Below are 55,951 nucleotides of genomic sequence, written 5' to 3' on the forward strand. Positions count from 1 at the left end.
GGTCGCGGAACACCGACAGCAGCTGCGGGCTGGTGCCAACGGCCCAGGCCACCGCAAACGTGATAAGCATGCCCACGGACATCGTGCCGTAGACCTTGTTCATGTGGGCGCGCAGGCCCTCGTCGATCTGGGCAGTGCGTGCGCCGGCCGCCGTGCGGACGGTGTCGAATTGTGCCATTAAGGGTCTCCCTTGAATCCATTCCGATCCGCGATGCGGACCATTCTGACGGCAAATATCGGAGAGTCGGGCGCATGTTTCAAGGGTCTTGGCGGCAAAACCCTCGGAATTGCGAGCAAAATCGACACCGCCGCCATTGGCGGTGTCAACGCTGCCAAAATGGGGTCAATAGCGGCCTGAAAACCAGATATCCGGCGCATCCCAAAGTGGGCGTGCGGCCTCGGCCTCGGCCTGCGCGCGTGTGACGCCGATATCTTTCAGCAGACGGGCGTCCAGCCGCGCCAGTGCGCGCCGTTGGCGGGGCAAGGAAACAAGGCGCTGCAGCCATCCGGTTTTGCGCGGCGCCGGTGAGGGGCAGGAAATCGCAATTTGAGTCATGATTGTTGTCCTTTTGTCAAGAAGTGATGGAGGCAGAGCATTCAATCAACTTCCTTGATCTATATGGCGGTCTCTGTCATATATGAAAAATGAATGTTTATGAATTGAAGCATAAGGATTGCTGATATGCGAAATCTCGACATCACGACCCTCAGGTCGTTCGTCGCCGTGGCCGATCATGGCGGCGTCACCCGAGCCGCGGGATTTCTGCACCTGACTCAATCGGCCGTGTCGATGCAGCTGAAGCGGCTCGAGGAACTGCTTGGGCTTGAGTTGCTGGACCGGTCGGGCCGGACGATCGCCCTGACGGCCTCGGGCGAGCAACTGCTGGCCTATGCGCGGCGCATGGTATCGCTGAATGACGAGGTGATGTCGAAGCTGACCGATCAGGCCTATGAAGGCGAGGTGGTTCTGGGCGTACCGCATGATATTGTCTACCCGGCAATTCCCCGGGTTTTGCAGCGGTTCAACGCCGACTTCCCCCGTGTGCGCGTACAACTGGTCTCGTCGTATTCGATCCAGTTGAAAGAGATGTTCCGGCGCGGCGAATGCGATGTCATTCTGACGACCGAGGCGTCGAATGGCGATGGCGGCGAAACCATCGCCGAACTGCCTTTGCGCTGGATCGGAGCATCGGGCGGGGCGGCCTGGCGCCGTCGGCCCCTGCCGTTGGCGCTTGGCCGCCGTTGTCTGTTCCGGCCGCAGGTCATCGCGGCTCTGGACGCTGCGGGCATCCCCTGGGAACTGTCGGTGGAAACGGAAAACGACCGCACGATCGAGGCCACGGTCAGCGCCGATCTGGCCGTGCACGCGATGCTGGAAGGGACCGAGGCCGCGCATCTGGAAAAGATCGACGCCGGCGGCGCGCTGCCCGAATTGCCGGCCCACATGATCAACCTGTATGGCGGCGACACGGGCCGAGGACCGGTGGTCGAGGCTCTGGCCGACCTGGTCCGCCAGAATTTCCGGATGCTGCGGGGCGGGCCGCTGCGCGCGGTCGCCAGCTGAGCCGGTCAGGGCGTGATGACGACCTTGCCGGTGGATTTGCGCGACCGCAGCAGGTCCATGCCATCGGCCACCTTTGACAAAGGCAGGACATGGCTGACATGCGGTTTGATGCGGCCCTCGGCATGCCAGCGGAACAGGGTTTCAAAGCTGCTGCGCACGATCTCGGGCCGGAACTTCAGATAGCCGCCGATATAGACTCCGATCACCGTCAGGTTCTTGACCATCAGGTGGTTGGCTGGGATTTGCGGAACCTCGCCGCCGGCGAAACCGACCGGCAACAGGCGACCTTCGGGATTGGTGGCGCGAAAGGCGGCCTTGAATACGTCGCCACCGATCGCATCATAGACGACATCCGCACCGCCCAGGTCCAGCACCCGCTGCCGCAGATCCTCGTCCGCATCGATCAGGTGGTCCGCCCCGGCGGCTTTAGCTACGGTCAGCTTGTCGGTGCCGCGTGCCTGCGCGATCACGGTTGCGCCCATCAGCTTGCCGATCTCGACTGCAGTCAGCCCCACGCCGCCGGCTGCGCCGGTCACCAAAAGCGTCTCGCCCGGCTGCAGGCGGGCGCGGTGATCCAGAGCGATGTGGCTGGTGCCATAGGCGATCTGGATCGCAGCGGCTTCTTCGAAGCTGCAGGACGGCGGCAGCATGACGGCCCGGTCGGCGTCGAACACCCCGAACTCTGCCAGCCCGCCTTGCCCCGAATATACGGCCACGCGGTCGCCGGGGCCGGGATTCGTTACACCGGGGCCGACGGCGTCAACGACCCCGGCGATCTCGAGCCCCAGCGTGAACGGGGCAGGGGGTGTGTCTTGATAGGTGCCCTTCTGCATCAGGAGGTCGGCAAAGTTAAGGCCGCAGGCGTGGATCTTGACGCGGATCTGTCCGTGTCCCGGCTCGGGTGTTGCGATGTCGTGCAATACGGCCTGGGCTGTGGCCGAGGGAATTTGGTAGGCGAGCAATTCGTGTCCTCCGTGGTCGCGCTCTAGGCAGGGGCAACCGAGTGAGATTGTCAATCTTCGATGGCAGGTAACGTTCCGGACCTGCGCCGAAATTCCCTGATTCAGAGTGATTTGGCACCCCGGAACGAACGTACAACCGTAAAGTTCTGTTGACCGGCTCCGACTCAACCTTCTTGAAAAGAATCGAAAATGGCGCAATGATGGTTTGCAGAAGTGCTGTTTCGGGGGGCATTTCCGGTGTTGAAGGAGTGTTGTCCAGCGGCGGCCGGTATGGCGGTCTCTGTCGCGTTCGCGTTTTCCCGGGCGGTTGTGTGTAAGATAGGAGTGTACCAATGACCCATCATGTGGATGTCCATGTGGGCAAGCGCGTCCGGCATCGTCGCTGGCTGATCGGAATGACCCAGCAGCAACTTGCAGAGCAGGTCGGTATCAAGTTTCAGCAGATCCAGAAATACGAGACCGGTGCCAATCGGATCAGTGCGTCGCGCCTATGGGACATTGCCGAGGCGCTGGATGTGCCGGTCAGCTTTTTCTTCGAGGGTCTCGAAGACACGCAGAAATCCGAAAGTGGCAAAAAATCGGTTCCTGCCGATCTGATGGGCGACAAAGAGGCGCTCGATCTCGTGCGCTCGTACTATGCGATCCCCGAGAACCAGCGCCGCCGTCTGTTCGAACTGGCCCGGGTTCTCAGCGACGTCGCCTGAGCAGAGGCACTTGACTTTGTGCGGTACCCGCCGCACCAGTCGCGTATGTCTGGTACCGTATTGACCGATCTTGAAGTTGCGGAAAAACTGGCCGACGCTGCGCGTGCGGCCATTTTGCCGTTTTTTCGCCGACCCGACCTAGAGACAGCAAACAAGCAGCAGGGTGGCTATGACCCTGTGACAGTTGCCGACCGGGCCGCCGAGCAGGCGATGCGTGAGGTTCTGGCCGAATTTCGCCCCGAAGACGGGATCCTGGGTGAAGAGTTCGGAACCGTCACTGGAAGCTCGGGCCGGATCTGGGTGCTGGATCCGATCGACGGGACCAGGGGGTTTGTCAGCGGAACGCCGACATGGGGTGTGCTGATCGCGCTGGCGGATTCGACGGGGCCGATGCTTGGCGTCATCGACCAGCCCTATATCGGCGAGCGATTCGTGGGGCACGACACGGGCGCCTTCATGACGGGCCCGCTGGGGCAGGTCAGCCTGTCCACCCGAAAAACCGCCGCGCTCAAGGACGCGATCCTGTTCACGACCTTCCCCGAGGTCGGGGCTGACGACGAGGAACGGGCGTTTCGCGCGGTCGCCGAACAGGTGCAACTGACGCGGTACGGCATGGATTGCTACGCCTATGCGCTGCTGGCGGCCGGACAGGTCGATCTGGTGATCGAGGCCGGTCTGAAGCCCTATGACATCCAAGCCCCCATGGCCGTGATCCGGGCCGCCGGTGGCTTGGTCACCGACTGGCAGGGCGGCCCGGCCCATCTGGGCGGGCAGGTGCTTGCGGCAGCCAACCCCGACATCCACGCGGCGGCGCTGGACCTGTTGCGCCGGGTCTGACGCGGCTTGCCGCCCGGAATCTGTCCGGCTAGGGTTATTCGGCCGGTTCTTCCGCCCGTTTTCCACCGGCGCGACGCACTCTTGTCATGAGACGGGCAAATGTCAGGAGTGCCAGATGACCGAATTCCTACTGAAAAATGCCGATGTTGTTCTGACGATGGACGACGCCCGGCAAGAACTGGCCGGGGCCGACATACTGGTCCGCGATGGGGTGATCGCCGGGATCGGGCATCGCCTTGAAGCCTCGGGCGAGATCCACGATCTGCGTGGCTGCGTGGTCACGCCCGGGTTGGTGAACACGCATCACCACCTGTACCAGACCCTGACGCGCGCGGTCCCGGCGGGGCAGGACGCGTTGCTGTTCGGCTGGCTCAAGACACTCTATCCGATCTGGGCGCGGTTCGGCCCCGAGCATATGTTCGTCTCGGCGCAGATCGGCCTGGCCGAACTGGCCCTGTCCGGCTGCACGCTCAGTTCGGACCACCTGTACCTGTATCCCAACGGTGTGCGGCTCGAGGACACGATCGCCGCCGCATCCGAACTGGGCCTGCGGTTTCACCCTACGCGCGGCGCGATGAGCATCGGTGAAAGCAATGGCGGTCTGCCACCCGATGCGCTGGTCGAATCCGAGTCCGCGATTCTGAACGACATGATCCGCGTGGTCGATGCCTTTCATGATCCGTCCGAGGGGGCGATGTGCCGGGTGGGGCTTGCGCCGTGCTCGCCCTTTTCGGTCAGTCGCGACCTAATGCGCGACACGGCGCTGCTGGCGCGCGACAAGGGCGTGATGCTGCACACTCACCTGGCTGAAAATGACGAGGATATCCGGTATTCCCAGTCCCGATTCGGGTGCCGGCCGGGTCAGTACGCGCAGGATCTGGGCTGGACAGGTCCGGATGTATGGCATGCCCATTGCGTCAAGTTGGATCGGGCCGAGGTCGATCTGTTTGCGCGGACCGGCACCGGGGTTGCCCATTGCCCATGTTCCAATTGCCGGCTGGGCTCGGGCATCGCACCGGTGCGCGCCCTGCGCGATGCCAAGGCCCGCGTGGGGCTTGGTGTCGACGGGTCGGCCAGCAACGACAACGGCAACCTGATGGCCGAGGCACGTCAGGCGGTGCTGCTGCAGCGAGTCGCCAACGGTGCAGACGCCATGTCGGCCCGCGAGGCGCTCGAGATTGCCACGCGCGGCGGCGCCGATGTTCTCAACCGCCCGGATTGCGGCCGTCTGATGCCCGGTAAGCGGGCCGATATCGCGGTATGGGATATCAGCGGTGTCGAAAGTGCCGGCAGCTGGGACCCCGCCGCGCTGCTGCTTGCAGGTCCCAGTCGGGTCAGACATCTGTTTGTTGAGGGGCGGCAGATCGTCCGCGAGGGCCAGATCACCACCATAGACTTGCCGCGGGTGATCGAACGTCAAAACCAGCTTGCGCGCGCGCTGCAGGCTTGAAGCCCGATCCAGAGCGTTGTTTGTCGTCCGCCAGCGGCCTGTGCTGTCGGGCCGCTCAACCCAGCGCCCGGCGCCCTCGGATCCAGACCTGGGCCACCGCCCGGTCGTCGCCCATCATGATTGTGGGAAAGATGGCCTCCCAGATGTCATTCGCGCGCGCAACGCGCTGTGCGATGGCCGGGGTCGAGGACAGGTCGAGCACGACCAGGTCGGCTTCGAGCCCCGGGGCTACATTTCCAATGCGGTCATCCATCCGCAGCGACCGGGCCGAGCCGGCGGTACCCAGCCAAAGCAACTGCGCGGGGTGCAGGGGATGCCCGCGCAACTGGCCGATCTCATAGGCCGCGGCCATGGTCCGCAGCATCGAGAAACTGGACCCGCCGCCGGTATCCGTGGCCAAGCCGATGCGGTGGCCGTCGCGCATCAGCCCGTGCATGTCGAACAGGCCCGATCCGATGAACGTATTCGAGGTCGGGCAGTGAATCAGCGCGGCGTCGACCTCGCGCAGACGATCGCGTTCGCGCGGCTCCAGATGGATGGCGTGTCCGTACAGCCCACGCGGGCCCAGCAGGCCGAATCTTTCGTAGGTGTCCAGATAGTCGCGGGCCTCGGGAAACAGCGACCGGACCCATTCTATCTCGTCGGTCTGCTCGCTCAGATGGGTCTGCATCAGGCAGTCGGGATGCTCGGCCCAAAGCGCGCCCATCGCTTCCAGTTGCTCGGGCGTCGACGTGGGTGAAAACCGCGGCGTGATGGCATAAGAAATCCGGTCCACGCCGTGCCATCGGCCGATCAGCGCCTTGGACTGGTCATAAGCCGTCTGGGCGGTGTCTCGCAGGCCGTCGGGTGCGTTGCGGTCCATGCAGGTCTTGCCGGCCACCACACGCTGCCCGCGGGCCTGCGCTTCGGTGAAGAACGCGTCGACGCTTTCAGGATGGATCGTGCAGAAACTGCACATGGTGGTGGTGCCATGCGCCGTGGTCAGGTCCAGATAGCGCCCGGCGATTTCGGCGGCGTGGTTCGGGTCGCCGAAGGTCATCTCTTCGGGGAAGGTATAGGTGTTAAGCCAGTCGATCAGCCGCTTGCCCCAGCTGGCGATGATCGCGGTCTGGGGGTAGTGCACATGCGGATCGACGAACCCGGCCAAAATCAGGCGCGCGCCATGGTCATGGGTTTCGGCATCGGGATGCGCGGCCGCCAGCGCTTCGGCCGAACCGAGCGCACCGATCCGGCCGTCTTCGATCAGAACGGCCTCGTGCAGCCGGGCGGCCCGGTCGGGGTCAGCCTGGAAGGGCGACTGCTCGAAACTCAGAACACGCCCTTTCAAAAGCGTTTTTTGCGCCATCGGCTTCGATCTCCGGCTGATTGGAACGGTGTCGCAGCATAAGCCTGCGAAAGATGCGGGTAAATTGCGCCATTGTCATTGTTTTCCTGTAGCTGCTTCTTTTATTAGGGGCCAATCCAACGGACGGGGCAGCGCATGACCACAGGCAATGACGAAATCGTGATCGACCAGCCCCGCGACGAAGATGCCTACGCGCTGGATCGCAACACCGTGGCGGCAATCCTGCAGGCTGTCGAGGACGGAGACCGCGATCGGCTGGTCGAGCTGATGGAGCCGCTGCACGCAGCCGACATCGCCGACCTTCTGGAACAGATCAGCCCCCATGACCGCTCGCAGCTTCTGCATCTGTATGACCGCGAGTTCGACGGCGATATACTGTCCGAGCTGGACGAATCCGTGCGTGAAGAGGTCATCGCCGAATTGCGGCCCGACGTGCTGGCCGAGGCCGTCCGTGAGCTGGAAAGCGACGATGTGGTCGATCTGCTGGAAGACCTCGAACAATCGCAGCAAGAGGCCGTTCTGGAGGCGCTCGAACACTCGGAACGGATTGCGGCGCAAAAGGCGTTGTCCTACCCCGAACACTCGGCCGGCCGCCTCATGCAGCGCGAAGTGGTTATGGTGCCCGAACACTGGACTGTGGGGCAGACCATCGACTTCATGCGCGCGCACGAGGATCTGCCGGACCAGTTCTATCATGTCGTGCTGGTCGATCCGCGGCTCAAGCCGGTGGGGCAGGTCACGCTGGGCCGGTTGATGGCGGCGCGGCGCGATACGCCGCTGCGCGACATCGCCGAGGAAGAATTCCACATCATCCCGCTAACCCAGGACGAAGAAGATGTCGCCTATGCCTTCAAGCAGTACCACCTGATCTCGGCGCCGGTGGTCGATGATGACGGGCGGCTGGTCGGGGTCATCACCATCGACGACGCGATGGAGGTTCTGGACGACGAGCACGAGGAAGACATGCTGCGCATGGCCGGCGTGGATGAGGACTCGAGCCTGTCTGACACCATTCTCGAGACGGCGCGCGGGCGGGCGACCTGGCTGTTCGTCAACCTGCTGACTGCGATCTTTGCGTCGCTGGTGATCAACATGTTCGCGGAAACCATCGACCAGATGGTCGCGCTGGCGGTACTGATGCCGATCGTCGCGTCGATGGGCGGCAATGCCGGCACCCAGACGATGACGGTGACCGTAAGGGCCATCGCCACCCGCGACCTGACAGCGAATAACGCCCTTCGTGTTCTGTTCCGCGAGATTTCGGTGGGCGCGTTGAACGGCCTGTTTTTCGGATTGCTGATGGCAGTCGTTGCGAGCTTTTGGTTTGGTATCCCGATGCTGGCGGCGGTCATCGGTCTGGCGATGGTGCTGACGCTGGTGGCGGCGGCGCTGGGCGGCATTCTGATCCCGCTGGCGCTGGACCGTCTGAACATCGACCCGGCCTTGGCTTCGGGGCCGTTCGTCACCACGGTGACCGATGTGGTCGGGTTCTTCGTGTTTTTGGGTCTTGCCGCGCAGGTGCTGCTGTGACCGGGTTGGCCGAGATCAAGGCCGCGGCGCGCAAGGCCGCCTTTGCCCGGCGCAAGGCTGCATTCGATACTCGTCCGCCGGGCACGGCCGGCCGCCTGTCCGAGGTGCTGGCGGGGTATCGCGGCGTGCCCCTGTCAGGCTACATGCCGATCCGCACCGAGATCGACCCGCTGCCCGCCATGGCCGAGGCCGCGGCCTATGGGCCGGTCGGCGTTCCGGTTATCCAAGGGGCCGGGCAGCCGTTGCAATTTTCGCGCTGGACACCGGACGGTCCGCTGAAGGACGGCCCGTTCGGTGCGAAGGTGCCCGAGGTCGATGACTATTTCGATCCCGAGATCGTGATCGTACCCCTGGTGGCCTTCGATGCCCGTGGCGGGCGGCTGGGTTATGGCGGCGGGTTCTATGACCGGACGCTTCAGCGGTTGCGTGCCCGGCGCGCGACCTTGGCGATCGGTTTCGCCTTTGACGCGCAAGAGGCCGACAATCTTCCGTTGGAACCCACCGATCAGCCCCTGGACATGGTCGTCACCGAGAGCCGGGTTCTGAGTTTTCGAACCTAGTTCTCGAAATGGGCACGCAGATAGTCCCAGGCATCGACTTCGGTTCCGTCCGCCAGCACGCAGACACCGTATTCCGAGCCGTCGGCGTTCTTTCGAACGTGATAATCGCCGCCGTTTTCTATGCAGAAGGTGGCCGCCGGATTGGCCATCGTGGTTTTGGTCTGCGCCTGGGCGAAGGTTGCAACAAGAACTATGGTTGCCGTCACAATAAGTTTTTTCAATGATACCTCCCGAGGTTGCAAATCAATGAGGGCACGTTTGCACGTTTCTGAAATATTGCAAGCTGGTGATGGTCGGGCTTTTACACGGTTCCGCCTTGTTATTGCCGTCTGCTGCGCCTAGGACCGCGATATGAGAATTCTGTTTTTGGGCGACGTCATGGGGCGCGCTGGTCGAACCGCCATCAAGACCCATCTTCCACGCCTGCGCGAGGAATGGCGGCTGGATTTCGTCGTGGTCAATGGCGAGAACGCCTCGAACGGCATGGGCCTGACTGGCGACCATGCCAAGCTGTTGCTGGACTCTGGCGCCGATTGCGTCACGCTGGGCGATCATGCCTTCGACCAGAAGGACATGCTGCAATTCATCGAAAGCGAACCGCGCGTCGTGCGGCCGGTGAACTTTGCCAAGGGCGCGCCAGGGCGGGGCCACCGCCTGTTCACCGCACCCGGCGGCCGCAAGGTTCTGGTGGTTCAGGTGCTGGGGCAAGTCTTCATGAAACGGCCTTTCGACGATCCGTTTTCGGCCGTTGAACCGATCCTCAAATCGCACCCGCGCGGCGGGCAGGCGCAGGCCGTCATCGTCGACATGCATTGCGAGGCGACCTCGGAAAAGATGGCCATGGGGCATTACTGCGACAAACGCGCCAGCCTTGTGGTGGGCACCCATACGCATGTGCCCACGGCCGACGCGCAGATCCTGCCGGGCGGTACCGCCTATCTGACCGATGCAGGCATGTGCGGCGACTATGACTCGGTGATCGGCATGGACAAGCAGGAACCGATGCGGCGGTTCATCACAGGCATGCCCAAGGCCCGGTTCACCCCCGCCAATGGCGAGGCCACGCTGAGCGGCGTTTTCGTGGAAACCGATGACCGGGACGGCCAGGCGAAATCGGTCTGCATGGTGCGTGTGGGCGGGCGGCTGCAACAGGCCGGGCCGTGATCGCATGGCGGGCTTGCCCTGTCCGCTGCAATGCTGGAAACTGTGGCTCAGGCACGGTGGCCGGTTAAGGGTTCGGACAGAAGACCACGAATGAATCTCCTTACTTTGTCAGAAACAGGCAGCGCGATTCTGGCGCTGCTGGTCGTCGCGGGCATGTTCATCATGTTCCTGCGCGAGGTCTACCCGGCCGAGGTCGTCGCCATCGGCGGCGTTTCGGTGATGCTGGTCACCGGGATCCTGCCGTATCAGAATGCGCTGGCCGTACTTTCCAACCCTGCGCCGTGGACTATTGCGGCCATGTTCATCATCATGGGCGCGCTGGTGCGCACAGGGGCTTTGGACGCTTTTACAGTGACCGCGCAGAAACAGGCCCAGGTCAACCCTCGCATCGCGATCGGATTGCTGATGACATTCGTGGTGCTGGCCTCGGCCGTGGTGTCGAACACGCCGGTCGTGGTGGTGATGATCCCGGTCTTCGTCCAGATTGCGCGCACGCTGAACGTGGCTCCGTCCAAGCTGCTGATCCCGCTCAGCTATGCGGCAATTTTGGGCGGCACGCTGACCCTGATCGGCACCTCGACCAACCTGCTGGTCGATGGTGTCGCGCGGGCGCAGGGTCTGCAGCCCTTCACGATCTTCGAGGTCACGCCCCTGGGCATCATCCTGGTGATCTACGGTATGGTCTACCTGCGGTTCATCGCGCCCCGGCTGCTGCCGGACCGCGACAGCATGGCCAGCCTTCTCAGCGACCGGTCCAAGATGAAATTCTTTACCGAGGCGGTCATCCCCCCCGACAGCAACCTGATCGGGCGCGAAGTGACCGGCGTGCAGTTGTTCAAACGCCCCGGCGTGCGGCTGATCGACGTGATCCGCGGCGACGAGTCGCTGCGGCGCAACCTTCAAGGTGTCACCCTGCAGGTCGGCGACCGGGTGGTGTTGCGCACCCAGATGACGGAACTGTTGAGCCTGCAGCGCAACAAGGAGCTCAAGCGCGTCGATCAGGTCTCGGCGGTCGAAACGCGCACCGTCGAGGTTCTGATCACGCCGGGCTGCCGGATGGTGGGGCGCACGCTGGGCGCGCTCCGGCTGCGCCGCCGCTACGGTGTCTATGTGCTGGCGGTGCATCGACGGAACCAGAATATTAGCGGTCAACTGGACGACCTCATCGTCCGGGTGGGTGACACGCTGCTGCTGGAAGGCGCGCCGGCCGATATTCAACGTCTGGCAGCCGACATGGACATGGTTGATGTCACTCAGCCGTCAGCGCGTGCATTCCGGCGTGGACATGCGCCGATTGCGATCGCCGCATTGCTGGGGATCGTGCTGCTGGCGGCGTTTGGGGTCGCGCCCATCCTGTTGCTGTCGATCCTCGCTGTTGCACTGGTTCTGCTGACCGGCTGCATCGACGCGGACGAAGCGTTCTCGTTTGTCGAAGGCCGTCTGCTGGCGCTGATATTCGCCATGCTGGCCATCGGGGCCGCGCTGGACAGTTCGGGCGCGGTTTCGCTGATTGCGAATGCGATTGCCCCGTCCTTTGCCAAACTGCCGCCCTTCCTGATCGTCTGGGCCGTCTACCTGCTGACCTCGGTTCTGACCGAGCTGGTCTCGAACAACGCCGTGGCGGTCGTGGTCACGCCGATTGCCATCGGTCTGGCGCAGGCGGTGGGGGTCGATCCGCGCCCGCTGGTGGTGGCGGTGATGGTCGCGGCGTCGGCCTCGTTCGCCACACCGATCGGGTATCAGACCAACATGATGGTCTATGGCCCCGGCGGGTACCGTTTCACGGACTTCATGAAGGTCGGGATTCCGCTGAACCTGACGGTCGGGCTGCTGGCCTCGTTGATCATCCCGTTTCTCTGGCCGCTTTGAGGTTTGGCGTTATTTCGCCGTTTCTGGACAGCTAGGCTTGCAAACGGCTGCGGCGCCACGATCTTCTAGACAGGAAACCGGCGACGAGGGGATCGAAGAATGAAAATCGCACATACCCTTCTGGCGGGCGCTGCGTTGTGGGCTGTCGTTCTGAGCGCTGCCCAGGCCGGGACCGTCGAGGGAACCGCCACCTACCGCGAACGGATCGCCGTTCCGCCGGGGGCGACCCTGTTCGTCGAGCTGCAGGATGTGTCGCGGGCCGATGCGCCCGCCGTTACTCTTGCCGCGCAACGCTATGCGTTGACGGGCGTGCCTGCGCAGTTCGAGTTGACTTATGACGACGCGTTGATTCAAGACCGACATCGCTATGTGGTGCGGGCCTCGGTGCATCAGGACGGCAAGCTGCTGTTCACCACCGATACCGCTTACCCGGTTCTGACCAATGATGCCGGAAACTCGGTCGATCTGGTTATGGTCAAGGTTCAGGAACGGGGCGCGGCGATGCTTGAGAACACGCAGTGGATCGCAACCGAGGTGAACGGCGTTGCGCTGGACACCGAGAAACGCCCGCACATTACCTTTACCGAGGGCGGAGCCTTTGGGGGAACGGGCGGCTGCAACCGGTTCAGCGGACAGGCCGAGATATCGGGCGAGTCGATTTCCTTCCCCGACAACATGGCCGCAACTCTGATGGCCTGCCCGCCGCCGCTGGACGAGGTTGAGCGGGAGTTCCTTGCCGCCCTGCCAAAGGTCGCAAGCTTTGTTCAGCGCGGGGACACGCTGGTTCTGCTTGATGCGACAGGCGAGCCGGTTCTGCAGTTCCGCCGCGACCAATAGTGCCCAAGGGCCGTCAGGCGACGGCCCGCGACCGTCCCGCGTTGCGCCCCGAGAAGATGCAGCCGCCCAGGAACGTGCCCTCCAGCGCGTTGTACCCGTGGTAGCCGCCGCCTCCGAAGCCTGCGACCTCTCCGGCCGCGAACAGGCCGGGCACCACCTTGCCGCCCGCACCGATCATCTGACTGTCCAGATTGGTCTGCAAACCGCCCAGCGTCTTGCGGGTCAGCACATGCAGCTTGACCGCGATCAGCGGGCCGTTTTTCGGATCAAGGAACTTGTGCGGTTTGGCGGTGCGGATCAGCTTGTCACCGCGATAGTTCCGCGCCGCCAGGATCGCCATCATCTGAGCATCTTTCGAGAACGGATTGTCCACCTGTGAGTCGCGGGCTTCGATCTGGGCGCGCAGATGCGCCTCGTCGATCAGGCCACCGCCCAGATGGTTCATCCCGTTCACCAGCTCGGTCAGCGTGTTGGCAACGACGAAATCCTCGCCCTTTTCCTTGAACGCTTCGACCGGCCCGGTGGCCTTCGACCCCGACAGGACGCGCTGGCGGATGACCTCCTTCCAACTGCCCGAGGTGAAATCGGGGTTCTGTTCAGACCCGGACAGGGCAAATTCCTTTTTGATGACCTTCTGGGTCAGGACGAACCAGCTGTATTCATAGCCGGTCTTCAGAATTTCGCGCAGAGTGCCCAGGGTATCGAACCCGGGCAGGCAGGGGGGCCGCAGCCGGTTGCCGCGCGCATCGAACCACATGGAACTGGGGCCGGGCAGGATGCGGATGCCATGCTCGGGCCAGATCGGGTCCCAGTTGCGCACGCCTTCGGTGTAATGCCACATGCGGTCGCCGTTGATGACGTGCCCGCCGGCCTTTTCGCTGATGGCGATCATTCGACCGTCTACGTGGAAAGGCACACCCGCCACCATGTCCTGGGGCGGTTCGCCCAGACGGTCGCGGGGCCAATTCTGGCGCACCATCTCGAAATTGCCGCCGATCCCGCCGGAGGTGACGATGACCGACGGGGCGTAGACTTCAAACTCGCCAATCTCGTCGCGATTGGTCCTGGCGCCGCGCGGGGCGGTGTCATCGGCCAGAACCTCGCCCGAGACGCCCTTGGCCTCGCCGTTCTGCATGATGATGTGGCTGACCTGATGACGGAACTTCAACTGGACCAGGCCGGCGCTGACATGGTCGCGGACCCGGCGGATGAAATGCTCCAGCACGCCCGGGCCGGTGCCCCAGGTGATGTGGAACCGTGGGACCGAGTTGCCGTGACCATCGGCATAGGACCCGCCGCGTTCCGCCCAGCCGACCACAGGAAACCAGCGCAGGCCCATCTGGTGCAGCCAAGGGCGCATTTCGCCGGCGGCGAATTCGACATAAGCCTCGGCCCATTTGCGGGGCCAGGCGTCCTGGTCCCGGTCGAACTGGGCGCTGCCCATCCAGTCGCGCAGGGCCAGGTCGCGGCTGTCGCGGATTCCCATGCGGCGCTGCTCGGGGGTGTCGACCATGAACAGACCGCCCAGGCTCCAGAAAGCCTGACCGCCCAGGAAATGCTCGGGTTCCTGGTCCAGCACGATCACCTTTTTGCCGCGGTCACCCAGTTCGGCCGCCGCGGCCAGCCCGGCCAACCCGCCGCCCACCACGATCGCATCAGCAGTGTTTTCGGTCATGCTCTGTCCTTTCAGCGGTGGCGGTACCAGGCGATGAACGGGATCGCGACGGCGTACATGGTGATCCCATAGACGGCCGAGGGCAGGGCCAGCGGGCTGAAGCCGCTTTCGGTTCCGGTGATCAGAGCCGCCAGCGTAATGCCCAGGGTCGAGTTCTGGATGCCGGTTTCGATCGAGATGGTCTTGGCCTCATTCCACGACAGTTTCGCCGCCCGCGCCAGCCCCAATCCGATCAGCAGCAGCGCGAGGTTCAGCGAGATCAACCCGGCGCCCATGATGCCCAGATTGTCGACGAAAAGCTGCCAGTTTCCAGCCAGCGCAGCAATCACGATCAGCACGAACAGGATGGTGGCCAGTTTCGAAAGGGGGCCGTCGATCCGGTTGGCAAAACCGGTTGCAAAATGGCGCAGGCCAACGCCGATGGCGACGGGCAGTGTAGTGATCAGGAACATCGCCAGCGCCAGACCGCTGATCGACACTTCAGGTGCGTCCTCGCCCATGAAGTGGTCGATCGACCAGGCCGCCAGAACCGGCACCGTGACGATCGACAGCAGGCTGATCACCGCCGTCAGGCTGACCGACAGCGCCACATCGGCCTTCGCCAGTTTCGACAGGATGTTACTGGTGACGCCGCCCGGGCAAAAGCTGAGCAGCATGAACCCGACCGCAATTGCCGGCGGCAGCGCGAACATCTTGACCGTGACGAAGGCCGCGACCGGCAGCAGAACGATCTGGCAGACCGCGCCGATCGCAAATGGATAGCGCCGGTTGATCACGCGCCGGAAATCTGCCGCCTCAAGCCCGATGCCCAGAGACAGCATGATGATGGCCAGCGAAACCGGCAGGCCCACGTTGATAAGAAGATCCAAAACAACCCCTCCCAAAGTCGTTTCGGACCAACCTAAGCGTGCGGTCCCCGGTCAGGCAACCGCGCCGTTGGGTCACCCGTAGCGCTGGGCGAAACGGCGCAGGATTTCGCCGGGCTGCGTGACCTCGGCGGCATGGCAGCGGTCGATCAGCAGTTGGGCGTCCTCGGGGCGGAAATAGCCGTGATCCTTGTAGATGTGGATGCGCTGTTCAAAGTCTTTGGCGTCGGCTTCGGGGTGAAACTGTGTGGCATAGACATTCTGGCCCCAGCGGATCATCTGGAACGGGCAGGGATCCGACGCAACCAGGTGCACGCAGCCCTCTGGCAGGGCCTGCACCGCCTCTTTGTGGCCGACGAAGGCATCAAAGTCGGGCTCTAGACCGGCGGTCAGCGGGTCGCGGGCGCCATCTTCGGTCAGGTGGCAGCGCGACGGGCCGACCGGCTCGCCATAACGGTCCTTGCTGACCGGTGCGCCCAGATGCGCGGCCAGAATGCCCAGGCCATAGCAACAGCCCATGAACGGATGATCGCGCGCCGTGATCTGCGGCATCAGTCCCATGATCGCGCCCTCGATCCGGGCATCCATTTGCGATTTGCTGGCCGGGTCGTCGCTGACGCAGCCCGGTCCGCCACCAACGATCACACCAGCATAGTCGGTGACGTCCAGCGCCTCGGGCAAGGCCTCGCAATCCAGACGGATGCGGTGGGTGCGCTCGGGCGTCAGCCCGGACCGGTTCAGGATCGAAACATATTCGGCGTCCGAGGCATCGGTTTCGGGGCGCAGCTGCAGGATCAGAAAGCATTTCATGCGCTGCCCTTAGCGCGCGGTCCGGCGGTCACGCAAGCCCTCACAGCGGCCAGAACACAAGGATCGCCGGGACCGAAACCGCCACGATCAGAATTTCCAGGGGCAGGCCCATGCGCCAATAGTCGCCAAAGTGATAGCCGCCGGGCCCCAGGACCAGAGTGTTGTTCTTGTGTCCGATCGGTGTGAGGAATGCCGCCGAGGCGGCCACCGCCACCGTCATCAGGAAGGGATCGGGCGAAACCTCGAGCGTGCGCGCCATCTGGATGCCCACCGGCGCGGCCACGATGGCGGTTGCGGTGTTGTTCAGCACGTCCGACAGCGTCATGGTCACGACCATCAAAACCGTCAGAATAGCCCAAGCCGGCAGGCCGTCGGTCAGTTGAACCAGCGCATTCGCGATCAGTTCCGTCCCGCCCGAGCTTTCCAGCGCGCTGCCCAGCGGGATCATCGAGCCCAGCAGAACCACGACCGGCCACTCGATCTGATTGTAGATCTCGGAGATCGGGATGATCTTGGTCAGCACATAGGCGATCACCACAAGCCCCAGCGCGATGGGCAGGTAGATCAGCCCGATGCTGGCGGCCAGAACGGCAGCGGCGAACAGGCCGATGGCCAGCCATGCCTTGTCATTGGCGGTTACGTTCAGGCCGCGTTGGGCCAGAGGCAGGCAGCCCAGCCACTCGGTCACGTCCGCGCCTCGGTCGCGCGGGCACAGCAGCAGCAGAATGTCGCCCGGCTGCACCTCGGTCTTGCGGACCTGTTCGGTGATGCGCCGACCTTGGCGGGAAATGCCCATCAGGATCGTGTTCTGCCGCCAGGCCAGCCCCAACCCCTGTGCGGTACGACCCGCGATGCGGGCGCTTTCGGGTACGACGACTTCGATCACTTCCAACCCGTCGCCGGCAGCCGTTAGCAGCTCTTGCCGGCGGGCATCCGAGAAATCCAGGTTCAGCGCGGCGCGGAATTCATCCAGCGCCTCGGGGCTGGCTTCCAGCACCAGCGCGTCGCCTTCCTGAAGGATCGCGTTTGCCGCGCGGCCATAGCGGCGTTTGCCGTCCCGGATCAGGCCGATGATGGCGACGTCGGATTTCTCGGCCATCTCGTCCAACTCGGCGACGCGCTTGCCGATATGAGGCGACCCGGCCGGGACCGTCAGTTCAGCGATGTACTCCGCCAGCGTCTCCGAACTCTCGGTCTGTTCGCCGCGGTTTGGGATCAGCCGCCAGCCGATCAGGGCGACGAAGGCCAGACCTGCGATGGCCGCCAGCCCGCCAACAGGGGCGAAATCAAACATCTGGAACGGCTCGCCCAGGGTCTCCTGCCGGATTGACGCGATGATGATGTTGGGCGGTGTGCCGATCAATGTGGCCATGCCGCCCAGAATGGTGGCAAAGCTCAGCGGCATCAGCGACAGACCAACGGGGCGCCCGGCTTTGCGCGCGGTCTGAATATCGACAGGCATCAACAGAGCAAGCGCCGCCACGTTGTTCATGAAGGCGGACAGAACGGCTCCGATCCCGCCCATCAGAGCGATATGCGCACCCAGGCTCCGCGAGGCATCGACCAGCGTGCGGGTGATCAGGAACACCGCCCCCGACCGCACCAGCCCGGCCGAGACCACAAGCACCAGCGCCACGATGATCGTGGCCGGATGGCCGAAGCCGGCAAAGGCGCCTTCAACCGGTACAACGCCCAGGATCACGCCGACCATCAAGGCGGCGAAGGCCACGAGGTCATAGCGGAACCGGCCCCACAACAGCAGACCGAATACGGTAATGAACAGTGCAAAGAGAATGATCTGATCCGTTGCCATTCGGCCACCATAGCGGCGCCGGACCGACGGGCAAGTGGGTGTCTTGATCCTTTGCCCCGCAAACGTCTATATGTGCGCCGAATACCCAATCACGATTACGAGGACGCAACATGGCAGGCCATTCCAAATGGGCCAACATCCAGCACCGCAAGGGGCGCCAGGACGCCGCGCGGTCCAAGCTGTTTTCCAAGCTGTCGAAAGAGATAACCGTGGCCGCCAAGATGGGCGATCCCGATCCGGAAAAGAACCCGCGTCTGCGTCTGGCCGTGAAAGAAGCGAAATCGCAGTCGATGCCCAAGGACAACATCGAACGCGCGATCAAGAAGGCCACCGGTGGCGATGCCGAGGCCTATGAGGAAATCCGCTATGAGGGCTACGGCCCCAACGGTGTCGCGGTCATCGTCGAAACCATGACCGACAACAAAAACCGAACCGCATCGAACGTGCGCTCGACCTTCGCCAAGAACGGCGGCAACCTGGGCGAGACCGGCTCGGTCGGCTTCATGTTCGAGCGCAAAGGCGAGGTGGTTTATCCGGCGTCCGCGGGCGATGCCGACACCATTTTCGAGGCCGCCATCGAGGCCGGCGCAGAAGATGTCGAAAGCTCGGAAGACGGCCACATCATCTGGTGCGCCGACACCGACCTGAACGAAGTCGCCAATGCACTTGAAGCGACGTTGGGTGAATCGGAATCGACGAAGTTGGTCTGGAAGCCGACCACCACGACCGAGCTGGGGCTGGAGGACATGCAGCGCCTGATGAAGCTGGTCGAGGCGCTGGAAGACGATGATGACGTGCAGCGCGTCACCACCAATTTCGAAGCCTCTGACGAGGTGATGGCGCAGCTCTGACGCCACCGCATCACGTTGCCAGAAAACCCGGCCCTTGGGCCGGGTTTTCAGTTCAGAACCTGCTTTGCAGCCTGTTGCACGGCGCGGGTCAGCGGGGTCAGCGCCGGTGCCAGAATACGCCCGACCTGCCAGGTCAGCGGCACGTCCAGCGGGGCGTCCGGCTCGATCTCGCACAGGCGGCCGTCGGCAATGGCGGACCGTACCAGAGGTTCCGGGTTCATTCCCCAACCCAGACCGGCGGCAGCCGCCGTAACAAAGCCGCTCGACGAAGGCAGAAAATGGGTCGGTGGCGACAGGCGCTTGCCGGTCCGGGTCTCGATCCATGCCTTTTGCAGCATGTCCTTGTGGTTGAAGGTCAGGCAAGGCGCGCGAGAGAGGCTGTGCGGCGTCACACCGTCTGCGAACCAGCGCGCGATGAAGGCCGGGCTGGCCGTGGGCAGGTACCGGAGCGCTCCCAACGGCGTTGCCGCGCAGCCGGGCACCGTCTGGCCGCCCACCGTGATAGCCGCGCTGACCTCGCCGCGCCGCAGCCATTCGGCCGAGTGGTCCTGGTCGTCGATCTCCAAATCAAACAGCATTCCGTCCACCGCCGCCATGGCCTCGATGAAAAAGGCCGACAGGCTGTCGGCCGGGACGGCGATGCGGACCCGGGCCGGGCCGTGCCCTGCATCCAGGGCCAACTCACGCCGCAGTTGCGCTTCGAGCAGACCGATATCCTCGGCATGTCTGGCCAGTCTTTGCCCGGCCTCGGTGCCCGTGCAAGGAGTTCCGCGTCGGATCAGGGACAACCCGATCCGATCTTCCAGCGCCTTGATCCGTTGCGAGATCGCCGAAGGGGTGACCCCCAGTTCATCGGCCGCGGCCTCGAAGCTGCCCCGCCGCAGAATGGCCGCAAGCGCCGCCAGGTGATTCCGGTCGATTTCCATTAGAAGTTCTAATTTAAAATTAGCATCTTTAATTTGATAAAAGGCCACTCGGGCTGTAGTCAACACCTGCGACACAGGAGGTTCCATGACGGCATCCATGTTTTCGGGCTTTGCGCTGGGCTTCAGCCTGATCCTGGCCATCGGCGCGCAGAACGCGTTCGTGCTGCGCCAGGGGCTGCGGCGCGAACACGTCTTTGCCCTGTGCCTGACCTGTGCCATCTCGGATGCGATCCTGATCGCCGCCGGTGTTGCGGGCTTTGGCAGCCTTGCGCAGGCCGCACCCTGGTTCGAGCCCATGATGCGTTATGGCGGTGCGCTGTTTCTGACGTGGTACGGGCTGCGCAGCTTGGCTTCGGCCTGGCGTGGCGGAGCGGCACTGGAACTGGCCGAGGGACAGCGCACCAGCCTGCGGGCGGCACTGCTGACGGTTTTGGCCTTCACCTGGCTGAACCCGCATGTCTATCTGGATACGGTGGTGCTGATCGGGTCGATTTCGGCACAATATCCCGACCGGCTGGGGTTCGCGGTGGGGGCGATGTCGGCCAGCTTCGTGTTTTTCTTTTCGTTGGGATACGGGGCGCGGGTGCTTTCGCCAATTTTCGCCCGCCCGCGGGCGTGGCAGGTCCTGGACCTGCTGATTGGGTTGGTGATGCTGGCCATCGCGTGGAAACTGGTGGCGATGTAAGGGCTTGTTCCCCAGCGGCTTTCGGTGTTCAACCAAATCCATGACAGCTCTCGCCGCCCAATCCCGGCCCCTGGCCGGCATGTTCTGGATGTTCACTGCCGGCCTGTCCTTTGTCGGGATGACCGCCCTGGTCAAATCGCTGGGCACCACGATGGACCCGATCCAGGCCGCCTTCCTGCGCTATGCGTTGGGTCTCGTGTTCCTGCTGCCGGCCGCGCGGGCCATCCTGACGACCCGACTGAACCGCCGCAACCTGACGCTGTTTTCGGTCCGAGGCGCCATCCATGCGGTGGGCGTGATGCTGTGGTTCTTTGCCATGACCCGCATCCCGCTGGCCGAGGTGACGGCCATGAACTATCTTACCCCGGTCTATGTGACGCTGGGTGCCGCGCTTTTTCTGGGCGAAACCATGGCCTTTCGCCGCATCGCCGCCGTGCTGGTGGCCATCATCGGGGCCGCGATCATCCTGCGGCCGGGATTTCGCGAGATTTCCGCAGGCCACCTGGCCATGCTGGGCACCTCGCTGATGCTAGGGGGGTCATACCTGCTGGCCAAGGCGATGGTGCGGGATGTGCGGCCCTCGGTCGTGGTGGCACATCTGTCGATCTGGACGACGATCTTCCTGATCCCTTTTGCGATCGCAGTCTGGACGCCGCCCAGCCTTCGTGACATCGGCGTGCTGTTCCTGATCGCCAGCTTTGCCACGGCCGGGCATTACTTCATGACACTGGCCCTGCAGGCCGCACCCGTCGCCGTAACTCAGCCGGTCACCTTCCTGCAGTTGATCTGGGCCACCCTGCTGGGCGCGCTGGTCTTTCACGAAGGTGTGGATATCTGGGTGGTCGCTGGCGGCACCTTGATCCTGGGGGCGGTCAGTTTTATCACTTGGCGCGAGGCCGTGCTGAACCGCAGCGGCTTGACGCCGCCCAGCCTTGCGCCCAAGCTTTGACGGTGGTCGCCTTCCCGTTATTGATTGACGAGTCAATAAAAAGATCTTAGCGTTTTTCCGACATGGGTCATGTTGGGGGCGCGTATGCCGAAGCTTGGAATGGAGCCGATCCGGCGCGATGCGATCGTCAGGGCGACGATCGCCGAGTTGGGCGCGAAGAAATCGCTGGATGTGACCGTCAGCCAGATTGCCAAGCGGGCCGGCATGTCCAGTGCGTTGGCGCATCACTATTTCGGCGGAAAAGACCAGATATTCCTGGCCGCCATGCGCCGCATCCTGGGTGATTTCGGCGCCGAGGCCCGGTCGGAGCTGAAATCCGCCCCGCCGGACCAACGCGCCCAGGCCATTATCCGCGCCTGTTTTGCGCCGTCCTGCTTTACCCCCGACGTGATCGCCGCGTGGATGACCTTTTACGTTCTGGCTCAAACCAACGATGACGCGCTGCGCCTGTGGCAGATCTATCAGGCACGGATCCGGTCGAACCTGATCCATGCTTTGCGCCCGTTGATGAGGGACCCGGTCGAGGCGGCCGAGAACATGATCGCCCTGATCGACGGTCTGTACATCCGCGCCGCTCTTTCCGCGCCCGAGGAACCGCAACTGGCCGTTTCCCACGCCATGCGCGTCCTGACGACCTTGCTCGAGGCCGAAAAATGACACAACCCAACATTCTGATCCTGATGGTGGATCAGCTCAACGGAACCCTCTTTCCCGACGGTCCCGCCGAGTGGCTGCACGCGCCCAACCTCAAAAAACTGGCGGACCGATCAACGCGGTTTGCCAACGCTTACACGGCCTCGCCGCTGTGCGCGCCGGGGCGGGCCAGCTTCATGTCCGGCCAGTTGCCCTCGCGCACCGGGGTCTATGACAACGCGGCCGAGTTCCGCAGCGACATTCCCACCTATGCCCATCACTTGCGCCGCGCGGGATACTACACCTGCCTGTCGGGCAAGATGCATTTCGTTGGCCCCGACCAACTGCACGGGTTCGAGGACCGCCTGACCACCGACATCTATCCGGCCGATTTCGGATGGACCCCGGATTACCGCAAACCGGGCGAGCGCATCGACTGGTGGTACCACAACATGGGCTCGGTCACCGGGGCCGGCGTGGCCGAGATCACCAACCAGATGGAGTATGACGACGAGGTCGCATATCACGCCAAGGCCAAGCTGTATGATTTGGCCCGTGGCAAGGATGACCGTCCATGGTGCGTGACCGTCAGCTTCACGCATCCGCATGACCCCTATGTTGCGCGGCGAAAGTACTGGGACCTGTACGAGGATTGCGAGCACCTGCTGCCGCAGGTCCCGGATCTGGGCTACGACAACCAAGACCCGCACGCCAAGCGCATATTCGACGCCAATGACTGGCGCAGTTTCGACATCAGCGAAGAGGATATCCGCCGCTCGCGCCGCGCCTATTTCGCCAACATCACCTATCTGGACGACAAGATCGGAGAGATCCTCGATGTGCTGGAAACCACCCGGCAAGAGGCGATCATCCTCTTCGTCTCCGACCACGGCGACATGCTGGGCGAGCGGGGCCTGTGGTTCAAGATGAACTTCTACGAAGGCTCGGCCCGGGTGCCGCTGATGATCTCGGCGCCGGGCCTGCCGGCCGGCCGCATCGACGCCCCGGTTTCGACGATCGACGTGGCCCCGACGCTGGGCGAACTGGCGGGTGTGGACATGGCGGAGATCGCTCCGTGGACGGATGGCGAAAGCCTGGTGCCGCTGGCCAATGGCACCGAGCGGACGGCGCCGGTGCTGATGGAATACGCCGCCGAGGCGTCCTATGCACCCTTGGTGTCGATGCGCTCTGGCAAGTGGAAATACAACCGCTGCGCGCTGGACCCCGAACAGCTCTTCGACCTCGAGGCCGACCCGCACGAGTTGGAAAACCTGGCCGGCAAGCCCGAACACGCCGGCACGTTGCAAACCTTGCGGGCCAAGTCAGAGGCGCGCTGGGATCTGGACCGGTTCGACGCCGACGTGCGCGCCAGCCAGGCGCGGCGCTGGGTCGTGTACGAGGCGCTGCGGCAGGGCGGCTATTACCCGTGGGATTATCAACCGCTGCAGAAAGCGTCGGAACGCTACATGCGCAACCACATGAATCTGGACAACCTCGAGGAAAGCCAACGCTTTCCGCGCGGCGAATGACCTCTTTCAAGATTTGAAGAAAAACCCACTGGTGGCAACGCACGGGACATCCCGCGCCACCGGTCGGGGCCAATGGAGACACGACCATGGAAGCAGATTTCGTCATCGTCGGCGCCGGATCCGCCGGATGTGCGATGGCCTATCGTCTGAGCGAGGCGGGGGCCTCGGTATTGGTGATCGAGCATGGCGGCACCGATGCCGGGCCGTTCATTCAGATGCCGGCTGCGCTCAGCTATCCGATGAACATGTCGATCTATGACTGGGGCTATCAGTCCGAGCCCGAACCCTACCTGAACAACCGGCGGCTGGCCTGCCCGCGCGGCAAGGTGATCGGAGGGTCGTCCTCGATCAACGGGATGGTCTATGTGCGCGGCCATGCGCGCGACTTTGATACCTGGGCCGATATGGGCGCAGATGGCTGGTCCTTTGCGGATGTTCTGCCTTATTTCAAACGGATGGAGAGCTGGCACGACGGCGGTCACGGCGGTGACCCGAAATGGCGCGGCAGCGACGGCCCGCTTCATGTGTCACGGGGGCCGCGCAAGAACCCTCTGTTCAATGCCTTCGTCGAGGCCGGGCGGCAGGCGGGCTACGAGCTGACCGATGACTACAACGGCGAGAAACAGGAAGGTTTCGGCCCGATGGAGCAGACCGTCTGGAAGGGGCGGCGCTGGTCGGCGGCCAATGCCTATCTGAAGCCCGCGCTGAAACGCCCGAACTGCGATATCGTACGGGGCCTCGCCACACGCGTGGTGATCGAGGATGGCCGCGCAACCGGGGTCGAACTGATCCGTGGTGGCCGCACGCAGATCGTGCGCGCCCGGCGCGAGGTGGTGCTGGCGGCCTCGTCGATCAACTCGCCCAAGCTTCTGATGCTGTCGGGGATCGGACCGGCTGCGCATCTTGCCGAGCACGGCATCGACGTGGTCGCCGACCGGCCCGGCGTGGGCGCGAACCTGCAGGATCACTTGGAACTGTATATCCAGCAGGCCTCGCTGCAGCCGATCACGCTGTACAAGTACTGGAACCTGTTCGGCAAGGGCCTGATCGGGGCGCAATGGCTGTTTACCAAGACCGGCCTTGGCGCGTCGAACCAATTTGAAAGCGCGGCGTTCATCCGCTCGAGGCCAGGGATCGAGTATCCGGATATCCAGTACCACTTCTTGCCCATCGCCGTGCGCTATGACGGCAAGGCCGCAGCCGAGGGGCATGGCTTCCAGGCGCATGTGGGGCCGATGCGCTCACCCTCGCGCGGGGCGGTGACGCTGCGCTCGGCCAAGCCCGAGGACGCGCCGGTGATCCGCTTCAACTACATGAGCACCGAGCAGGACTGGGAGGATTTCCGTACCTGCATCCGCCTGACCCGCGAGATTTTCGGGCAGGACGCGTTCAAGCCTTATGCGGGCAAGGAGATCCAGCCCGGCGCTGACGTGCAGACCGACGAAGAACTGAACGCCTTCATCGCCGAACATGCCGAAAGCGCCTATCACCCCTGCGGCACCTGTCGCATGGGGCGGGCCGACGACCCGAACGCGGTCGTCGACCCGCAGGGCCGCGTCATCGGGGTGGATGGGCTGCGCGTGGCGGACAGCTCGATCTTTCCGCAGATTACCAACGGCAACCTGAACGCGCCGTCGATCATGGTGGGCGAAAAGATGTCGGATCATTTGCTGGGCAAAGACCCGCTGCCCCGGGCCAATGACCGGCCTTGGATCCACCCGAACTGGCAGACCGCGCAGCGTTAACCTTTCGTAGCAGCATGGGTTGAATGTCCGGCACCGGCCGGGCATATCGTGCCCATGTTAAGAATTTGTTTAGCATTTGTTCTTTTTGCTGCGACTGCGAATGCCGCTGACATGCTGACGGGCCGTATCAAGGTCATTGATGCCGATACGTGGGACGTGGGCGGCTTGCGTGTCCGCCTGCACGGGATCGACGCGCCTGAACTCGACCAGACCTGCGAGGACCCAAGCGGAGCGATCTGGTCTTGCGGCGCTTGGGTCACGCATGTGGTCCGGCAGAATTTCGGCGACATGCAAGCGGTCTGCATGCGGCGCGATACCGACCTCTATGGCCGGGTCGTCGCGTCTTGCACGGTGCAGGGCGCCGATGCCGGCGCAATGTTGGTGCAGGCTGGTCTGGCCTTCGCCTATCGAAAATACTCGGTTGACTACATCGCCGACGAAAACCGTGCCGCCGCCGCGGGGGTCGGCCTGCACGCCGGAACGGTGCAGGCGCCCTGGTTGTACCGCGGGCAAAAGCGCAAGGTCGCCAGCAAGGGCTGCGACATCAAGGGCATTATTTCATCCAAGGGCGTGCGAATCTATCACATGCCCGGACAAAGGCATTATGCGCGCACCAGGATCAGCCTGGCAAAGGGCGAACGCTGGTTCTGCTCACCCGCAGAAGCGCGCGCGGCCGGATGGCGCGCTGCGCGGCAGTGAAAAAGTCTGCCAGACAATCCGCATCTTGATCCGCGTCAAAGATGAGTCTGATCAGAGGCTTTAGACGTTGATGGCAATATCAAGACAAGGAGCGAAAACATATGTCACATACGCCACATGAACTGGCCGAAGAATTTCCCGACAAGGTCAAGTTGATGAGCCAGCTCAAACAGTCGGACGCGCATTTCGCCCGACTGGCGGATGAATACCATGAGGTCAACCGGGCGGTGCATCGCGCCGAAACCAATATCGAACCGATGGAGGAACTGGCCGAAACCGAGTTGCGCAAGAAACGCGCCGCGCTGAAGGACGAGATTTGGGCGATCCTGTCCAAGGCCACGGCCTGACACCGCGCGGGGCGGGTGACCGACCCGCCCCTCGTATTTTCATGTCACCTCGTAGGGCAGAGTGCCGCGGCTGTTCGCGTCGATTGTCAGGCGCCGTTCCAGCGGCGGCACCGACCGTTGGTGGCACGTCTTGCGTTCGCAGATCCGGCAGGAAATGCCGATCGGCTCATAGGCGCTGGCATTGTTGATGTCGAGATGATCGGCATAGACCAACGCCTCGGCGTGGCGCACCTCGCATCCCAGCGCGATGGCATAGCGCCGCACCGGCGCGCCGAAGGACCCCCCTGATTTCGACACGTCCCGCGCCAGCGAGATATAGCGCACCCCGTCCGGCGTTTCGGCCAGCTGCCGCAGGAAATGGCCCGGAGTCTCGAAGGCCCGGTGCACGTTCCACAGCGGGCAGGCCCCGCCGAACCGCGCAAATTGCAGCCGCGTGGCCGAGTGGCGCTTGGTGATCGTTCCCGCCTGATCGACCCGCACGAAGAAGAACGGAATGCCCTTGGCGCCCGGACGCTGCAGCGTGGACAAACGGTGGGCCACCTGCTCGATCGAGGCGCCGAACCTGTTGCTGAGCAATTCCAGATCGTGCCGATAGTCCCTGGCAGCGTTCAGAAAAGCGCCATAGGGCATCAGGGATGCGCCAGCAAAGTAGTTCGCCAGCCCGATCTTGGCGATTGCGCGGGCCTCGCCGCTTTGGAACTTGGCAAAATCCAACGTGGCCTCCAGCAGCTTGTCCTGGCTGATCAGGGCGACCTGAAGCAACAACTGAAAGACCTGCGTCTGCGGCGCCGCACGCGATGACAGGCGCAGGGTCTTGGTCTGACCGTCATAGCTGCGCAGGGCCCGGATATCCTCGAATGTGACCTGAATGCCGCGCTCTGCGAGGCTTTCCAGCGCGGCCTGCCGAATGCCGCCAGGTCCGTCGGCTCGGGCGGCAAAGCGTTCAGCAGCGCGGTCCACCGCATCGATGTAATTGTCGCAATAGTGGAAGAAATCGCGAACTTCCTCCCAGGGGCTGGCCTGAATGCGCGCGTCCTCGCGGCCCAGTGCTTCGTCCAGCGAGGCCAGCCGTTCGTGGGTCTGCCTGTAGGCTCTGTGCAGTTCGATGAAGGCCCGCGCCAGGGCCGGGGCGTTAGAGGCCGTCAGGCGCAGATCGGCCAGCGGTGGCGTGGCATCGGCAAAGACCGGATCGGCCAGCGCCTCGCGCATGTCCGAGACCAGACGCTCGCTGTCGCCGGTGCTCAACTCGGTCACGTCCATGCCGAATTCCTGCGCCAGCGCCAGAACGACGGTGGTCGAGATCGGCCGGTTGTTGTTCTCCATCTGGTTCAGGTAGGGCAGGGACACGCCCAGCTTGGCGGCGAATTCCTTTTGCGTCAGGGTCAGGCGTGTGCGCATTTCGCGCAGCTTGGCGCCAGCATAGAGTTTCTGAGTGGCCATTGGGTGCCTTTGCAATTATTCTGTTTGGCCAGCCTAACTTTGCAAAGCGCGCCTCGCAAGTCTCTCACAAGCCGATTTGCCTTTCGCGCCAGATGACCGAACTGATGGCGATGATGGCGAGGACCGAGGTGGCGAGCATCAGCCAAAGCAGAGGCATCGCGCCGGTTTCATGCGTCAGCAGGGCTCCAGCCAGCGCGCTGAGTGCCGCCCCGCCGCCCAGCATGATCGCTCCGCTCAACCCCGAGGCGGTGGCCGCCAGGTGTGGGCGCACCGACAGGGCGCCGGCGGTTGCGTTCGGGATGGACATGCCATTGCCGAGGCCTACGAAGGTCATGAAGCCAAAGAAGCTGAGCGCCGAGCCTTTGTCCAAAAGGAACAGGCCCGCCGAAAGGGCGACCCCGATGGCATTCAGCCAGCACCCCCAGCGCACCATCCGGTTGACACCAAAGCGGACCGAGAAGCGCCCACTGATGAAGTTGCCGAAGAAATAGCCCACCGCCGGTGCGCCGAAATAGATGCCGACCTGGGCTGCCGTCAGGCCGAATAGTTCCGACCCGATAAAAGGTGCGCCCCCCAGATAGGCAAAGAACGCCCCCGAGGAGAATGCCGAGGACAGCGAATACCCCCAAAAGCGGGGCGACATCAGCAGTTCGGGATACTCTCGGAACTGCTGGAGCAGGGTTTTTCCGCTTTTGGCCGAAGTTTCCCCGAAATCCAAATAGGTCAGCCCGAGCGCCAGCGCCGCTAGCCCGAACGGCAACCAGAAATTGGCTTTCCAGCCAAAACTCTCTTCGAGAATGCCGCCGATGGCCGGCCCGATCATGGGGACCACGGCCATGCCCATGGTGACATAACCGATCATCGAGGCGGCCTGATCCTGATCGTACATGTCCCGTACTGCAGCCCGGCTGAGCACGATGCCGACCACGATGACCGCCTGTGCCATGCGAAAGGTCAGGAAGGTCTCGACATTCGGGGCATAGATGCACCCAAGCGTCGCCAGCAGAAACAGCGCCAACCCCCACAGCAGCACCGGCCGCCGACCGGCCTTGTCCGCGATCGGTCCGATCACGATCTGCAGCACCGCATTGACCAGCAGGTACAGCGCGATCGACAACTGCATGATCTTGTAGTCCGCCCGGAAATACTCTGCCATGAAGGGCAGGCTGGGCAGGAAAAGGTTCATGCTGAGCGCACTAAGGCCGGACAGCAGGACCAGTGTCGCAAGTGTCGGAGGGGAACGATCAGCGGAGGTAGATCTGAACTGCATGGTTCACTCTTAGATCGAAGGTCGCGCAAAGGCCATGCCGCACTGGTGAGGTTAGCCAATTTGCAATTTAGTTGCCACGCATTGTCAATGGTTTGCAAATTTGCCGAAAAGGGCTTTGGGTGACGCAGAGCTGTCTATATTGTCCCTGCAAAATTCACAGGGGACGATCGAGATGAAGGATATCCTGGCCGAGCTGGAAAACCGCCGCGAGAACGCGCGCCTGGGAGGGGGGCAGAAGCGGATCGACGCGCAGCATGCCCGCGGCAAGCTGACGGCACGCGAACGGATCGAGCTGCTGCTGGACGAAGGCAGCTTTGAGGAATTCGACATGTTCGTGACCCACCGCTGCACCGATTTCGGTATGGAAAAACAAAAACCTGCCGGAGATGGCGTCGTCACCGGCTGGGGTACGATCAATGGCCGCATGGTCTATGTGTTCAGCCAGGACTTTACCGTGTTCGGCGGGTCTCTGTCGGAAACGCATGCGCAGAAGATCTGCAAGATCATGGATATGGCGATGCAGAACGGCGCGCCGGTGATCGGCATCAACGACTCGGGCGGAGCGCGAATCCAGGAAGGTGTCGCCTCGCTGGCGGGCTATGCCGAGGTGTTCCAGCGCAATATCATGGCCTCTGGCGTAGTGCCGCAGATCTCGGTGATCATGGGGCCCTGCGCCGGTGGCGCGGTCTACAGCCCGGCGATGACCGACTTCATCTTCATGGTCAAGGACACCTCGTACATGTTCGTGACCGGCCCCGACGTGGTGAAAACTGTCACCAACGAGGTCGTCACCGCCGAGGAATTGGGCGGTGCGTCGACGCACACCAAGAAGTCCAGCGTGGCCGACGGCGCTTTCGAGAACGATGTCGAGGCGCTGGCCGAGGTGCGCCGTCTGGTGGACTTCCTGCCGCTGAACAACCGCGACAAGCCCCCGGTTCGCCCCTTCTTCGACGAGCCGGACCGCGTCGAGATGTCGTTGGACACCTTGGTGCCGGAAAATCCCAACACGCCCTATGACATGAAGGAACTGATCGTCAAAGTGGCGGACGAGGGCGATTTCTACGAAATCCAGGAGGATTTCGCCAAGAACATCATCACCGGCTTCATCCGGCTTGAGGGGCAGACCGTGGGCGTGGTGGCCAACCAGCCGATGGTGCTGGCCGGCTGTCTGGACATCGACAGCAGCCGCAAGGCCGCGCGATTCGTGCGCTTCTGCGACTGTTTCGAGATCCCGATCCTGACCTTCGTCGACGTTCCGGGCTTTTTGCCCGGCACCAGCCAGGAATATGGCGGGGTCATCAAGCATGGCGCCAAGCTGCTGTTTGCTTATGGCGAGGCGACCGTTCCCAAAGTGACCGTGATCACCCGCAAGGCCTATGGAGGTGCCTACGACGTGATGGCGTCGAAACACCTGCGTGGCGACTTCAACTATGCGTGGCCCACCGCCGAGATCGCGGTGATGGGGGCCAAGGGCGCCACCGAAATCATTCACCGCGCCGATCTGGGCGACCCAGAAAAGATCGCGCAGCACACCAAGGATTACGAGGATCGCTTTGCCAATCCTTTCGTGGCGGCCGAGCGTGGCTTCATTGACGAGGTGATCATGCCGCATTCGACCCGCCGTCGGGTGTCACGGGCCTTTGCCAGCCTGCGCAACAAGCAGCTGAAAAACCCGTGGAAAAAACACGACAACATTCCGTTGTAGGTTGCGGGGCGCAAGCCCCTTGTCCGCCAGACATTCAGGATTGACCGACACCGCAAAACCATATCATGATCCGCCCGACCCGAAACAGAACCGCGCAGGCAGGCTGCCTTGCGCACGCGACCTCGGAAGGAGGAGCCCGCCCACAGCGGGTCCGAGGTCGCGCTCTTTTCGTTCTGCTTTGGGGGTTGGACGGCCCCGTTCAGGCGCAGCCGGGCAACCAGCTGCCCGTACCGTCGGGGCAACCGGTCGAGTTGAGTGAAGTCCTGCTGGACAACAACCCAGGCGAGCTGTGGCTTCGGTTCCGGTTCATCGCACCCAAGATTGGGGGCGAGGTGGGGCGCATCGGCTATGACGTGGCCGCCAAGGACATGCTGCACCTGTGCCAGACGCTGGTCGTTCCCTATGTCGCGCATCACGATTTGCAACCTGCGCGGGTTGTGATTTCGTTGTCCGACAGGCCGATTCAGTTCGGGGATGTCGCCCCGGACGCAACCCAGTTTTTCGAAGCCTACCGGTTGGAACGATCCACCTGTATCTGGGAGGAGCTTTGACCATGACTCACCCGATTCATCTGCGTCGAGCCCAACTTTGCACTCTTGCGGCTTTGGAGTTGCCCATGACCCATTCTTCCCGATGTGGACGCCCGCACCGGATTCGCTTGACCGCGGCCCAGGTGCCGCCATGTTGAAACACCGCGGTTTTCCCGGCCGGTTGCCCGGCACCGATTTCCAGTTCACGATTCGGCGCGCAAACCCCAAGGGGGTTACGCCCCTAACGCGGCGCGAGCGGTTCCGTGATCGCAAACCGGCCGATCGTCGCGCCGACGCGGCTTTCATGGAGGCCCTGTGGGAGCATTTCGGGGATCAGCCGTTCGAGCGCGGCAATCTGGATGCCGGTCGCCTGAGCTGGCTGTTCGGCCGCGAAGTCGTTCCGGCCGAAGATCCGTTTGATCCTGCCAGTTATGACGCGTTGTTGAAAATAGATGTCGATGTTGCGCGGCAGTCATTTCCCGACATCTTCGACGGAGCGTCCTAGCTAGTGGATCGGGGTGCCACATATCTGACCCGGGACCATACGCGCGGGTTGGCCTTGGACTGTCTGCCCGGAGCCGATGCGCGCGCCGTGATCCTGCAGCGCGGACGCAGTCCATTCGGCGCAAAATCGCGCCCCTGCGCAGCGGATGGGCAGGTTTCAGCCGGAAATGAAATTGGAAACAATGATCGCTTGGTGATCGGAATTGTCCAATGCACAATTACGGGGCCGTGCGGCTCGACTTTGCCTGCGTCGCACAAGCACCTACTATTCCGTACCCCTTCCTTCCGCGGGCAGGCCGATCCTTCCCAGTTCGACCTGTCCGCGGTCTTCTCCTCGTCACCGGCGCGCCCTTCGCGGCAAAATCCTGCGCAGGATCCCTGCGGGGCAAGTCTGATATTGAATAGCAGGCCCGGTTTCGGGCAACTGAACGGCAGTTCGTCAAGAAACCAAAAGGGGCAGATCGAATGCGAGCTTCACGAGTCATTCTTGCGTTGGCGGCATGCGCCGGCATCACCGCCTGCGGTGAAACAATCGGAGAACAGGCGATCCTGGGTGGCGGAGTCGGGGCCATCGGCGCCGCCGTCGTCAGCGCGGACCCGATCGTCGGGGCCGCGGTCGGCGCGGCGGGTAATGTGCTGTACTGCAAAACCCAGAACAACTGTTACTGAAACCTTCATTGCGGGGCGCGCGCCGTCCCGTCCACCATTTGACGGCACGCCGTTGCGGGGCATCAGCCCGGCAACGGCGTTTTCGTTTGTCCAGAACACAAAGACAGAGGACGTTCCATGTTCAACAAGATCCTGATCGCCAACCGAGGCGAGATTGCCTGCCGGGTCATCAAGACCGCTCGGAAAATGGGAATCGGCACTGTCGCCATCTACTCGGATGCCGACAAGCACGCGTTGCATGTGGAAATGGCCGACGAGGCGGTTCACATCGGCCCCCCGCCGGCGAACCAGTCCTATATCGTGATCGACAAGGTGATGGACGCAATCCGCCAGACCGGCGCGCAGGCGGTTCACCCCGGCTATGGCTTCCTGTCCGAAAACGCGAAATTCGCCGAGGCGCTCGAGGCCGAAGGCGTCGTGTTCGTGGGCCCTCCGAAAGGGGCGATCGAGGCGATGGGTGACAAGATCACCTCGAAGAAGATCGCGCAGGAGGCCGATGTCAGCACCGTTCCCGGATACATGGGCCTGATCGAGGATGCGGACGAGGCGGTGAAGATCAGCCAGCAGATCGGCTATCCGGTGATGATCAAGGCCAGCGCCGGCGGCGGCGGCAAGGGCATGCGCATCGCCTGGAACGACGACGAGGCGCGCGAAGGCTTCCAGTCGTCCAAGAACGAGGCCGCAAGCTCGTTTGGCGATGACCGGATCTTCATCGAGAAATTCGTGACGCAACCGCGCCACATCGAAATTCAAGTTCTCTGCGACACGCACGGCAACGGCATTTATCTGGGTGAGCGTGAATGCTCGATCCAGCGTCGCAACCAAAAAGTGGTGGAAGAGGCCCCGTCGCCCTTCCTGGACGAGGCGACCCGCCGTGCGATGGGCGAACAGGCCGTGGCGCTGGCCAAGGCCGTGGGCTATGCCAGCGCGGGCACGGTAGAGTTCATCGTGGATGGCGACAAGAATTTCTACTTCCTGGAAATGAACACCCGCCTGCAGGTCGAGCACCCGGTGACCGAGCTGATCACCGGTGTCGATCTGGTCGAACAGATGATCCGCGTCGCCGCGGGCGAGCCGCTGTCGATCACCCAGGACGACGTCAAGCTGACCGGCTGGGCGATCGAGAACCGGCTGTATGCCGAGGATCCCTATCGCAACTTCCTGCCCTCGATCGGGCGGCTGACCCGCTATCGTCCGCCGCAGGAGGTGGCCGCGGGCCCGCTGCTGGAAAATGGAAAATGGCAGGGCGATGCGCCCAGTGGCGAGACAGCCGTGCGCAACGATACCGGCGTCTTTGAGGGCGGCGAGATCAGCATGTATTATGACCCGATGATCGCCAAGCTGTGCACCTGGGCGCCGACCCGTGAGCAGGCGATCGAGGCGATGCGCGTGGCACTGGACAGTTTCGAGGTTGAAGGCATCGGCCACAACCTGCCGTTCCTGTCGGCGGTGATGGATCACCCCAAATTCGTCAGTGGTGACATGACCACCGCTTTCATCGCCGAGGAATACCCCGATGGGTTCAACGGTGTCGAACTGCCCGAAGGCGACCTGCGCCGAATCGCGGCCTCGTGCGCAGCGATGCACCGGGTGGCCGAGATCCGCCGCACTCGCGTTTCGGGTCGGATGGACAACCACGAACGCAAGGTCGGCAAGCGCTGGGTGGTCACGCTGCAGGGGCAGGAATATGCCGTGCAGGTGAATGCAGACCGCGACGGTGCTACGGTCAAGTTCGAGGACGGCGCCGCCCTGCGCGTCAGCTCGGACTGGACACCCGGTGACCAGCTGGCGGTTCTTGACGTGGACGGCAGCCCACTTGTGCTGAAGGTCGGCAAGATCTCGGGCGGGTTCCGTATCCGCAACCGGGGGGCGGACCTGAAGGTGCATGTGCGCCGGCCGCGCGCTGCCGAACTGGCCAAGCTGATGCCCGAGAAACTGCCGCCAGACACCTCGAAAATGCTGCTGTGCCCGATGCCGGGCCTGATCGTGAAGATCGATGTCGAGGTCGGGCAAGAGGTGCAGGAAGGTCAGGCGCTGTGCACGGTCGAGGCGATGAAGATGGAGAACATCCTGCGCGCCGAGCGCAAGGGGGTGGTGTCCAAGATCAACGCCGGTCCGGGCGACAGCCTGGCCGTCGATGACGTGATCATGGAGTTCGAATAACGTCCATGAGCGCTTGCCCGGAGAATGTGGGTTTTGCCCGTTTTGCCGCCATCTGCACCGTCAGTGCGGATGGTGCGGGCGTGGCAGACCCCCTCTGCCGGGCGGGTCTGAGTCGTCAGCGCCCCTCGCGCCGTTCGCGGACTTCGCGCTCGCGCAGGGGGGTCTTGTCGATGGACCGGCTGATCTCGCGCACGCTCCACGGCGTGGGTTTGCGCAGTTTCACCACCCCGTCCTTGTCGACGAAGACCATCGCGAACCCGCGCGGGCGCAGTTGCGTCCGGATTGGGGATCGCGCTGAAGGGTCGGTGTCGGTCAGAACGACGACGTCACGTTCGCGCATCATGTCTTCGCCGTCCTTCAACATCTCGATCTGCTGTTGGAATCGCGGATCGGCCGGGGTGTCTGCAAACACCACGATGGGCCGGTGGGTCCAGAGAAACTCGCTCAGCTCACTGTCGCCGGCGGGGCGGATGAAGGCGTCTTCTTCCGCGGCCGCGCCGTCCGCCGCCCAGGCGGCGAGGGGCAAAAGTGCTGAAAAAACCAAGGTAATCAAGCGTGTCATTGCGTCTCCCGTCATCCTGAATATAGCCTTTGTCCCGGCGAATGCGACCGACGAAATGACTTTGGGCATCAAAAAAGCATGCGCAGCAGCGCAACGATTGCGTGATCGCGGCAGGCACCAATCCAACCGGGTGGAGTTTCCTGGTGGCGGGGTGTTGGCATGGAAGTGATTCTGCACTGCGGTGCGCATCGGTGCGCCACGACGAGTTTTCAAGGTTTCATGGCCGCACATGCCCAGGGACTGGAGAACCAGGGGCTAGTGTACTGGGGGCCTGAACGCACGCAGTCCAATGGTCTCAACAGTCTCGACAAACTGACGCCCGACATCTGCGCGGGTTTGCACCAGGAGTTGGATGCATGCAGACGCCAGGGCGCTCGGCAGGTTCTGATCAGCCAGGAGAACTTTGTCGGTTCCATGGTTCGGAACTTCGCCTACGCCTCGCTGTATCCAAACGTACTGGAGCGGGGGCAGCTTCTGGCCCAGGCCTTTGGCGGACGGGTTTCGAAGATTGCGCTGAACATCAGGTCGCTGGACATGTACTGGGCGTCGGCTGCGGATTATTTGCTCAGCCGCAAGAACACATCGATAGAACCCGAGCGCTGGCAACGCATCGCAAACGGCAAACGGAGTTGGCGCAATGTCATCGCGGATTTGAGCCGTGCGTTCCCGGGCATTCCTTTTCTGGTTTTGCCCTTCGAGGAGTTCTGCGGGCAACAGCACGCACAGCTTGAGGTTCTGACCGGTCTGTCCGTGCCGGACACGGGCCGGCGCTTTGCGCTCAACGGCACATCCCGGCCGGCCGGGCATGGGCTGAACGCCCAGCAGGCCATGAAGCTGTGCATCGACTATGCCGACGATCTCGCCTGGCTGGCCTCGGGCGCCGACGGCCTTGCCGAATTGATAACCCACACGGGAACACATGATCGCGGGACCGCGCCCGCGCAAACAGGATTGGAACAGAGGATATCGACATGACCGATATGAAGGACTGGCGCGCGCTGGCCGAAAAGGAACTGCGGGGGCGCCCCGTCGAGGACCTGACCAAGACAACGCTGGAAGGGATCGCTGTCAAGCCGCTGTACACGCAGGACGACACCGCCGACCTGCCGCACATGCATTCTTTGCCGGGGTTCGCGCCTTTCACCCGAGGGGTGCGGGCGACGATGTATGCAGGCCGCCCGTGGACCATCCGCCAGTATGCCGGCTTCTCGACGGCCGAAGAATCGAATGCCTTCTACCGCCGCAACCTCGCGGCCGGTCAGCAGGGCGTGTCGGTGGCCTTCGACTTGGCCACGCACCGCGGCTATGACAGCGACCACCCGCGCGTGGTGGGTGACGTGGGCAAGGCCGGTGTCGCCATCGACAGCGTCGAGGACATGAAGATCCTGTTCGATGGTATCCCGCTGGATCAGGTCTCGGTCTCGATGACGATGAACGGCGCGGTGATCCCGATCCTGGCCAATTTCATCGTCACCGGAGAAGAGCAGGGCCATGACAAATCGGTCCTCGCGGGCACCATTCAGAACGACATTCTGAAGGAGTTCATGGTCCGCAACACCTATATCTATCCGCCCGAGCCCTCGATGCGGATCATCTCGGACATTATCGAATACACCTCGAACGAGATGCCTAAGTTCAACTCGATCTCGATCTCGGGTTACCACATGCAAGAGGCCGGGGCGAACCTGGTGCAGGAGCTGGCCTATACCCTGGCCGACGGGCGCGAATATGTCCGCGCGGCCATCGACGCGGGCATGGACGTGGACAAGTTCGCAGGCCGCCTGTCGTTCTTCTTTGCCATCGGCATGGATTTCTTCATGGAAATCGCCAAGCTGCGCGCTGCGCGCACCCTGTGGCACCGAGTCATGACCGAGTTCGGGGCCAAGAACGAACGCTCGAAGATGCTGCGCACCCACTGCCAGACCTCGGGCGTGTCGCTGCAGGAGCAGGACCCCTACAACAACGTGATCCGCACGGCCTATGAGGCGCTGAGCGCGGTTCTGGGCGGCACCCAGTCGCTGCACACCAACGCGCTGGACGAGGCGATTGCGCTGCCCACCGATTTCTCGGCCCGGATCGCCCGCAACACCCAGCTGATCCTGCAGGAAGAGACGGGCATCACCAACGTGGTCGATCCGCTGGCCGGGTCCTATTACGTCGAAAGCCTGACCAACGAATTGATCGAAAAGGCCTGGGCCCTGATGGAAGAAGTCGAGGAGATGGGCGGCATGACCAAGGCGGTGGCCAGCGGCATGCCCAAGCTGCGGATCGAGGAAAGCGCCGCGCGCCGCCAGGCGATGATCGACCGCGGCGAAGAGGTGATCGTCGGCGTCAATAAGTATCGCAAGGAAAAGGAAGACCCGATCGAGATCCTCGAGGTCGACAACCAGGCCGTTCGCGAGGCGCAGATCGCCCGGCTGGAACGCATCCGCGCGACCCGGGACGAGGCCGCCTGTCAGGCCGCGTTGGACGAACTAACCCGGCGCGCGAAAGAGGGGGGCAACCTGCTGGAAGCTGCCGTCGAGGCCGCGCGTGCCCGCGCAACCGTAGGAGAGATCAGCATGGCAATGGAAAAGGAATTCGGCCGTCATCGGGCCGAAGTGAAAACGCTGGCTGGTGTCTATGGCGCAGCTTACGAAGGTGACGAGGGCTTTGCCGCCATCCAGAAATCGATCGAGGAATTTGCCGAGGAAGAGGGCCGCCGCCCGCGTCTTCTGGTGGTCAAGATGGGCCAGGACGGTCACGACCGCGGGGCCAAGGTGATCGCCACCGCGTTCGCCGATATCGGTTTCGACGTGGACGTCGGTCCGCTGTTCCAGACCCCGGCCGAGGCCGCGCAGGACGCGATCGACAACGACGTGCATGTGGTTGGAATTTCCAGCCAGGCGGCAGGTCACAAGACACTGGCGCCGCAATTGGTGGAAGAACTGAAGAAGGCTGGCGCCGAGGATATCATCGTTATCTGCGGTGGTGTCATCCCCCAGCAGGATTATCAGTTTCTGTATGATCATGGGGTCAAGGCGATCTTCGGTCCGGGGACCAACATTCCCGAGGCGGCGCAGGACATCTTGCGCCTGATCCGCGAGGCCCGCGGCTGATCCCAGGTGCAAGGGGGGCTGTCTGCCCCCTCTGCACGATGCCTGCGGCTTCGTGCATTCACCCCCGAGGATATTTAGGGCCAGATGAAGTGTGTGGGCCTGGTGTTTCGTGATATCAGGGGGCATGAGGTAGGGGCTGGGAGGTGGAGGCTCGGTCATGGAACTGGATCATCTTGCGGTGGCCGCTGCGACGCTGGAGGAGGCCGTGGCCCATGTGGAGCAAGCGCTGGGCGTGCAGATGGCGCCGGGCGGCAAGCACGCGGCCTTCGGCACGCACAACTATCTGCTTGGGTTGGACGAAGGCCTTTATCTTGAGGCGATTGCGATTGACCCGCAGGCCCCCGATCCCGGGCGGCCGCGTTGGTTTGATCTGGATCGGTTCGCAGGGCCGCCCAAGCTGAGCAACTGGATCTGTCGGGTTTCCGATTTGCAGGCCGATCTGGATGCGTTTTCGGTTGATGTGGGGCAGGTCCATGACCTTGAACGGGGCGCCTTGCGGTGGAAGATGGCCGTTCCAGAGTCGGGCCGGTTGCCATTTGACAATCTGTTCCCGGCGCTGATCCATTGGCAGGGCGATCTGCACCCGGCGGGGATGCTGCAAGCCAGTGGATGCCATCTTCGACGATTGGTCGTTTTTCATCCGGACGCGCTGACGATGGCGCGATTGCTAGGTCAGCTTGATCGGGTTGTGTTCGACACCGGGCCGGTCGCGTTGCGGGCCGAGTTCGATACACCCCACGGTGTGCGTGTGCTGGAATGATCGTCCGACCGGCTCGGACCCGGGATGCGGTGGCGATCGCGGCGATCACCAATCAGGTGGTTCGGGACACCCTGGCGACCTTTACGACCGAAGAGCGCAGCCCGGCCAGTATTGCCGAGGACATCGCCGCGCGAGGGCCGGCGTTCCAGGTTGCCGAATGGCGGAACCAAGTGGTCGGGTTTGCCACCTATGGCCGGTTTCGCACCGGTCCCGGCTATGACGCCACGCGTGAACACACGATCATGTTGGACCCGCAGGGGCAGGGGCAGGGGGGCGGTCGAAGATTGATGGAGGCTCTGGAGCGGGTCGCGCGGGCGGATGGGGTTCATGTTCTGGTTGCGGGGATCTCGGCCGAGAATCCCGCGGCGGTTTCCTTTCATTCGGCTTTGGGGTTCACGCAGGTCGGGCGCATGCCCGAGGTGGGGTTCAAATGGGGCCGATGGCTGGATCTTGTGCTGATGCAGAAAATTCTTCGTCCGAAATGATTGGTCGCACCTGACAGTCCGGTTTGGGCGCGTTAGGGTGCGCCCATGTCGATCTGGTCCCGCATATCCGAAGCGCTGAGCGCGCTGGCCAAGGGCGAAAGCCTGGCAACGGTTTTCGAAAAGCTGCGCACGCCTCCCGAAAAGTCCGTGGCCTTCGCCATCGCCGTGATCGCGCTGGGGGCGAAGATGGCCAAGGCCGACGGTCAGGTGACGCGCGACGAGGTGACGGCCTTCCGCGAGGTATTCCGCATTCCGCCCGAGGAGGAAGCCGGCGCCGCCCGCGTCTTCAACCTAGCCCGTCAGGACGTGGCCGGCTATCAGGAATATGCCAGCAAGATAGCTCGGATGTTCTCCGAGGACAGCACGACCTTGTGCGACCTGATGGAAGGGTTGTTCCACATAGCCATGGCCGACGGGTTTTATCACCCCAACGAAAACCGGTTTCTTGAGGATGTGGCCCAGATCTTCGGCCAGTCCGAGGCGCAGTTCAAGGCGCTGCGGGCCAGGTTCGTGCCCGATGCGCCCAAGGATCCCTATACGGTTCTGGGCGTCACCCCGGATATGCCGTTGCCGGAAATCCGCAAGGTCTGGCGCAAGCTGGTGAGGGACACCCATCCCGACGCCATGATGGCGCGCGGTGTGCCGGAAGAAGCGATCCGTCTGGCCGAGAAGAAGATGATCGACATCAACCGCGCCTGGGACGAAATCAACGGCGCGCGGGCCTGAGCGATGCGGCTGGCGACCTATAATATCGAATGGTTCGCCAACCTGTTCGATCGCCACGACAAGCTGGTCGTCGATGATAGCTGGTCGGGGCGGCGCAACGTCACCAAGGCACAGCAGGTCGAGGCCATCGCGACGGTTCTGACCGCGATCGACGCGGACGCCATCCTGATCGTAGAAGCGCCCAATACCGGCAGCAGCCAAAACACCGTGCGCGCCCTGCAGGAATTTGCCGAGGTGTTTGGCCTGCGCACCTCGCAGGCGGTGATGGGTTTCCCGAATGACACCCATCAGGAGCTTGCCCTGATGTACGACCCGGACAAGCTCAGCGCCCGTCACGACCCGATCGGAGACCGCGAGACGGACGGGTTCGCCGGCGACGCGCCCCGGTTTGACGGTGAATTTCGCATCGACCTGGATATCGACGCGACCGAAGACATCGTCCGGTTTTCGAAACCACCGGTGGAACTGGCCGTCAAAACGGCGGACGGGCTCGAGTTTCGGATGATCGGCGCGCATCTGAAATCCAAGGCGCCGCATGGGGCGGACACGCCCGAGCAGGCGATGCGGATTTCGATTGCCAATCGACGCAAGCAGTTGGCCCAGGCGGTGTGGCTGTCGCATCGGGTCAAGGCGCATCTGGCTGCGCACGAACCGGTGGTTCTGCTGGGCGATCTGAATGATGGGCCGGGGCTGGACGAGTTCGAAAACCTATTCGGGCGATCCTCGGTCGAGATCCTGTTGCAAGCCGGCCTGTTTGACCCCCACGCGGCCCAAGCCTGCCGGCCCCGACCGGGGTGGATCCCGTCGACCGCCCGCTTTCCGCGGCCTGAAGAGGGCCAATATCTCGAGGCGCTGCTGGACTACATCATGGTCAGCCCCGATCTGAAGGCACGCCGCCCGGTCTGGCGCATCTGGCATCCGTTGCGGGACGAGCATTGCTGGAGCGTTCCCGAATTGCGCGAAGCATTGGTCACCGCGTCCGACCATTTTCCGGTCACTCTGGATATCGATCTCTAGCCCTTTCAACCTGATCGTCCGCCCCTTATCTTGGACGCATGAAGCATCTTGTTCTGACCGTTTCGCTCGCTTTGGCTGCCCTGCCTGCCGCCGCGCAGGAGCCTCAAGGCAAATCCCTGATGGAGCAGGGGGCCGAATTGTTCTTTGAGGGGTTGCGCCGGGAACTGGAACCGGCGCTGGAGGATCTGCGCGATCTGGCTGACCAGTTCGGCCCGGCGATGCAGTCCTTCCTGCAGGAGATGGGCCCGGCGCTGGCCGAACTGGCGGCGCAGGTTCAGGATTGGAGCGCCTATGAGGCGCCCGTGATGCTGCCCAATGGCGACATCATCATCCGCAAGAAGCCCGAGCCGCCTTTGCCGGAAAGCCCCGCACCCGAGGCTGAAGAAGACCGACCCGAGGGCGAAGACGTCACGGATATCTGACCGCCCGGGTCATTTCTGGATGATGACGCGCGGTTCGGATTTCAACGCATCGGCCAGCGAGTTGAACCGTGCCTCGGCGACCTCGTTGAACAGCGGGCTGAGCGAACCGGGCAGATACAGTTCAAGCTCGCGTTTCTTTGGGTAGAACCGTAGCTTGCCGATGGCAGCGTCATTCTGCATCCACAGCATTGCCCCGAACCGCATGGCCTTGCCCAGAATCTCGGCCTGTTGCTGGTCTTTCTCGTCGAGCAGCTCATAGAGCGGCGCGAACCGGTTGCCGTGGCGTTTGTTGCGGTATCTGTGTTGCAGCGCCAGACCGATGAAGACCCGTTCGGAATGTTTCAGCCCGCCAAGATTGGCACGGGTCACGTTGTCAAAGCAGACCTCGGCCCGGTAATCAGGGTGGGCGCGCCAGCTGACGTCATGCAGTAGACAGGCGGCCTTGATCAATCGGATTCGGGATTGTGGCGCCGACCGGAACAGCGGCATCACGAAATCGAACAGGTGGCGGCCGAACCCCGGCAGTCGGGCGTCCTTCTGCTCGGAAAACCGGCAGGCCTCGATCAGCGGGTCTCGGTCGCGCAGGATTTGGGGCATCTGTTCATACAGAAGCCCTTCGCGTATGCCATAGCTCGAGATGGCGATGTCCTTGGGTTTGAAGGTGCGGATTAGGCGCGACAGCACATCCATCGCATAGGGAACCAGCGCCATGCGCGAGGCCGACACCCCGGCCCGCGACCGCAGCTTTTCGGCGTCGTTTTTTTCGATGAACTTGATCGTCTCGCGAACCTGCTTGGTGGTCATGCGGTATTCATGCAGCACGTTCAGCGGATAGCCACGGCGCAGCATGTCCAGCCGAGCGAAGGCCCGCCAACTGCCCCCCACAAGGAACAGCCGGTCGCGCTGCGGCCCCAGCTTGTCACGCAGGGCCTCCATGGTTTCCTTGATATGTGCCTTGCGCGCCCGTCGCCCGCCCTTGATATCGCGCAGCTTCAGCGGCCCCAAGGGCGAGGTCACGCAGCGCCCGACAGAGTTGCCGCCGATCTCGGCCAGTTCCATAGAGGCGCCACCGATGTCGCAGATCAGCCCGTAGGCGCCGGGCCAGCCCAGCAGCACGCCCTGAGCGGACAGCCGGGCCTCCTCCTCGCCGTCGATGACCGATACGTGCAGGCCAGTCTCGGCCCAGACCTGGTCGCAGAAATCGGGGCCGTCCTCGGCCTCGCGCACGGCGGCGGTGGCCACCACATGAAGGCCGGGTAGGTCCAGATCGCGCGAAAGGTGTTCGAACCGGCGCAGGGCGGCCAACGCACGTTCACGCCCGCGCGGGTTCAATCGCCCGGTTTCCGACAGCCCGGCGCCCAGTTCGCACATCACCTTTTCGTTGTAAAAGTAGGCCGGCGAGCGCGCCGCGCCGTCAAAGATCACCATCCGCACCGAGTTCGACCCGACATCGACCACTCCGACCCGCGACAGGTCGCGAATCCCCGGGTCGTCGAACAATGGTCTCCCGAATGATCCCCAATCCGGAATCCTGGCTGCAATCTGTTCCATGTTCTTCCCCGGGGTCCCTTCCTGCGCAGGATGCGAAATCAGACCCAAACGGTCAATCACCGGTGATGGTTTCGTCGACGTCCTTGTTCAGCACGCGGACGGCCAGTGCCCGGGTGATTTCGCGCTTTTCCATCAACGCGACGTGATCCAGTTGGGCCACGACCTCGGCGGCGGTCTCGAACCGGCGGTCCATGTGCTTGACCAGATAGGCGATCACCTCGGGGCCGGGGTTCAGTTGCCGGTCCACGAACAGCTTGGCCAGAACCGCGCCCAGCAGCGCATCGTCGGGCGGGTCCAGGGCCACGTGATGCGCGCCCTCGACCCGGCTTTGCAGATCGGCCAGGGGCAGTTCCCAGAACCTGGGCGCCAACCGTCCGGTCATCAGCAGCGAATGCCCTTCCGCCAGAACAAGGTTGTGCAGGTGAAACAAGGTTTTCTGCTGTTCGATGTCGCCCGCGATCATCGGCACGTCCTCGACCGCGACCGGCGACCGCGCCAGGGCGGGCACCAAATCATGGCGCAGGTCTGCCGCCGACACGATCCGCCCCCCGGTTTCGGCCGCCCAGACATGGGCCAAATGGGTTTTGCCGGACCCGGCTGGGCCGGACAGGACCAGCTTGTTGCCTGGCCATGAATTGGCCGAGATCATAGCCACCGCCAGCGCATTGGCCGGTGATACAAAAAAATCCTCGCGTCCCAGCGCGGTCTTGGCTGGAAGATCGAAACTCAGTTGTCTGGCCATTTACTCGCTTTCCCGGTCCAGCTCGTCATGCCCCCGGTAGAGGCGGCCTGCCAGATATTGCGAAGTGGCGAAACGTGCAAGCACGCCCAGCGACGCCGCGACCGGAACCGCGATCAACATGCCCACGAATCCGAACAGCGATCCGAAGACCGACAGGGCCAGCAGCAGCCACACCGGGTGCAACCCGACCGAGCTGCCCACCAGCTTGGGGGTCAGTAAATTGCCCTCGACCACCTGGCCGATGGCGAAGATCCCGGCCACCAGGCCGATCGATGCCCAGTCGCCCCAGAACTGGAACAGCGCCAGGCCGATGGCCAGCGTTCCGCCGATCAGGGCGCCCAGATAGGGAATGAAGGTGACCAGCCCCGCGATGAAACCCACGATCAGGCCGAACTGCAGGCCTACGATCATCAGCGCTACCGCATAGTAGGTGCCCAGGATCAGGCAGACCGACCCCATTCCGCGCACGAAAGACGCCAGCACCGCGTCGATTTCCGAGGCCAGACGGCGGATGGTCGGCGCATGGTCACGGGGCAGAAGCTGGTTGATGCGGGCAATCATGTGATCCCAGTCCAGCAGCAAATACACCGCCACCACGGGCACGATCACCAACAACAGTACCACGTTCACGGCCGATCCCACCGAGGCGACGACCGTTTCGAGGATGTCGCCGGACTTTGCCTTGAGGGTTTCGCTCAGCGACATCAGGAATTGATGCGTGTTTGACTCACTGTCCAGAAGCGCGGGAAACCGCTGTTCGACAAAGGTGCGTAGTTGTTGGAACAGGGTGGGCAGGGTTTCGACCAGATCGGCCAGTTGCGTGATCAGCGCCGGAACCACCATCAGGATTATCAGAAGAAAGGTCAGCACGCCGATAATCGTGATCGTTGCGGTCGCCGCCGCACGCGACAGACCCAGGCGCTCTAGCCGATCGGCCAGGGGGTCGAGGAAATAGGCGATCGCGCCGCCGATGACGAAAGGCAGCAGGACATCTCCCAGCAGCCAAAGCACCAACACGAAAACGGCCGCGGCCACGCCCCAAAATTTCAGCTGGTCCCGAACCGGCAACGCCATCATGGTCTCCTGTCTGCAGGCCTGTGGTTGTTCTTGGACGATGCAACCTTGTGATGCAAGCGCTTCATGAGACGGGATTTTGGCGTGGCGGACAAGCGGTGCACCGGTTTCGTCGTGGTTTGATCAAAGGCACAGCCGCCTGGCCACGAACCGGCGATTGGGTCATTGTCCGATTGCCCCCGGCGGGGCTTTCGCATAATCACGTGTCCGTGGAATTCTCACCTGCAAGGTAAAAACATGCGCCTCAGCCGTTATTTTCTGCCCGTTCTCAAAGAGAACCCCGCCGAAGCCCAGATCGTCAGCCACCGGCTGATGCTGCGCGCCGGGATGATCAAGCAGGCCGCCGCCGGGATCTATTCGTGGCTGCCGCTTGGCTTCAAGGTGCTGCGCAAGCTGGAAAACATCGTGCACGAGGAGCAGATCCGCGCCGGGCACATCCCGATCCAGATGCCGATCCTGCAATCGGCCGACCTGTGGCGCGAATCCGGGCGTTATGATGACTACGGCCAGGAAATGCTGCGCATGAAGGACCGGCACGGCCGCGACATGCTCTATACGCCCACGGCCGAGGAACTGGTCACCGACATCTTCCGCGGTCATGTCAACAGCTACAAGGACCTGCCGCTGACGCTCTACCAGATCCAGTGGAAGTTCCGCGACGAGATCCGCCCCCGTTTCGGCGTGATGCGCGGCCGCGAGTTCTACATGAAGGACGGCTACAATTTCGACCTGACGAAAGAGGACGCGCTCCACGCCTACAACCGCCACCTGGTCAGCTATCTGCGCACCTACGAACGCATGGGCCTGCAGGCGATCCCGATGCGTGCAGACAGCGGCCCGATTGGCGGTGACGACACGCATGAATTCCTGGTGCTGGCCGATACCGGCGAATCCGAGGTGTTCTATGACAGCGCGGTCACCGACATCCGTCTTGGCGAGCGCGAAATCGACTATGACGACAAGGCTCAGTGTCAGGCGATCATGGAGGAGTTCACCTCGCTCTATGCCCGCACGGACGAGACCCATGACGAGGCCCTGTTCCAGCAGGTGCCCGAGGAACGCCGCCGCAGCGCGCGTGGCATCGAAGTGGGGCAGATCTTCTATTTCGGCACCAAGTATTCCGAGCCGATGGGCGCCACCGTGCAAGGTCCCGACGGCAAGCAGGTTCCGGTGCACATGGGCAGCCACGGCATCGGCGTCAGCCGCCTGATCGGCGCGATTATCGAAGCTAGCCACGACGACAAGGGCATCATCTGGCCCGAGGGCGTGACCCCGTTCCACTGCGGCATCGTCAACCTGAAACAGGGCGATGACGAGGCCGACGCAGCCTGTGACAAGATCTACAAGGCGCTGACCGTGCTGGGACTCGAGCCGCTCTATGACGACCGCAACGAGCGGGCAGGTGGCAAGTTCGCTACGATGGACCTGATCGGCCTGCCCTGGCGCATCACCGTTGGCCCGCGCGGGCTGAAGAACGGAGTGGTCGAGCTGACCAACCGCCGCACCGGCGAAAGCGAAGAGCTGAGCCCCGAGGCCGCCGTAACCCGCATTGCCGAGATCTATGAGCGCACCGCCTGATACCGGTGACTCGCCGCTGATCTCGGTGATCACGGCAACTTGGAACCTGCTGTCCCAAGGGCGTCAGGACACGTTTCGTCGCGTCATCGAATGCATGGCGCGGCAGAATTGCGACCGTTCCGAGCACATCATTCAGGACGGAGCATCGTCGGACGGGACGGTCGAATTTATTCAGGACTTGATCGCCAACGCTCCGCGCACGCGCCTGATCAGTGAACCGGACCATGGCCTGTACGACGCGATGAATCGCGGCGTCGAAGCGGCACGCGGCGAATATGTCCTGTTCCTTAATTCCGACGACTCGTTGGCCGCGGATGATGTTCTGAACCGGGCGGCCGAGCGACTGACCGCGACCAGTCCCGACTATCTATTCGGATCAACCCTTCACCGGTCCGCGGACGGCGGCGAAAAGATGGAAAAACGGATGTCGGTCAAGGCCATCCTTCAGCGTATGCCGTTTTGCCATAACTCTGTTTTTCTGCGGCGAGATGTTTTTCAGGAATTGGGGGGACACGACACTCAGTTCCGCATCGCTGGTGATTATGACCTGATGCTGCGGTTGGTTGCCGGGGGCTATCGCGGCGAAAGGATGGATGAGCCGATTTCATTGTTCTGGGACCGCGGCGAGACCAGCGACCAGCAAGCGACGGGACGGGATTATGCCCGCGTCTGGCAACGGTTCTTTGCCGATTATCGCGCGGCACAAGGCTTGGATCTGGATGATTTTGCAGAGTTCTATCGCCGCGGGCATATGCCGGCAAACCTGCTCACCGAGGTGCTGAGGCGCCCGGAAACGCCGCTGCCGATCCGGCGGGCCGCAAAACACAGCCTTGCCAAATCTCTGCGCCGGTCCGTCCAGTTCTGGCGGCGGTACTAGGACCCGCCCGTCGCCGGGCGCGCGCGAAGCAGTTCACCATCCGCCCTGTCACCTCGGGCGACTACGACGGGGCGACCCATACGACGGACCAGATCCTTCAATTCGATGTCCAGAAACCGCAACCCGCAAAGCCGTTTTCCGGTCGCTCGGTCCATCAGGCACATGCGCCCGCTTTGGAATGCCAGGCGATAGCCTTTTTCACGCAGCGTGTCGGCAAGACCGGCCCAACTGGCCGCGCCGGCAAACAGCGGTCGAATGACGGCCCGCAACAACGCTGCGGTTTCGCAATCCATGTCCTGAGATATGATCGTCGTGGCTGGCGCACCAACCTGTTCAATTTCCTCTTCAATATTCATGAGCGACCCCCGCTCTTTAAAATGTATTCCCCCACAATCAGGGTGCCAAAATTTCTCAAAAGAAGCAAAATGCGAAACAAAGTTGCTGTGAAAATGTTGCATTTCAAGTTCAGTATACTGCCTGAACCTCACATTGACTTCATTCCTGAAACAATAAAGACCTGTCTGAGATGGGCTTCACAACCAGTGGTATAATCGTCTTTCACATATCATCTTATGCTGGAATTTGCGCCCGACGGCTGATTCTGCGCCAACGCGGAAAAATGCAGATTTGGCGGCAGGTCGAGAAGCTGATACAGCGGCGCCGAGTGATTGTGAAAGGCAACCCGACCGTGCTAAGTTTTGCCACGATAGTGTATTCCAAGGATTACCCGCTGCTCGAGTTGCAGGCGCGTTCCTTTGCGCGATTTGCTGATCCGGCCAAAGTTGCTTCCATCCATGTGGTTCTGAACGACGTGGACGAAACCGCATTGCAGGCGCGTATCGAGCCCATATTAACGGCCTATGGCCCTCTGCAATCCAAGGTTCGGGTGGTCGGGGGCGATGACATTCTGCTTGGGGCAGGTCAATGCGTCAGGCGCTCACTGGGCGACCGGCTTCTGATTGAAGGACGGCACCGTATCCCTTTCGTGCGAAAGGGGGGCTGGCGCGGCAACAACGGATACCGCACGCAACAGGTGCTCAAGCTGGGCGCCGCACGGATCGCCGAGACGGAGCAGATGGTTATCCTGGACACCAAAAACCTGTTTCTGCGGTCTTTCAATGAGGCAGAATTCTTTGCGGATGGCGGAGCCGCCCGGATTCCGTTCATTTCGGTCAACAGCGATTTTCACCGCAACTGGCTGCGGCAGAGCCTGGACGCTTTGCAGGTCACCGTCCCGGACATTGAGGCGTTGAAGACCACGACGTTTTCGACGCCGTTCCCGGTGCGCAGGTCGTTGGTGTTGGAGGTGTTGGACGAGATCAACGAACGCTACGGTTCGGTGCAGTCGCTCTTCGGGTCGCGCCGGAGACCCTCGGAATTCATGCTGCTGAATGCGTTTTGCCTCCGGTCGGATCTGACTTTGCGCCCGTGGTTCGAGGACGCACCCAGCACCGCGCTGGGGCTGTGGCCGACCTATTCGCAACAGAAGCTGGAAGGCCTGATTGCCAGGATCGACGAACCGGAACTGTTGAGCCTCGGCCTGCACAACCGGGCGGTTTCCATGCTGACACCTGAAACCCGAGATCGCTTGTTCGAGGCCTTGGCGCGACGAGGGATTAGTGATCGTGAGACGACCCAGTCTGTGCTGGATGCAACTTCGTCGCTGGCCGGTTGAACGGGCGCGCGCATCCAGAACCGGCTTGACCATCCAGCCAAATCCCGAAAATGTCCCCACCACAGATTTGCCGGAGCAGGAATGGCCAGAACACCCCCTCCCTTTGCCGCCTTCGAATGGAAGATCGCCTGGCGCTATCTGCGCGCCCGGCGTGCCGAGGGCGGTGTAAGTGTGATGACATGGATCTCGTTGATCGGGATCACTCTGGCCGTTTTCGCGCTGATCGCAACGCTGGCGGTCCGGTCCGGGTTCCGGTCCGAATTCGTGGGCACCATTCTTGGGGCCAACGCTCACGTTACAGTTTACTCGGCCGGAGAACTGGACGCGCACGGCCAGGTGGATCGCACCATCGTTGAATACGACGCCATGGCCGAGCGCATCGCGCAGGTGCCGGGCGTTCAACGCGCCGCGCCGCTGGTCAAGGGGCAGGTCCTGATCACAAACCGAGACCGCAGCAGCGGCGCCGAGGTGTTCGGCATCCGCCCCGATGACTTGCTCAACCTGCCCGGCATCGCCCAAAGCGATCAGGCCTATGGCGATCTGTCCCGGTTCGAGGAGGGAATCGCCATCGGCTCGGGCGTGTCCCGCGCCATCGGCGCCACGGTTGGTGATAGGGTCAAGCTGACCACGCCCAACGGGGTCAAAACCGCCTTTGGCACCTCGCCCCGTGTGAATGCCTATGAAGTCGTCTACGTTTTTTCGGCCGGGCGCTATGACATCGACCGCACCCGCGTCTACATGCCGTTTTCCGAGGCGCAGAGCTTTTTCAACCGCGAGGGCGTCGCCGACGAGATCGAGGTTATGGTCGACGGTCCCGAGGACCTGAACCCGATCCTGATCCCGATCCTCGAGGCGGCGGGCGAGCGGGTGCAGATCTGGACGTGGCTGGATGCGTCGGGTGGTTTTCTGCGCGCGCTCGAGGTCGAGGACAACGTGATGTTCATCATCCTGTCGATACTCGTGCTGATCGCGGCGATGAACATCGTGTCAGGCCTGATCATGCTGGTCAAAAATAAGGGCCGCGACATCGGCATCCTGCGCACCATCGGCCTCAGCGAGGGCTCGGTGCTGCGCGTGTTCTTCATCTGCGGTGCGTTCACCGGGATCATCGGCACCGCGATGGGCGTCATTCTGGGCTGCCTGTTCGCGCTCTATATCGACCCGATCTTCTCTTTCGTGAACTACGTGATGGGCGGCGGAGTTTGGGATCCAGCGATCCGCGGCATCTATGCCTTGCCGGCCGAGCTGCACCTGTCGGACGTGCTCAAGGCGGTTGGGATGTCGCTGGGCCTGTCCTTCTTCGTCACCTACTTCCCGGCCCGCCGCGCGGCGCGGCTGAACCCGGTCGAGGCGCTGCGCTATGAATGATGTGACCTTGCGTCTGACCGGCCTGACCAAGACCTATCTGAAAGGCACGCCCGCCGAGGTGCAGGTGCTGCGCGGCGCCGATCTGGAACTGCGCGCCGGCGAGGCGGTGGCACTTGTGGCACCCTCGGGGGCGGGCAAGTCGACCCTGCTGCACATCGCCGGTCTGCTGGATACGCCGGATTCCGGGACGGTCGAAATCGGCGGGCAGGACGCGACCGGCAAAGGCGACCGCACCCGCACCGCGATGCGGCGGCGGGATGTGGGTTTTGTGTACCAGTTCCACCACCTGCTGCCGGAATTCACCGCGCTGGAAAACGTTGTGCTTCCGCAATTGGCGAATGGCGTATCCGAAAGGGCGGCCAAGGTCCGCGCGATGGATTTGCTGGACCTTGTCGGTGTCGCCGAACGTGCCGACCACCGCCCGGCGGCCCTGTCGGGTGGCGAGCAGCAGCGGGTGGCCTTCTGCCGGGCCCTGGCCAATGAACCGCGTGTCCTGTTGGCGGACGAGCCAACAGGGAATCTGGACCCGGGTACCTCGGATCAGGTCTTTGCCGCGCTGATGGATCTGGTGCGCGAGTCGGGCTTGTCGGCGTTGATCGCCACGCACAATGTTGACCTGGCCGCGCGCATGGACCGGATGCTGCGGCTGGACGGGGGTGTGCTCAGGCCAGCTGAGTGATCGCCACGCCCACGGCCATCACCGCGATCCCGCCGGCGCGCATTAGGGTCAACGGGGTGATCTGCGCACCGAAAAGGCCGAAATGGTCGATGGCCGCGGTGCTGATCAACTGGCCCAACAGCACGAAGAACACCGCGTTGCCCACACCGAAATGCGGCGCGACATGGGTGATCGACAGGACATAGAAGGCAATCAGAACCCCGGCCAGCAACAGATGCTTCGGCGTGTGCGCGACTTTGGCCACAGCCTGCGTGCCCGGCCCTAGCAGCATCACCATCGCCGAGGCGGCAAAGGCTACGGCAAACAGGATCACCGCCGCGACGGTCGGCGACCCGATAAACTTGCCAAAGGCCGCATTCAGCGCCGCAAGGATGGGTACGCCGATCCCGGCGGCCAGCATGATGGCTGCGTATTGTGTCATTGCCCCGGTCCTTGTCGCCTGTTTCGTTGATCTGGATCATTGCGGCTTGCACCGGTCCGGGCAAGTCTGCATTTGCCGGACTGGATGGAGGAACGCGATGAAACTGCTGACATTTGCAACGCTGGCTCTGTTGGCCGCCCCGAGCGTCTGGGCGCAGGACGTCGGGACGGGCGAAGAGCTGTACCTGCATCACTGCGCCACCTGTCACGGGCTGGATGCAACCGGCCATGGCCCGATGGCCGGCGTGCTGGTCATCCAGCCCACCAATCTGACGGCGTTGAGCGGCTCGGACGGCGTTTTTCCCACCGAACGAGTGGTCAAACGCATCGACGGGCGCGATCCGCTGGTCAGCCATGGCAGTCCGATGCCGGTCTATGGCCCCTATTTCGAAGGGCAGGACACCGCGATCAAGGCGCCGACGGGCCAACCGATCCTGACCAGCAAGCCCATTGCCGACCTTGTGGCCTATTTGGAGACTTTGCAGGGCGGATGATTCTCAGCGGCAGATGCCCTGAACCTTTGCGCCGCTCCAGGGAAGGATCACGTCGCTCTCGCGCCGGTCGCCGGGCAGGGCGGCAAGGTCGAGATACTTGTCTAACATCTCGTGCAGGCGTCGGGTGCGCGGCGCGTTGGGGTCCAGCGCGCGGCAGCAGACATATTCCTCGACGATGGCCCCCTGCTGTTCAAACCCAAAGTCCAGAAAGTCCGCGGAGTTGTCCAGGTCGAACAGGTACGGATCCTTGCGCCCGCCATGCTCGGCCGCGGCGCGCAAGGGGTTATAGCCTGTCACCGCGCGGTTCTGCCACTGCCAGACATGGGTCAGCTCATGCGCCAGCAGCATCGCGGCCACCAGGTTGATCCGATCGGGATAGCTGGCCATGTAGTCTTCGAGATACCAGTCCCGCGTAAAATACACTTGGTTGAACAGGGCCACGGCCGCGGGTTTTCCGGTAACGGTCTCGGTCTTTATGGGGGGCAGAATGCGTTCGCGGCAGGCCAGCCGAGGGCGGGCCTTGCGCTCATAAGTGATCGCAGCCACCGGGGCACCCTGGACCAGCCGCACTCGATCCAGGTCCAGCGTGTCGCCCTGCACCTGTGCGGCAAAGGCCTTTTCCCGCTCGGTCAGCGGACGACCGCAGGACAGAAGCGTCAGCGCGACAAGGATCAGAGCCAGCCGGATCATGATGTAAGCCTAGCCCGGCAGGGCAGGGCCGCAAGCGGTTTTCAAAGGCTCATGGCCAGAACCCGGCTGATTTCCGTCAGCGACCGGCCCGATTGATCCATCCATGTGTTGAACGCCGTTTGCACGGCGGTCATCGCCCTTTTCGAGGTGGTGGGCTTGTCAATCACCCCTTCGGCGATCAGGCGGGCCGTGACGTCGCGCGACAGGATGAAACTGTCGCGCCCGGCGAACCGCATCGCGTACTGGGCCGAGGCACCGCCCAGCCGAGATCCGCGCCGGGCCAGCATCTCGAGCAATCCGACATAGTCGGTCGAGGGCCAGCCGCCCAGCACCTTGCCTGCGCCGCCCTCGGCGCGTAGTTCCAGCAGAAAGGCGGCGTTGTCGCGCACCGTGGCGATCTTGGCTCCATTGCGCACGATGCGGGTATCCTGCAGCAGCGCGTCGAATTTTTCGTCATCCATGAAGGCGCAGCGCCCTACGTCGAACCCATTGAAGGCGGCTTCGAATCCGTCCCACTTGGCCTCGATGACCTTCCAGTTGAACCCGGCCTGAAAGATGCATTTGGTCAAGATCGACAACCAGCGATCATCGGGCATCCGGGCCAGTTCGTCCGTTGATTTGGGGCGGGTCAGCTTCTGCTCGAGCGCGTCGATCCCGCCGTGCCGATCAGCCGCCAGACCATAGATTTCGTCGAAATGGTGCATGTGTCGACCCTCCGGCCAGAATGTTGCCCGTTTGTTCCTATTTGTGCAACCCTGGCCTGAATAGGGAGGATATTCAAACGGGCTGAGTCCGGGAAAACCCGGTATTTTTTCATGCGCTGCGAAAGAAATGCTCGACAAATGACGGGAATCGGGTTTGTGATTGACTGGTCAATCAATAACCTGCCGTACCGAAACCGGACGCGCGCGGCAGGATCTTGATGTTCCAACCGGAACGGAGGGGAGGCGGGACCGGCAAATGTTTCAAGTCAGTCCAAGTGTTCACTTTTCTTTTCCGGCCAAATTTGTGCATGTTGCGACATGGTCATGTCATCAGGCATGTCACCCGGCGGGCCAATCCTGCCGGGGTGGGCAAAACAAGGAAGACAGGGAGCAAATCCATGAAAAAACTCAGTGTTAGTCTGCTGGCGGTGGTTGCCGCAGGCGCAGTTCACGCGGCCGAGATGGGCGCGGTGGACGAGCCGATCAAACTGGCCATCAACGAATGGACCGGCCAGCACGTGACCACGCATGTCGCGGGCGAGATGCTCGAGGCCGCCGGCTACAAGGTCGAATATGTGACCGCAGGCATGATGAACCAATTCCAGGCGCTGGCCGATGGTGACATCGACGCAACGCTCGAAATCTGGTCGTCGAACGTGTCGGACGAGTATGCCAAGAAGATCGCCGAGGGCACCGTGGTCGAGATCGGTGATCTGGGCCTGGATGCCAAGGAAGGCATCGCGTATCCGGCGCATGTGGCTGATCTCTGCCCGGGCCTGCCGGCTTGGGAGGCGCTGAATGACTGTGCGCAGGTCTTCGCCACCGCAGAAACGCTGCCGATGGGCCGTCTGGTCGACTATCCGGCCGACTGGGGCACCCCTGGCGCCGATCGTATGGCGGGACTGGATGTGCCGTTCAAAGCCGTGCCCGCCGGATCCGAAGGGGCGTTGATCGCCGAGCTTCGTGCCTCGACCGAGCGCAAGTCGCCGCTGTTGATCACCTTCTGGCAGCCGCATTGGGCGATGTCGGCCTACGACGTGAAATTCGTCGATCTGCCGCCGGGCGAAGAGGCCTGTTTCACCGATCCGGCCTGGGGCCCGAACCCCAATGCCGTGAATGACTGCGACTTTGCGCCCTCGCGCATCTTCAAGGCCGCCTGGAACGGCATGGCCGACAAATGGCCGGCGGCCTATGAGATCCTGTCGAACTATCAACTGAGCGTCGAGGATCAGCAGCCGATGATGGGCGCGATCGATGTAGATGGTGGCAAGGTCGAAGAGGTCGTGGCCGACTGGATGGCTCAGAATGAAGACAAATGGCGTCCGGTCGTGGACGCGGCAACCAAGTGAGCCGCCTAAGTGACTGACGCGAATACGCCAGCCATTGCCTGCCGGAATCTCTGGCAGGTCTTTGGCCAAGGTGCGGAGAAAGCCCTGACCGACGCGCTGGCTCGGTCAGGGGACGACGCTGAAAAGACCGCCGCCGAGCTGCGCGAACACGGGTTCATTCCCGCCGTGCAGAACGCCAATTTCGACGTTCGCGATGGCGAACTGTTCGTCATCATGGGGCTGTCGGGGTCGGGCAAGTCGACCCTCATCCGCTGCATCTCGCAGCTGTTGCCAGGGACGGGCGGTGAAATCCGCATTGACGGCGACAACGTGCGCGGTGCGCCCAAGAAGAAACTGACCGAGCTGCGCCGCAGGAAGATGGGCATGGTGTTCCAGCATTTCGGCCTGTTTCCGCACATGACGGTGGCCGAAAACGTGGCCTATCCGCTGCGCGTTCAGGGCGTGGGGCGCAAGGAACGTTTGGCCCGCGCGCAGCAGGTCATCGCGCTGGTCGGTCTCGAAGGCCGCGAAGAGAGTTTTCCGCGGCAATTGTCGGGCGGGCAGAGGCAGCGCGTGGGCATCGCCCGCTCGTTGGCGGTGAACCCCGACATCTGGTTCCTGGACGAGCCGTTCTCGGCGCTGGACCCGTTGATCCGGCGGCAGCTGCAAGACGAATTCCTGCGCATTCAGGCGACGCTGAAAAAATCCATCGTCTTCATCACCCACGACATTGCCGAGGCGCTGAAGCTGGCCGACCGCATCGCGATCATGCGCGACGGCAAGATCGTGCAGATCGGCACGCCCTCGGACATCGTTCTGCGCCCGGTCGACGATTACGTGCGCGAGTTTTCCAAGGACGTTGCCAAGGGCCAGCACGCCAAGGTCGCCTCGGTCATGCATCCAGGCGATGCCGAGCGCGGTCCGGATGACCCTGGCCTGACCGTCAACATGACGCTCGACGCGGCGTTGGCCCGCTGCATGGCCTTGTACGAGCCGGTGCCGGTGCATGACGAAACCGGCGCGATCGTCGGCACGGTGAATCCTTTGGACCTTGCCGCCGCTTTGCAGGT

57 protein-coding genes (2 of these 57 only partly in view) are annotated in these 55,951 nt (G+C 62.9%); 37 read left to right on the top strand and 20 right to left on the bottom strand.

The annotated features are described in order from the left end of the window. Both AC2FMN_RS02080 and AC2FMN_RS02085 read right to left on the bottom strand, forming a co-directional pair. A protein-coding gene (locus AC2FMN_RS02080; protein ID WP_496678691.1) for a Bax inhibitor-1/YccA family protein crosses the window boundary here: on the bottom strand, positions 1-178 show its 5' portion. 560 nt of this gene lie to the left of the window's left edge; 178 of the gene's 738 nt are visible here — the first part of the coding sequence; the start codon lies at positions 176-178; its stop codon lies off the left edge, out of view. A 165-nt stretch (positions 179-343) separates the two neighbouring features. Continuing rightward, the gene (locus tag AC2FMN_RS02085) at positions 344-556 is read right to left on the bottom strand and encodes a DUF1127 domain-containing protein (RefSeq protein WP_496685852.1); all 213 of its coding nucleotides are present in this window, start codon (positions 554-556) and stop codon (positions 344-346) included. A gap of 126 nt (positions 557-682) precedes the next feature. Here AC2FMN_RS02085 and AC2FMN_RS02090 point away from each other — a divergent pair, with 126 nt between their 5' ends. Beyond that, complete coding sequence (locus AC2FMN_RS02090) at positions 683-1,564, top strand: LysR family transcriptional regulator (protein ID WP_496678694.1); 882 nt, start codon at positions 683-685, stop codon at positions 1,562-1,564. A 5-nt stretch (positions 1,565-1,569) separates the two neighbouring features. Here the strand turns inward: AC2FMN_RS02090 and AC2FMN_RS02095 are convergent, their stop codons facing one another. Then, positions 1,570-2,526 (bottom strand): NADPH:quinone oxidoreductase family protein, encoded by a 957-nt coding sequence (locus tag AC2FMN_RS02095; protein ID WP_496685853.1) that lies wholly within the window; start codon positions 2,524-2,526, stop codon positions 1,570-1,572. Between the two features lie 332 nt (positions 2,527-2,858). Here AC2FMN_RS02095 and AC2FMN_RS02100 point away from each other — a divergent pair, with 332 nt between their 5' ends. The 3 genes from AC2FMN_RS02100 (at position 2,859) to AC2FMN_RS02110 (ending at position 5,517) form a co-directional block, all read left to right on the top strand. Next, entirely contained in the window at positions 2,859-3,230 is a 372-nt protein-coding gene (locus AC2FMN_RS02100) for a helix-turn-helix domain-containing protein (protein WP_149774650.1), read from the top strand. Between the two features lie 45 nt (positions 3,231-3,275). Further along, positions 3,276-4,067: a histidinol-phosphatase gene (gene hisN / locus AC2FMN_RS02105; protein ID WP_496685856.1), complete on the top strand. Its 792-nt coding sequence runs from the start codon at positions 3,276-3,278 to the stop codon at positions 4,065-4,067. Between the two features lie 115 nt (positions 4,068-4,182). Continuing rightward, positions 4,183-5,517 (top strand): 8-oxoguanine deaminase, encoded by a 1,335-nt coding sequence (locus AC2FMN_RS02110; protein WP_496678700.1) that lies wholly within the window; start codon positions 4,183-4,185, stop codon positions 5,515-5,517. 55 nt (positions 5,518-5,572) lie between these two features. Here the strand turns inward: AC2FMN_RS02110 and guaD are convergent, their stop codons facing one another. Continuing rightward, positions 5,573-6,862, bottom strand: a complete 1,290-nt coding sequence (gene guaD / locus AC2FMN_RS02115) for a guanine deaminase (protein WP_496685858.1) — start codon at positions 6,860-6,862, stop codon at positions 5,573-5,575. A gap of 135 nt (positions 6,863-6,997) precedes the next feature. On the opposite strand from guaD, the gene mgtE reads away from it, so the two are divergent. Both mgtE and AC2FMN_RS02125 read left to right on the top strand, forming a co-directional pair. Then, positions 6,998-8,392: a magnesium transporter gene (mgtE, locus tag AC2FMN_RS02120; RefSeq protein ID WP_496685861.1), complete on the top strand. Its 1,395-nt coding sequence runs from the start codon at positions 6,998-7,000 to the stop codon at positions 8,390-8,392. Continuing rightward, positions 8,389-8,952 (top strand): 5-formyltetrahydrofolate cyclo-ligase, encoded by a 564-nt coding sequence (locus AC2FMN_RS02125; RefSeq protein WP_496678704.1) that lies wholly within the window; start codon positions 8,389-8,391, stop codon positions 8,950-8,952. The genes mgtE and AC2FMN_RS02125 overlap by 4 nt, the downstream gene beginning before the upstream one ends. Here the strand turns inward: AC2FMN_RS02125 and AC2FMN_RS02130 are convergent. Then, positions 8,949-9,173 (bottom strand): putative hemolysin, encoded by a 225-nt coding sequence (locus AC2FMN_RS02130; RefSeq protein WP_496685863.1) that lies wholly within the window; start codon positions 9,171-9,173, stop codon positions 8,949-8,951. The two genes, AC2FMN_RS02125 and AC2FMN_RS02130, sit on opposite strands and share 4 nt — an antisense overlap. Before the next feature lie 130 nt (positions 9,174-9,303). On the opposite strand from AC2FMN_RS02130, the gene AC2FMN_RS02135 reads away from it, so the two are divergent. From AC2FMN_RS02135 to AC2FMN_RS02145, 3 genes are all read left to right on the top strand, one after another. Continuing rightward, positions 9,304-10,116: a TIGR00282 family metallophosphoesterase gene (locus AC2FMN_RS02135; protein ID WP_496685866.1), complete on the top strand. Its 813-nt coding sequence runs from the start codon at positions 9,304-9,306 to the stop codon at positions 10,114-10,116. A gap of 90 nt (positions 10,117-10,206) precedes the next feature. Further along, entirely contained in the window at positions 10,207-11,985 is a 1,779-nt protein-coding gene (locus AC2FMN_RS02140) for an SLC13 family permease (RefSeq protein WP_496685868.1), read from the top strand. Positions 11,986-12,084: 99 nt separating this feature from the next. Next, a complete protein-coding gene (locus tag AC2FMN_RS02145; protein ID WP_496685871.1) occupies positions 12,085-12,822 on the top strand; it encodes a YbaY family lipoprotein in 738 nt (245 codons plus the stop codon). Positions 12,823-12,835: 13 nt separating this feature from the next. Here the strand turns inward: AC2FMN_RS02145 and AC2FMN_RS02150 are convergent, their stop codons facing one another. The 4 genes from AC2FMN_RS02150 to AC2FMN_RS02165 form a co-directional block, all read right to left on the bottom strand. After that, positions 12,836-14,497: an FAD-binding dehydrogenase gene (locus AC2FMN_RS02150; protein WP_496685874.1), complete on the bottom strand. Its 1,662-nt coding sequence runs from the start codon at positions 14,495-14,497 to the stop codon at positions 12,836-12,838. A gap of 11 nt (positions 14,498-14,508) precedes the next feature. After that, positions 14,509-15,366: a bile acid:sodium symporter family protein gene (locus tag AC2FMN_RS02155; RefSeq protein WP_496678712.1), complete on the bottom strand. Its 858-nt coding sequence runs from the start codon at positions 15,364-15,366 to the stop codon at positions 14,509-14,511. Positions 15,367-15,438: 72 nt separating this feature from the next. Continuing rightward, positions 15,439-16,173: a glutamine amidotransferase gene (locus AC2FMN_RS02160; RefSeq protein WP_496685877.1), complete on the bottom strand. Its 735-nt coding sequence runs from the start codon at positions 16,171-16,173 to the stop codon at positions 15,439-15,441. Positions 16,174-16,213: 40 nt separating this feature from the next. Further along, positions 16,214-17,986 (bottom strand): SLC13 family permease, encoded by a 1,773-nt coding sequence (locus AC2FMN_RS02165; protein ID WP_496685879.1) that lies wholly within the window; start codon positions 17,984-17,986, stop codon positions 16,214-16,216. 110 nt (positions 17,987-18,096) lie between these two features. Here AC2FMN_RS02165 and AC2FMN_RS02170 point away from each other — a divergent pair, with 110 nt between their 5' ends. After that, positions 18,097-18,837: a YebC/PmpR family DNA-binding transcriptional regulator gene (locus AC2FMN_RS02170; protein ID WP_496678717.1), complete on the top strand. Its 741-nt coding sequence runs from the start codon at positions 18,097-18,099 to the stop codon at positions 18,835-18,837. A gap of 47 nt (positions 18,838-18,884) precedes the next feature. Here the strand turns inward: AC2FMN_RS02170 and AC2FMN_RS02175 are convergent, their stop codons facing one another. Beyond that, a complete protein-coding gene (locus AC2FMN_RS02175) occupies positions 18,885-19,763 on the bottom strand; it encodes a LysR family transcriptional regulator ArgP (protein ID WP_496678719.1) in 879 nt (292 codons plus the stop codon). A gap of 85 nt (positions 19,764-19,848) precedes the next feature. On the opposite strand from AC2FMN_RS02175, the gene AC2FMN_RS02180 reads away from it, so the two are divergent. The 7 genes from AC2FMN_RS02180 to AC2FMN_RS02210 all read left to right on the top strand — a co-directional run bounded on the left by AC2FMN_RS02180 (position 19,849) and on the right by AC2FMN_RS02210 (position 26,350). Then, on the top strand, positions 19,849-20,448 hold the full coding sequence (locus AC2FMN_RS02180) for a LysE/ArgO family amino acid transporter (protein WP_496685882.1): 600 nt from the start codon (positions 19,849-19,851) through the stop codon (positions 20,446-20,448). 40 nt (positions 20,449-20,488) lie between these two features. Next, a complete protein-coding gene (locus AC2FMN_RS02185) occupies positions 20,489-21,397 on the top strand; it encodes a DMT family transporter (protein ID WP_496685883.1) in 909 nt (302 codons plus the stop codon). Positions 21,398-21,481: 84 nt separating this feature from the next. Next, complete coding sequence (gene betI / locus AC2FMN_RS02190; RefSeq protein ID WP_496678724.1) at positions 21,482-22,054, top strand: choline-binding transcriptional repressor BetI; 573 nt, start codon at positions 21,482-21,484, stop codon at positions 22,052-22,054. After that, on the top strand, positions 22,051-23,559 hold the full coding sequence (betC, locus tag AC2FMN_RS02195; protein WP_496685885.1) for a choline-sulfatase: 1,509 nt from the start codon (positions 22,051-22,053) through the stop codon (positions 23,557-23,559). Before betI ends, betC begins: the two co-directional genes overlap by 4 nt. 86 nt (positions 23,560-23,645) lie before the next feature. Then, on the top strand, positions 23,646-25,304 hold the full coding sequence (gene betA, locus AC2FMN_RS02200; RefSeq protein ID WP_496685888.1) for a choline dehydrogenase: 1,659 nt from the start codon (positions 23,646-23,648) through the stop codon (positions 25,302-25,304). Between the two features lie 111 nt (positions 25,305-25,415). Next, positions 25,416-26,003 carry a thermonuclease family protein gene (locus AC2FMN_RS02205; protein ID WP_496685891.1) on the top strand — a complete coding sequence of 196 codons (588 nt, stop codon included), beginning with the start codon at positions 25,416-25,418 and terminating at the stop codon, positions 26,001-26,003. A 101-nt stretch (positions 26,004-26,104) separates the two neighbouring features. Further along, a complete protein-coding gene (locus tag AC2FMN_RS02210; RefSeq protein WP_496678730.1) occupies positions 26,105-26,350 on the top strand; it encodes an HP1242/YdcH family protein in 246 nt (81 codons plus the stop codon). Positions 26,351-26,389: 39 nt separating this feature from the next. Here the strand turns inward: AC2FMN_RS02210 and AC2FMN_RS02215 are convergent, their stop codons facing one another. After that, positions 26,390-27,790: a helix-turn-helix domain-containing protein gene (locus AC2FMN_RS02215; RefSeq protein ID WP_496678732.1), complete on the bottom strand. Its 1,401-nt coding sequence runs from the start codon at positions 27,788-27,790 to the stop codon at positions 26,390-26,392. Positions 27,791-27,854: 64 nt separating this feature from the next. Then, positions 27,855-29,060, bottom strand: a complete 1,206-nt coding sequence (locus AC2FMN_RS02220; protein WP_496678733.1) for a multidrug effflux MFS transporter — start codon at positions 29,058-29,060, stop codon at positions 27,855-27,857. Positions 29,061-29,232: 172 nt separating this feature from the next. Between AC2FMN_RS02220 and AC2FMN_RS02225 the strand changes: the two genes are divergently transcribed. The 5 genes from AC2FMN_RS02225 (at position 29,233) to AC2FMN_RS02245 (ending at position 34,631) form a co-directional block, all read left to right on the top strand. After that, positions 29,233-30,765 carry an acyl-CoA carboxylase subunit beta gene (locus AC2FMN_RS02225; RefSeq protein WP_496678735.1) on the top strand — a complete coding sequence of 511 codons (1,533 nt, stop codon included), beginning with the start codon at positions 29,233-29,235 and terminating at the stop codon, positions 30,763-30,765. Between the two features lie 185 nt (positions 30,766-30,950). After that, positions 30,951-31,316 (top strand): DUF6497 family protein, encoded by a 366-nt coding sequence (locus AC2FMN_RS02230; RefSeq protein WP_496685893.1) that lies wholly within the window; start codon positions 30,951-30,953, stop codon positions 31,314-31,316. Positions 31,317-31,446: 130 nt separating this feature from the next. After that, positions 31,447-31,800 carry a hypothetical protein gene (locus tag AC2FMN_RS02235; protein WP_496685896.1) on the top strand — a complete coding sequence of 118 codons (354 nt, stop codon included), beginning with the start codon at positions 31,447-31,449 and terminating at the stop codon, positions 31,798-31,800. Between the two features lie 464 nt (positions 31,801-32,264). After that, positions 32,265-32,468, top strand: coding sequence for a hypothetical protein (locus tag AC2FMN_RS02240; protein WP_149774774.1), 204 nt, complete (start codon positions 32,265-32,267; stop codon positions 32,466-32,468). 117 nt (positions 32,469-32,585) lie between these two features. Then, positions 32,586-34,631 carry an ATP-binding protein gene (locus AC2FMN_RS02245; protein WP_496685898.1) on the top strand — a complete coding sequence of 682 codons (2,046 nt, stop codon included), beginning with the start codon at positions 32,586-32,588 and terminating at the stop codon, positions 34,629-34,631. Positions 34,632-34,746: 115 nt separating this feature from the next. On the opposite strand, the gene AC2FMN_RS02250 is transcribed toward AC2FMN_RS02245, so the two are convergent. Next, positions 34,747-35,193: a DUF4174 domain-containing protein gene (locus tag AC2FMN_RS02250; RefSeq protein ID WP_496685900.1), complete on the bottom strand. Its 447-nt coding sequence runs from the start codon at positions 35,191-35,193 to the stop codon at positions 34,747-34,749. A gap of 159 nt (positions 35,194-35,352) precedes the next feature. On the opposite strand from AC2FMN_RS02250, the gene AC2FMN_RS02255 reads away from it, so the two are divergent. The 7 genes from AC2FMN_RS02255 (at position 35,353) to AC2FMN_RS02285 (ending at position 41,701) form a co-directional block, all read left to right on the top strand. Continuing rightward, on the top strand, positions 35,353-36,168 hold the full coding sequence (locus AC2FMN_RS02255; protein ID WP_496685902.1) for a hypothetical protein: 816 nt from the start codon (positions 35,353-35,355) through the stop codon (positions 36,166-36,168). Beyond that, on the top strand, positions 36,165-38,291 hold the full coding sequence (gene scpA, locus AC2FMN_RS02260) for a methylmalonyl-CoA mutase (protein ID WP_496685904.1): 2,127 nt from the start codon (positions 36,165-36,167) through the stop codon (positions 38,289-38,291). The genes AC2FMN_RS02255 and scpA overlap by 4 nt, the downstream gene beginning before the upstream one ends. Before the next feature lie 157 nt (positions 38,292-38,448). Continuing rightward, positions 38,449-39,051, top strand: a complete 603-nt coding sequence (locus AC2FMN_RS02265; RefSeq protein WP_496685906.1) for a VOC family protein — start codon at positions 38,449-38,451, stop codon at positions 39,049-39,051. After that, positions 39,048-39,536, top strand: coding sequence for a GNAT family N-acetyltransferase (locus tag AC2FMN_RS02270; RefSeq protein ID WP_496685908.1), 489 nt, complete (start codon positions 39,048-39,050; stop codon positions 39,534-39,536). The genes AC2FMN_RS02265 and AC2FMN_RS02270 overlap by 4 nt, the downstream gene beginning before the upstream one ends. Positions 39,537-39,581: 45 nt before the next feature. Further along, positions 39,582-40,262, top strand: a complete 681-nt coding sequence (locus tag AC2FMN_RS02275; RefSeq protein ID WP_496685910.1) for a TerB family tellurite resistance protein — start codon at positions 39,582-39,584, stop codon at positions 40,260-40,262. Positions 40,263-40,265: 3 nt separating this feature from the next. Further along, the gene (locus AC2FMN_RS02280; RefSeq protein ID WP_496685912.1) at positions 40,266-41,279 is read left to right on the top strand and encodes an endonuclease/exonuclease/phosphatase family protein; all 1,014 of its coding nucleotides are present in this window, start codon (positions 40,266-40,268) and stop codon (positions 41,277-41,279) included. A gap of 38 nt (positions 41,280-41,317) precedes the next feature. Beyond that, positions 41,318-41,701: a hypothetical protein gene (locus AC2FMN_RS02285; RefSeq protein WP_496685914.1), complete on the top strand. Its 384-nt coding sequence runs from the start codon at positions 41,318-41,320 to the stop codon at positions 41,699-41,701. A 9-nt stretch (positions 41,702-41,710) separates the two neighbouring features. On the opposite strand, the gene AC2FMN_RS02290 is transcribed toward AC2FMN_RS02285, so the two are convergent. The 3 genes from AC2FMN_RS02290 to AC2FMN_RS02300 are packed head-to-tail and all read right to left on the bottom strand — an operon-like array spanning position 41,711 to position 45,068. Next, entirely contained in the window at positions 41,711-43,252 is a 1,542-nt protein-coding gene (locus AC2FMN_RS02290) for a Ppx/GppA family phosphatase (protein WP_496685916.1), read from the bottom strand. Positions 43,253-43,304: 52 nt separating this feature from the next. Next, complete coding sequence (locus AC2FMN_RS02295) at positions 43,305-43,994, bottom strand: HdaA/DnaA family protein (RefSeq protein ID WP_496685919.1); 690 nt, start codon at positions 43,992-43,994, stop codon at positions 43,305-43,307. Next, positions 43,995-45,068, bottom strand: a complete 1,074-nt coding sequence (locus tag AC2FMN_RS02300) for an AI-2E family transporter (RefSeq protein WP_496685920.1) — start codon at positions 45,066-45,068, stop codon at positions 43,995-43,997. Positions 45,069-45,305: 237 nt separating this feature from the next. Here AC2FMN_RS02300 and proS point away from each other — a divergent pair, with 237 nt between their 5' ends. Together proS and AC2FMN_RS02310 are read left to right on the top strand one after the other, a co-directional pair. Then, entirely contained in the window at positions 45,306-46,646 is a 1,341-nt protein-coding gene (proS, locus tag AC2FMN_RS02305) for a proline--tRNA ligase (RefSeq protein WP_496685922.1), read from the top strand. Further along, positions 46,630-47,523: a glycosyltransferase family 2 protein gene (locus AC2FMN_RS02310; protein WP_496685925.1), complete on the top strand. Its 894-nt coding sequence runs from the start codon at positions 46,630-46,632 to the stop codon at positions 47,521-47,523. Before proS ends, AC2FMN_RS02310 begins: the two co-directional genes overlap by 17 nt. Here the strand turns inward: AC2FMN_RS02310 and AC2FMN_RS02315 are convergent. After that, entirely contained in the window at positions 47,520-47,981 is a 462-nt protein-coding gene (locus AC2FMN_RS02315; protein WP_496685928.1) for a hypothetical protein, read from the bottom strand. The two genes, AC2FMN_RS02310 and AC2FMN_RS02315, sit on opposite strands and share 4 nt — an antisense overlap. Before the next feature lie 161 nt (positions 47,982-48,142). Between AC2FMN_RS02315 and AC2FMN_RS02320 the strand changes: the two genes are divergently transcribed. From AC2FMN_RS02320 to AC2FMN_RS02330, 3 genes are all read left to right on the top strand, one after another. Beyond that, positions 48,143-49,198 carry a DUF6492 family protein gene (locus AC2FMN_RS02320; RefSeq protein WP_496685930.1) on the top strand — a complete coding sequence of 352 codons (1,056 nt, stop codon included), beginning with the start codon at positions 48,143-48,145 and terminating at the stop codon, positions 49,196-49,198. An 81-nt stretch (positions 49,199-49,279) separates the two neighbouring features. Continuing rightward, on the top strand, positions 49,280-50,566 hold the full coding sequence (locus tag AC2FMN_RS02325; RefSeq protein ID WP_496685932.1) for a lipoprotein-releasing ABC transporter permease subunit: 1,287 nt from the start codon (positions 49,280-49,282) through the stop codon (positions 50,564-50,566). Then, a complete protein-coding gene (locus AC2FMN_RS02330) occupies positions 50,559-51,245 on the top strand; it encodes an ABC transporter ATP-binding protein (protein ID WP_496685934.1) in 687 nt (228 codons plus the stop codon). Before AC2FMN_RS02325 ends, AC2FMN_RS02330 begins: the two co-directional genes overlap by 8 nt. Here the strand turns inward: AC2FMN_RS02330 and AC2FMN_RS02335 are convergent. Further along, positions 51,229-51,666, bottom strand: a complete 438-nt coding sequence (locus AC2FMN_RS02335) for a DMT family transporter (protein ID WP_496685937.1) — start codon at positions 51,664-51,666, stop codon at positions 51,229-51,231. The genes AC2FMN_RS02330 and AC2FMN_RS02335 overlap by 17 nt on opposite strands. A 97-nt stretch (positions 51,667-51,763) precedes the next feature. On the opposite strand from AC2FMN_RS02335, the gene AC2FMN_RS02340 reads away from it, so the two are divergent. Next, the gene (locus AC2FMN_RS02340) at positions 51,764-52,159 is read left to right on the top strand and encodes a c-type cytochrome (RefSeq protein WP_496678774.1); all 396 of its coding nucleotides are present in this window, start codon (positions 51,764-51,766) and stop codon (positions 52,157-52,159) included. Positions 52,160-52,162: 3 nt separating this feature from the next. On the opposite strand, the gene AC2FMN_RS02345 is transcribed toward AC2FMN_RS02340, so the two are convergent. Continuing rightward, entirely contained in the window at positions 52,163-52,849 is a 687-nt protein-coding gene (locus AC2FMN_RS02345) for a hypothetical protein (protein ID WP_496685939.1), read from the bottom strand. A 41-nt stretch (positions 52,850-52,890) separates the two neighbouring features. Beyond that, complete coding sequence (locus AC2FMN_RS02350; protein ID WP_496685941.1) at positions 52,891-53,553, bottom strand: DNA-3-methyladenine glycosylase I; 663 nt, start codon at positions 53,551-53,553, stop codon at positions 52,891-52,893. A gap of 398 nt (positions 53,554-53,951) precedes the next feature. Here AC2FMN_RS02350 and AC2FMN_RS02355 point away from each other — a divergent pair, with 398 nt between their 5' ends. Then, a complete protein-coding gene (locus AC2FMN_RS02355) occupies positions 53,952-54,902 on the top strand; it encodes an ABC transporter substrate-binding protein (protein ID WP_496685942.1) in 951 nt (316 codons plus the stop codon). 9 nt (positions 54,903-54,911) lie between these two features. Continuing rightward, on the top strand, positions 54,912-55,951 hold the 5' portion of the coding sequence (locus tag AC2FMN_RS02360; protein ID WP_496685945.1) for a quaternary amine ABC transporter ATP-binding protein. The gene runs 13 nt beyond the window's last position; only the first 1,040 of its 1,053 coding nucleotides appear in the window; it begins with the start codon at positions 54,912-54,914; its stop codon lies off the right edge, out of view.

The sequence above is a fragment of the Ruegeria sp. BHSC037 genome, assembly GCF_059613045.1.

Coding starts and splice junctions, on each gene's coding strand:
- AC2FMN_RS02085 (WP_496685852.1), bottom strand. CDS start 556: ATGACTCAAATTGCGATTTCCTGCCCCTCACCGGCGCCGCGCAAAACC.
- AC2FMN_RS02090 (WP_496678694.1), top strand. CDS start 683: ATGCGAAATCTCGACATCACGACCCTCAGGTCGTTCGTCGCCGTGGCC.
- AC2FMN_RS02100 (WP_149774650.1), top strand. CDS start 2,859: ATGACCCATCATGTGGATGTCCATGTGGGCAAGCGCGTCCGGCATCGT.
- hisN (WP_496685856.1), top strand. CDS start 3,276: ATGTCTGGTACCGTATTGACCGATCTTGAAGTTGCGGAAAAACTGGCC.
- AC2FMN_RS02110 (WP_496678700.1), top strand. CDS start 4,183: ATGACCGAATTCCTACTGAAAAATGCCGATGTTGTTCTGACGATGGAC.
- guaD (WP_496685858.1), bottom strand. CDS start 6,862: ATGGCGCAAAAAACGCTTTTGAAAGGGCGTGTTCTGAGTTTCGAGCAG.
- mgtE (WP_496685861.1), top strand. CDS start 6,998: ATGACCACAGGCAATGACGAAATCGTGATCGACCAGCCCCGCGACGAA.
- AC2FMN_RS02135 (WP_496685866.1), top strand. CDS start 9,304: ATGAGAATTCTGTTTTTGGGCGACGTCATGGGGCGCGCTGGTCGAACC.
- AC2FMN_RS02140 (WP_496685868.1), top strand. CDS start 10,207: ATGAATCTCCTTACTTTGTCAGAAACAGGCAGCGCGATTCTGGCGCTG.
- AC2FMN_RS02145 (WP_496685871.1), top strand. CDS start 12,085: ATGAAAATCGCACATACCCTTCTGGCGGGCGCTGCGTTGTGGGCTGTC.
- AC2FMN_RS02150 (WP_496685874.1), bottom strand. CDS start 14,497: ATGACCGAAAACACTGCTGATGCGATCGTGGTGGGCGGCGGGTTGGCC.
- AC2FMN_RS02160 (WP_496685877.1), bottom strand. CDS start 16,173: ATGAAATGCTTTCTGATCCTGCAGCTGCGCCCCGAAACCGATGCCTCG.
- AC2FMN_RS02165 (WP_496685879.1), bottom strand. CDS start 17,986: ATGGCAACGGATCAGATCATTCTCTTTGCACTGTTCATTACCGTATTC.
- AC2FMN_RS02170 (WP_496678717.1), top strand. CDS start 18,097: ATGGCAGGCCATTCCAAATGGGCCAACATCCAGCACCGCAAGGGGCGC.
- AC2FMN_RS02175 (WP_496678719.1), bottom strand. CDS start 19,763: ATGGAAATCGACCGGAATCACCTGGCGGCGCTTGCGGCCATTCTGCGG.
- AC2FMN_RS02180 (WP_496685882.1), top strand. CDS start 19,849: ATGACGGCATCCATGTTTTCGGGCTTTGCGCTGGGCTTCAGCCTGATC.
- AC2FMN_RS02185 (WP_496685883.1), top strand. CDS start 20,489: ATGACAGCTCTCGCCGCCCAATCCCGGCCCCTGGCCGGCATGTTCTGG.
- betI (WP_496678724.1), top strand. CDS start 21,482: ATGCCGAAGCTTGGAATGGAGCCGATCCGGCGCGATGCGATCGTCAGG.
- betC (WP_496685885.1), top strand. CDS start 22,051: ATGACACAACCCAACATTCTGATCCTGATGGTGGATCAGCTCAACGGA.
- betA (WP_496685888.1), top strand. CDS start 23,646: ATGGAAGCAGATTTCGTCATCGTCGGCGCCGGATCCGCCGGATGTGCG.
- AC2FMN_RS02205 (WP_496685891.1), top strand. CDS start 25,416: ATGCTGACGGGCCGTATCAAGGTCATTGATGCCGATACGTGGGACGTG.
- AC2FMN_RS02210 (WP_496678730.1), top strand. CDS start 26,105: ATGTCACATACGCCACATGAACTGGCCGAAGAATTTCCCGACAAGGTC.
- AC2FMN_RS02215 (WP_496678732.1), bottom strand. CDS start 27,790: ATGGCCACTCAGAAACTCTATGCTGGCGCCAAGCTGCGCGAAATGCGC.
- AC2FMN_RS02220 (WP_496678733.1), bottom strand. CDS start 29,060: ATGCAGTTCAGATCTACCTCCGCTGATCGTTCCCCTCCGACACTTGCG.
- AC2FMN_RS02225 (WP_496678735.1), top strand. CDS start 29,233: ATGAAGGATATCCTGGCCGAGCTGGAAAACCGCCGCGAGAACGCGCGC.
- AC2FMN_RS02235 (WP_496685896.1), top strand. CDS start 31,447: ATGTTGAAACACCGCGGTTTTCCCGGCCGGTTGCCCGGCACCGATTTC.
- AC2FMN_RS02240 (WP_149774774.1), top strand. CDS start 32,265: ATGCGAGCTTCACGAGTCATTCTTGCGTTGGCGGCATGCGCCGGCATC.
- AC2FMN_RS02245 (WP_496685898.1), top strand. CDS start 32,586: ATGTTCAACAAGATCCTGATCGCCAACCGAGGCGAGATTGCCTGCCGG.
- AC2FMN_RS02250 (WP_496685900.1), bottom strand. CDS start 35,193: ATGACACGCTTGATTACCTTGGTTTTTTCAGCACTTTTGCCCCTCGCC.
- AC2FMN_RS02255 (WP_496685902.1), top strand. CDS start 35,353: ATGGAAGTGATTCTGCACTGCGGTGCGCATCGGTGCGCCACGACGAGT.
- scpA (WP_496685904.1), top strand. CDS start 36,165: ATGACCGATATGAAGGACTGGCGCGCGCTGGCCGAAAAGGAACTGCGG.
- AC2FMN_RS02265 (WP_496685906.1), top strand. CDS start 38,449: ATGGAACTGGATCATCTTGCGGTGGCCGCTGCGACGCTGGAGGAGGCC.
- AC2FMN_RS02270 (WP_496685908.1), top strand. CDS start 39,048: ATGATCGTCCGACCGGCTCGGACCCGGGATGCGGTGGCGATCGCGGCG.
- AC2FMN_RS02275 (WP_496685910.1), top strand. CDS start 39,582: ATGTCGATCTGGTCCCGCATATCCGAAGCGCTGAGCGCGCTGGCCAAG.
- AC2FMN_RS02280 (WP_496685912.1), top strand. CDS start 40,266: ATGCGGCTGGCGACCTATAATATCGAATGGTTCGCCAACCTGTTCGAT.
- AC2FMN_RS02285 (WP_496685914.1), top strand. CDS start 41,318: ATGAAGCATCTTGTTCTGACCGTTTCGCTCGCTTTGGCTGCCCTGCCT.
- AC2FMN_RS02290 (WP_496685916.1), bottom strand. CDS start 43,252: ATGGAACAGATTGCAGCCAGGATTCCGGATTGGGGATCATTCGGGAGA.
- AC2FMN_RS02295 (WP_496685919.1), bottom strand. CDS start 43,994: ATGGCCAGACAACTGAGTTTCGATCTTCCAGCCAAGACCGCGCTGGGA.
- AC2FMN_RS02300 (WP_496685920.1), bottom strand. CDS start 45,068: ATGGCGTTGCCGGTTCGGGACCAGCTGAAATTTTGGGGCGTGGCCGCG.
- proS (WP_496685922.1), top strand. CDS start 45,306: ATGCGCCTCAGCCGTTATTTTCTGCCCGTTCTCAAAGAGAACCCCGCC.
- AC2FMN_RS02310 (WP_496685925.1), top strand. CDS start 46,630: ATGAGCGCACCGCCTGATACCGGTGACTCGCCGCTGATCTCGGTGATC.
- AC2FMN_RS02315 (WP_496685928.1), bottom strand. CDS start 47,981: ATGCAACATTTTCACAGCAACTTTGTTTCGCATTTTGCTTCTTTTGAG.
- AC2FMN_RS02320 (WP_496685930.1), top strand. CDS start 48,143: ATGCAGATTTGGCGGCAGGTCGAGAAGCTGATACAGCGGCGCCGAGTG.
- AC2FMN_RS02325 (WP_496685932.1), top strand. CDS start 49,280: ATGGCCAGAACACCCCCTCCCTTTGCCGCCTTCGAATGGAAGATCGCC.
- AC2FMN_RS02330 (WP_496685934.1), top strand. CDS start 50,559: ATGAATGATGTGACCTTGCGTCTGACCGGCCTGACCAAGACCTATCTG.
- AC2FMN_RS02335 (WP_496685937.1), bottom strand. CDS start 51,666: ATGACACAATACGCAGCCATCATGCTGGCCGCCGGGATCGGCGTACCC.
- AC2FMN_RS02340 (WP_496678774.1), top strand. CDS start 51,764: ATGAAACTGCTGACATTTGCAACGCTGGCTCTGTTGGCCGCCCCGAGC.
- AC2FMN_RS02345 (WP_496685939.1), bottom strand. CDS start 52,849: ATGATCCGGCTGGCTCTGATCCTTGTCGCGCTGACGCTTCTGTCCTGC.
- AC2FMN_RS02350 (WP_496685941.1), bottom strand. CDS start 53,553: ATGCACCATTTCGACGAAATCTATGGTCTGGCGGCTGATCGGCACGGC.
- AC2FMN_RS02355 (WP_496685942.1), top strand. CDS start 53,952: ATGAAAAAACTCAGTGTTAGTCTGCTGGCGGTGGTTGCCGCAGGCGCA.